The following is a 57,671-nucleotide window of genomic DNA, read 5'->3' as shown; positions in this document are numbered from 1 at the left end:
AGATAAATATTCCCTGAAATACTACTATAGAAGGCTATATATAAAGCAATACATTGGAGAACGACACCTACAGACAAAATAGCAACCTTCATAACCACCACCATTTTTTTTGCTTTCTTTTATTATAGGTGCAACAAAATAGTTAAGAGTTATTTTATTACTGATTTTAAGAATCCATCTTGCACATGAGACAAATTTTACCTTTATTCACTATCCGATATGGTATCTGTTCTATACTCAGTTTATAAGGTAACGCCTTACTTTATTAGCCACAGAAGGTCTTTCTATGCAGCATACTGAAATGATAATTCCAACCCAGATGGGCATTATTCGTCGAACCACATTGATTGCATGTGTATTCATGATCATCGGATTATTCATGATGTGATAAAAGATCACTAAGGGGATATTGAGATGGAAAATCTTACATTCAGTTCTTATTACCACCTATAAAAAAGGCATGAATCATACTCATGCCTTTGTTCATTTATGGTGTTAGAGACAAGATTTTCACTTTAACTCTAAGAATTGTCTAGACCCTAGTCTTCAAAGGCCAGTTCCAATCCATTGTTTATTGAGGCTTTCTCCGGCAAATACACAGAAAATGTCGATCCTTTCCCCGGCATAGACTGCACACAGATTTCACCACCAATCTCGTTAATAATGCCCTGGCTTACTGAAAGGCCCAGCCCCGTCCCACTCCGCCGTGTCGTGAAAAATGGATTAAAGATCCGTTGCAAGACGTCCTTGCTGATACCACAACCATGGTCGGTAATATGAACAATAGCCCCTATCGCTGTTCCTTCTTCGTTCAACCAATCTTCTGTTTTGACCGTTAGCAACCCGGTATCGTCCATGGCGTGCACGCCGTTCATCTGCAGGTTGACCAGTACTTGCAACAATTGATGGCGGTTGACCTCAACACAGCACTTCGCTTCCAGACAAACATCGAACTGAATAGCATGTTTCTTTGTTCCCGAACGAACCAAGGTCAGAGATTCTTCGACAATAGGGTTAAGATGTTGCCAGGTCACCTCATCCTGAACACCACCTTGCCTGCTGTACTGCAATAAACTGCGAGTGATATTGCGGATCCTGTCAATTTGCTGGTGAATAGCTTCAAGCTCTTCTTTAACCCGTGCAGTATCCTCACCCAATTCAAATTGCAATAGCTCTACATTCCCCAAGATAACAGCGGTTGGATTGTTGATCTCATGCGCAATACCAGCGGTCAATTCTCCCAACGCCGCCAGTTTTTCACTGGTAACCAGTTTACTTCTCGCTTGATTCAATAATCTTATGTGCTGTTCAAGCTCTTCAGTTTTTTCATGCAGACTTCGGGTTCGTGCTTCTACCTTATCTTCGAGTTCAACTGAAGCTTGCTTAATCACTTCATTTCGCTGATGGAGCTGATCCAGCATACTATCAAACTGACGCCCCAATATTTCCAGCTCATGATTAGGAGTCAATTCCAGCGAACCTATTCGACGATCAATACCTATCTGTATGGCTTTAACAACATGATGCATTTTTTCTATCGGCCTAAATAGATCCCTAGCTCCACGGTAGACAACAATGCCAGAAATCAACAACACACAGATGATCCCTACACCAAGTTCAATAATGTTGGTTAGATAAATTCTGATCAGCGGCCACTCCAAATAACCTGTATAGAGCATGCCAATAATCCTACCGTCATGATCCTTCAGAGGCTCATAGGCAGAAACATACCAGTCATCATAGACATAAGCCCGATCAACCCATGTTTGGCCTTTTCGCAATACGGCCTGATGTACCTCCTCAGAGACACGGGTGCCAATTGCCCTGCCATAGAGTTGCTCGCTATCTAACGGTACATTGGTACTAACTCGTATATCATCCATAAACAAGGTAACGGTACCAATGCTTCCCTCTGGCAAGGTATCTGCCGCATAAACCAGATCCCGGATCCTATCGACCAGAGAGGTACTGTTATTCAGTAACATACCTCCATCAACAATCCACTGCAGTTTATTCTGCTCGTTGAAAATTGGGATCAAGCTTCGACTGACCAAACCTTTAGATTCAGTATCACCTTCACTAAGTAATGGGATCTGAGCGCGTGCCGGCAAATCAAAGTGCAAGTCTTCAAGCTCTTTTTCATTCAGCTTCTGGAAAAATGTCTGCTCTTCGCCTCGCATCAGCAAACGACGGTTAACCTTAGAGAACTCCCCTAGCGCCGACGCCGGATGAAGAACAACAAAATCTAAATCGTAGCGGCCCGATTGTTGACGCACCCAGTCACTGAGCTTGACCTCATCATTTCTGAGCAAGTACTGAAAATCATAAGATTCGGTCAGCGCCATCAAACGCATACGCTGCTCTTTCTGCAGCAGCTCCATGCTGTGATGAGCGACCGCCAGATCTGCCCTGACATTCTTCAGGGCATTTTGCCAGGTGTACATCACGGTCCAATACATTGTCAGCGCGATCAGTGCCAGCAATGTAATAATGATTGGTACCGAAGTCAGGAGTAGCAACCGATAGCGTACCATGGTACGAAACCGTCGGAACCACATTATCAAGAACTGTTTCATTGTATGTGTCTCCTACTAAGCGCTCTCGTCTGTCCACTCTTTGTACTTGCGCTCCAGTGTCTTACGCGCCACTCCTAATTGTCTTGCTGCCGCAGATTTGTTTCCTTCATTTGAATCCACCACCTGCATAATATGTGCTTTTTCGACTTCTTTTAATGTCCAGTCTGTTGGATAACAGAATGTATCTTGACCTTCAAGATCTATGCATTTACACGGTTTTTCTCCACTCAGTTCCGGAGATCCACTGGTTTCCAAGGCTGGAGCTTCAGCAAGATGAGGGACAACCTCTTCTTGCATATTCACCCCCATTTGTGGCGCAGTATCTCCGGACAATTCGCGCCAGTACTCTGCCGGTGGCTTGCCTAACAGCAGGCAACGTTCCATCATATTGCGCAACTCACGGATATTGCCCGGCCAGTCGTAAGCCTGCATCGACTGAATATCTTCGTGCATCCAACTAACAGGTTTTACCCCTAAGTCTTTGGCAAGTTGCTGGGTAAAGTGATGCGCCAGTGCTGGGATATCTTCCAACCGGTCACGCAATGACGGAAGTTCAATGGTCAGTACATTCAAACGGTAATACAAATCACGGCGGAACCGGCCTTCTTCGACTTCTTGCTTCAAGTTACGGTTGGTTGCCGCCACAATACGGACATCCACCTGCACCTCTCGCTCGGCCCCGACCGGACGAATCGCCTTCTGCTCCAATGCCCGCAGCAACGAAGACTGCATAGAGAGTGGCATTTCACCAATTTCATCCAAGAACAAAGTACCGTTATTAGCCACGCGGAACAGACCTTCCCGACCTTTCTTAGCACCAGTAAAGGCGCCGGAGACGTGGCCAAACAATTCACTTTCCAGAAGATCCGGGGCTATTGCACCACAGTTCAATGGTACAAACGGCCCACTGCGCTTACTTAACTGGTGCAAAGCACGGGCAACCAGTTCTTTACCCGTACCAGACTCCCCTTCAACGAGAACGGCAGCCAATGAAGGCGCGACCTGCGCGATCATCTTTTTCATCATCAGTGTACGTTGGGCATCTCCGATAATATCGACCGGATAAGTTCGCTCAACATCACGCTGCAGGGCAAAATTCTGTCGTTCGACCAAACGACGCTCAATACATCGGCTTACCGACTGCATCATCTGGTCAAGGTTAAACGGCTTCAGGATAAAATCAGACGCTCCGGCACGCAGGGCTTTGATTGCCGTGTCTAAATCCGCATAGCCGGTCATGAAGATCACATCACTCCGCCGAGTTGATGGATCAAACGCCTCATGCCATTCAATGCCAGAACGACCCGGTAGATTGATATCCACTATCAACAGATCGAAATGACAGCGCTTGCGAAGCTCTTCTGCTTCTTCAATACTGTCGGCCGTATCCACTTGGGCAAACTTTTTACTCAATGCTTTTTTAAGGATGGCTCGCATACCCGGTTCATCATCAACAACGAGCACCGATACCGCAGACCAAGAAGAAGCCGCTAATTCAGACATAAATAGATAATTTGACTAAGGTTAGTTAATGCGACATTTTGTCCCACCCTTATTGTTGATGTCAAAATTGTTTAAGATAAATTTGAATTTATTTGCTTTTACGATCACGAAAATTGTTTTTAATCATTTAGTTGCAGCCCTTTTTTACGTTAACCTCACAATCTCTGACAACTTGGCACCTGATTTGCTTAAGTCCTGCAGAATAGTTTGCCTTCGGCAGCTTTATTTGCGTATCAACTCTAATGACATTACGTCAGGAAGACCTATGAAATTATTAAAAGCGACACTTGTTATTCTTTCCCTCGCCTCTGCCAGCGCTATTCACGCTGCGGAAGATATGACAATCCGCCTTGCGACAACGACCAGTACCTACCATTCAGGCTTGCTGGACTACCTTCTGCCAGAATTCAAAAAAGACACCGGTTACAGTGTCGAGGTACTGGCTGCTGGTACCGGTAAATCACTACGTATGGGACAAAATGGTGATGTTGACCTGGTGATGACGCACGCTCCCAAAGCTGAAGCCAACTTCGTAGAAAAAGGCTATGGGGTACTACCACGTAAGCTGATGCACAATGACTTTGTGGTTGTAGGCCCTGAATCTGATCCTGCCAAAATCTCTGGCAAAAAGGATGTTGCAAAAGCATTGACTGACATAGCCTCATATAATGCGACCTTTGTTTCTCGCGGCGATGACTCCGGCACCCATAAGAAAGAGCTAAACCTTTGGGCTCAAACAAGCATCGAACCAAACTTTGGTGGTTATAAAGCCGTTGGCCAAGGTATGGGCCCAACACTAAACATGGCTTCTGAGCTTCAGGCTTATACCATGACTGACCGTGGTACTTGGCTTGCCTACCAGAACAAGCTAGACCTGAAAATTATGGTTCAGGGTGACAAACGCCTATTCAACCCATACCAGGTTATTTTGGTTAACCCTAGCCGCTACCCTGATATCAACTACCAAGGCGCGAAGTCATTCAGCGACTGGCTAGTGAATCCGAAGGCACAAGCAATGATCAATAACTACCAGCGACACGGCGAACAGCTTTTTGTCGCGGATGCTATCACTCAATAAATGGATATTTGGCAAACCACACAACAAGCCGTTCAGCTTTTGCTGAGCGGCGACTCCAATTTATGGGGGATTGTTGCTGTTTCGTTCACCGTCTCATTGCTGGCTATCAGTATTGTACTGTTGCCAGCTTTGTTGATCGGTTTTTTCCTCGCCTATGGCAAATTCCCCGGGCGATGGCTGCTCCTCTCTCTGTTTAATACATTCCAGTCAATACCCACAGTGGTTATTGGCTTACTGCTCTATATGTTACTCTCCCGGGCAGGCCCCCTCGGCGACTGGAAAATGCTGTTTACCCAGCGGGCGATGGTCATCGGCCAAATCCTCATCTGCCTGCCGATCCTTGTCTCTATGATGCATGCAGCTTTCCAAAACAGTGACCGCCGAGCATGGGAAACCTCGCTAACCTTGGGTGCTAGCCTGCCGCGAGCGTTTATCAGCCTGATGTGGGAGAGTCGGTTCCCGCTGTTTGCCGCTGTTATCGCCGCATTTAGCCGAATTATCACCGAAGTGGGTTGTTCTATGATGGTTGGCGGCAATATTTTGAATTCAACTCGCAACATACCGACGGCAATTGCCCTGGAAAGCTCTAAAGGTGCCTTTGCTCAGGGAGTTGCTTTAGGTATGGTGCTATTGATCCTGGCGCTGGGTCTAAACTTCTTTTTATCTGTTGCTCGTGGCAAAGCCCACTTGCGAACCAATTAAGCTGGGGAACAGGTGATGTCACAAATATCAATTCAGGCTCATGACCTTTCGATCCGCTTTAAAGATCGACTACTATTTCATATTCCTCAGCTTAGTCTTGGCCCCAAAGATGCCATTTATCTCAGTGGAGATAATGGGGTAGGAAAAACTACGCTATTAAAAGTCCTGTCGGGTTTGCAAAAGCCAACCACGGGGCAAGTCAATCTGCAGCAACAATCTTGGCTATCAAGACTCTTTCGCGGCCAAACCCAAGGCGGTGTTATTTATATGCACCAAACTCCTTACATGTTCGACGGAACGGTGCTAGATAATGTGTGTTATGGCTTGAAATTCACCATTAAAAACCGACAAACGCGTCGAACAGAAGCCATCAATGCCTTACGTATGGTAGGGTTAGAGACTTTAGCTGACGAGCACATTTCTGTTCTATCTGGCGGCGAACGCCAGCGGGTTGCAATGGCGCGGGCATGGGTATTAAAACCCGGTGTTTTGTTAATGGATGAATCCAGTGCCAGCCTCGACCAAGAGTCTATTGAGCGCCAGGTGATTTTAGCTAAGGATTTGCTGGAACGCGGCACTAGCCTCGTGATCACAAGTCACCAGAAAAATGCCTTAACAGCCTTATGCCGCCGTCAGTGGACCATCACCGATACACAATTAGTTGAACGGGCAGATCTGCAGCTCGTCAATGAGGACAAAAACAAGAATGAGTATGCCTATGCCTGAAAATACAAGCTGGGTGATCCTGGCTGGTGGACAAGCCAGCCGAATGGGGGGTAACGACAAAGGTCTGGTTGAACTCGCCGGCCGGGCGATGATTGAACACGTCATGGATGTGCTAAAACCGCAAACATTTGCGATAACCATCAATGCCAACCGTAACCAAGAACGCTATAAAGCCTATGGCACCGTATTTGGTGACCACATCAAAAACTACCCGGGCCCATTAGGTGGTATGCATGCTGCCCTCCACCATCTCAATGATGAGTGGATTGGCTTTGTACCTTGTGACTGCCCGAAGTTGCCTGTCGATCTTGTTGCTCGGATGACAGCAGCCTGCCAGGAAGATACGGATATTGCCGTTGCGCATGACGGTGAGCATATTCAGCCGGTTGTCACTCTGTTAAACCGCCGTATTCTCCCGAAACTGGAACGTTTCCTTGAGAACGGCGACCGCAAAATCATTTTGCTATATAAACAATGCAACATGATCACCGTTGATTTTAGTGATCAGCCAGGTGCCTTCGTCAACCTGAATACCCCAGAAGAACTACAACAATTTGGACAGGAACTATGAGTCAGATAAATGCATCCCTGCCCCTATTAGGCTTTGCTGCCTGGAGCGGCACCGGTAAAACGACATTGTTAGAAGCAATGCTGCCTAAGCTCGTCGAGCGAGGTATTCGTGTTGCCGTCATCAAGCACGCCCATCACAATTTCGATATTGATAAAGAAGGTAAAGACAGCTACCGCTTGCGCAAAGCAGGTGCTGGTCAGATGCTGATCTCTTCACGCTACCGACGAGCATTGGTAACCGAAACACCGGATGAGGAAGCAACCCTGCCTCAGCTTATCGCCCAGCTAGATCAAACCCAACTGGATCTCATCTTAGTTGAAGGGTTCAAGAAACTGAACTTCCCGAAAATCGAACTTCACCGTGAAGAAATTGGCAAGCCGTGGCTCCATCCAGACGATCACAACATTATTGCCGTAGCGGCAAACGTTAAGGCCGATACCGATTTACCTAAGCTAGACATCAACAACTTAGATCAGCTGACAGATTTTGTTGCCAAATTCGCCAAGCAACAACACGCGAGCAAACCTGAAAGTCTGAGCTGTAGCGATCTTAACCCTTCGGGTATGCTCTCTGTTGATGAAGGCCGTTCACGCATTCTGGAACAAATCGTCCCAACGAGCCAAAGGCTTGAGGTTCCACTAAAGCAAGCTTTGGGACAAATTGTCGCAAAAGACATCTTGTCGCCAGTTAATGTCCCTCAACATACCAACTCAGCTATGGATGGCTACGCGATCCGAGGTGATGACCTTGACCGCGATAACTACCGCGTTGTCGCACAGGTAATGGCAGGCCATAGCTATGATCACCCTCTAGAAAAAGGCCAAGCCGTTCACATCATGACCGGCGCGCCAGTTCCAGCCCATGCCGATACTGTGATCATGCGTGAACAAGCAAATCAGACTGGTGACACTGTGATGTTTGACACCAGCAAAGGGGCTATTCTTCCAGGCCAGAATGTACGTCAAGCCGGTGAAGATCTAGCTATTGGTCAGACTGCTGTTGCATCAGGCTCGCAAATCACAGCACCGGAACTCGGGATGGTTGCTTCGCTGGGGTTAGATACGATTGAAATTAATCGGCCAGTAAAAGTTGCGATTTTTTCAACTGGTGATGAAGTCCAGCATCCGGGCGAAGATCAGAAGGCAAACTGTATCTACGATTCAAACCGCTATACCCTCTACTCAATGCTGACTCAAATCGGTTGTGAAGTCATTGACCTCGGTATTATTGAAGATAGCGAAGCTGCATTGGATGCAACACTACAACAAGCCAGCAACCAAGCTGATATGATCCTCTCGTCTGGGGGAGTTTCTGTGGGTGATGCCGACTACATCAAAACCATATTAGACAAGCTGGGTGAAATTAACTTCTGGCGTATAAATATGCGCCCCGGGCGCCCACTCGCCTTTGGTCAAATTCAGCAGACACCATTTTTTGGCCTGCCGGGTAATCCCGTTGCGGTTATGGTGACTTTCTTGCAGTTTGTTGAGCCCGCAATTCGAAAACTACAGGGGATTGATAACTGGCAGCCTCAGGTATTCAACGCTGTTGCAACAGAGAAATTGCGCTCTCGCCCCGGCAGAACGGAATACAGCCGAGGGACCTACAGCCTAGATGCAAACGGTCGGTTATCCGTTAAGACAACGGGCAAGCAAGGTTCAGGGATCCTTCGCTCAATGAGCGAAGCCAACTGTTTGATTGAAATTGTTCCGGAACAGCCAAATGTTGAAATTGGTGAGACAGTAAGAGTGATCCCTCTTCAGGGCCGTATCTAGCCCTGACCTCTAAGTAATAATATTTTGCTGCAATTAATTAGCACTCAGAAAACGGTGTCCGCCACCGTTTACTGAGTGCTTTTTTTTGTTGCAGCTTCCGTGCTACTTTATGTTTCCTGAGCTTCTACACGTTAGAAGATGATAATCCGTACAATATTTGTACTTATTTTTATATGCTCAGATAAAGCAACCCTAGCCAAATAATTCTATTTTTATAAGACAAAACAAATAATTATTTTGATTCGTCATGTTTTTCGCGGTGCATAGTACATAATTATGCCGTCTGTTGCATCATAAAATTCATGGTTTTTAGAATTCATTTGCGAAATCAATAACAAAGCCACTAAAACGGAGGCAACATGGGACCTCGTTTATCGGTACGAGCCGTGTTTTATCATCAGGATCATATTCTGCTTTGCAAACACTGCGATGACCGCGGATTTTGGTATATAACACCGGGTGGAGGCGTTGAGCATGGTGAAACTTTGGAGGATGCTTTTCACCGTGAGTTGATGGAAGAGCTCGGGTTACAGGCGATAATGGGCGACGTGTTATGTATCCGAGATTTGATTTCCGATCGCCACCCTACTCCTTACCTACCCGATCACTTCCACCAGCTAGAAATCTTTGTCGAGGGTAAGTCTCCTACCTTTGTCAGTGAAGCCTGCAAGCTCGACCCTGATCAAATCGGTTATGAATGGGTACACACTGACTTATTAGACAGTATCCTTTTTTTTCCGACCGAGCTCGTATCTGTGTTCAAGGACCGCAACTTTTCGATGATCTATCAAGGACACAAATTGTAGAACATTGATTCTATGAATTTCTAAAGCGATATTATTATCCACTTATTCTGACTATAATTTTAATAGTGAACGACAAACACACGCAGTGTATTAATTATCAGGCATATGCGCCTATATACATTTTCAACAACAGTCAAGCTTTAACGGACATTCACTGGCTAGACCATCTAATATGATCTTCTCATGTAGAATAGCTGACAGTTTGATTAACTAAGGTATTCATAAGTTAGGCATGTTTTTAGAATCGTATTACTCTGAACAGAACGGCGAATTTTCATTCACACGTGAACAAGCTAGCCACTTTGCTAAAAAAATTGCTGGTGACTTCAACCCTATCCATGATGAAGATAACAAACGCTTCTGTGTTCCTGGTGACCTGCTTTTCTCTGTTATTCTTTCCAAAGTAGGCTTGAGCCAGAAAATGCGTTTCGAATTCGCTGGTATGATCAACGACAGCGTCGCGCTTAGTGTCGACCAAAAATCAGACGCTGATCTTTCTATGGTTGATAACAAAGGAAAAGAGTACCTGCATATTATTCGCGATGGCGACACCACCATGAACCAAGAGCTGATCGAGCAAGTTACTAAAAGCTATGTTCAGTTTTCGGGGATGAATTTCCCTCACATCATGGTTCCGCTGATGGAATCCAAGCAGATCATGATCAACCCAGCACGCCCATTGGTTATCTATGAAAGCATGGAACTTGACTTTTCACGCCTTGATATCAAAGCACCGACCGTTGAGCTAACAGGTTCTGAGATTGATGTCGATGGTAAGCGCGGTAGTGTAACCCTGAAATTCTGCTTTAAAGAAAATGGCGAGGTTGTGGGCACGGGTCGTAAGCGTATGGTAATGAGCGGCCTAAAACCTTATTGCCAAGATGATATCGACGATCTAGTTAATCGTTTTAATCAACGCAAAGTCGATTTTAGCGCCTTACTAGCCGCTTAATCGCAAATACAAAATCTTACCGCTTTCTTAAATGCCGACACTTTTGTCGGCATTTTTACATCTCACATTCGCCCCCAATAACCAAACCATAATCCTATACAGCCCTGCTGCCGCCCTAAAAGGCACTCAACGGTGATTAATCGCACCTATACTTTATGTGGCTTTTTACCGACTTGGCCAATATTTGTGCCATACCGAAGCAGTTATGGAGATAAGAAGATGTTTAAACAAATAATTTCCAGAATTTGTATTGCTGTAATCGCCTACTGCTCAAGCATAGCGGGCAGTATAGCTGGTGATGATGTTGACGCACTTATTGCCAGAGCAAAGTCAGCGGCTCCGGCTGAAATTAGTGACAATGCAACGGTCATTGTCAATGGTAAAGAAGTGATTAAAGGATCCAACAACTGGATCTGTCTCCCCAATACCTTCCCTGATGACGGTATGCCGATGTGTAATGACCCGGTATGGATGGAAATGCTAGATGCATTGGTTAACAAAAAAGACTTTAAGGCAGATCGTATCGGGATTTCATATATGCTTCAAGGTGACCTTGGCGCAGGTGTAAGTAACTCTGATCCTTACCACCCAGACGCAAAAAAAGCTGATGACTATGTCGAGATGGGCGCCCATCTAATGATCATTGTACCGGAAGAGCTGCTCAAGGGACTCAGTGATGACCCAAGTTCCGGAGGTCCCTATATCATGTGGAAAGACACCCCATATCGCCACATTATGGTTCCCATTTCTGATAAACCATTGAAGTAGCTCTTGTCTGATACTTTATATCATTAACAGAAAATCATTCACCGATATAATGTTAGTTAACCTGTCATGTGGCAGGTTAATTAACAAATACATCATTTACCGTTGTGATAATATAAAAAATGTATCATCAGCCAATTGTTTACATTTTATCTAAAGCATTAGATTCCTAATATTATAGGCTTGCACCAACCCAGTAGCCTTCACAGCTAATTTAGCCATCTCGGCGTTATCTTCGAGTCCTGGGGTCTTTAACTTAAAGACACGAATTGCCGCGACAAAAAGAATGAAATAAACTCCGCCAAATACCAGTCCCATAGGGTCTACATCCGGGTTTAGTGTTGCCATCGCACTATTCATTATAAAAAAGCCCACAGCTGCAGATATTGCTGCCGCTGCCGAGTTATCCTTCGATAAACCAGCCGCTACACCCATAGCAAAGAGCAAAGGCAGGTTGTTAAAAATGGATTCGCCCCCTTTTCCTATGAAAGCGATATCTAACAAGTCTGGTTGGCCGAATCGCATCAAGATACCTGCGACGGGCAGTACCGCGATAGGCAGCATTAACGCCTTACCTAGCTTCTGAAAGTAACCAAGAATATTCATTTTTCTCTCCATGATTGAGTTCCACCACCTACACTTACAACTAAATGTTTAAGCCTTCCCCCAAGGTGGTATTAACCGATATAAATTTGGTCTTAATAACTTGCCAAATCATGAAGATATAGTAACGAATCCATCTTTAAGCTGACCTTTTGGCTAGATTAAATATTGTTAATCTTTACTCATTTATTATCGACATAAGGCACATACGCCCTACTTTGAACCATATACTCAGTTACTGGGTAAACAGCCAAACCATTCATCAGCCTGATTCCAGCTATCATCACAAATTATTGCCAGTCATGCAGCAAGGCTGCATTAGCTACCTCTATACTATTAATATGAATACAACTAAATCGAATATACCGAATGATAACTATTCGGAAGGTACTTTAAGTTAGCGGCACCTGTTCAACAAACACTGTACTAAGGTCTAATTGAGGACTCGATGATGTCAGAATACTTTTTCCCTATTTTATCAATGATTGCCTACTTTCTACTCCTTAGGAAAATGCTCCAGCCCAGAAAACCCAAGAAACCAAGTGAGCAAAAAAACAAGTAGCCAGCAAGTCGCTGTCATCAAGATAGTGTCAACTCAATTTGCACAAGGATGATTTATGCAAATCCCTCAGCCCTATTTACTTTTTCTTGGTGATGTTACAGATCCCCTTTCGGCAAAAACAGCGAAAGGGGTCTTACATTGGCGGCCTGAACTCTGTACAGGTCAGCTACGGCTTAACGCAGAAACTGTCTCACTAGGCATTGCCGACCTCTCCCTGCAAGAAGCCAAACTGCGCGGTGCCAAAACGCTAGTTATTGGAACGGCAAATGCCGGCGGATATATCCCGCAAACTTGGTTACAGACGTTACAAGAAGCACTTGAGCGAGGATTTAATATAGCCTCTGGCATGCACCAACGCCTAACAGGGTTCCCCTCACTCGTTACAGCCGCAAGCATACATCAATGTAAGTTGTTTGATGTACGCCATTATGATCACCCCCTTCGAATTGGAAACGGTAAGCCTCGCCCTGGGAAACGACTACTTACCGTTGGGACAGACTGCTCAGTGGGAAAAATGTATGCCTCTCTGGCACTAGAAAAAGAGATGAGCCGTCAAGGCCTGAACACTCATTTCCGCGCAACCGGACAGACTGGAATTCTAATTTCCGGGACAGGTATTTCTGTCGATGCCGTGGTCGCCGATTTCATTTCAGGTGCAGCAGAACAAATAAGCGCAGCATTCACAGATCATGACTGGGATGTTATCGAAGGTCAGGGATCGCTGCTAAACCCCTCTTTTGCAGGTGTCAGCCTTGGGCTATTGCATGGCTCCCAACCTGATGCGCTTGTTCTATGTCATGAAATAGGTCGCACTCATACCCGTCACTTGCCCCATATGCCAGTTCCAGCGATTCAAGCGACGCTCGATGCCAACTACACAGCAGCCAAACTCACTAATTCCAGTGCTGAATTCGTAGGTATCTGCCTCAATACATCAGCAATAGATGAAGAACAAGCCTTCACTTTGTGTCGGCAGTGGGAGCAGGAATATAACCTGCCAGTCACTGATCCGGTTCGCTTCGGTATCTCTTGCATCGTCGATAAGCTTCATGCCATCTAGGTAAGGGGAAAAGCATGATTCTGTTAGCTAAACACGAGCAATTTCCGTTAGCGCGCCCATTTACCATCTCTCGGGGCACCCGAACCCATCAGGATGTTGTTACCGTAGCCATCGAACATCACGGTATTTCAGCCCAAAGCGAATGTACTCCTTACCCACGGTACGGTGAAAGTATCGAATCTGTTATCAAACAAATTGACTCGCTAAACCAGTTGCCGCCTGATGCCCGCCTAACAAGAGACACACTACCTCAATATCTCCCGGCAGGAGCGGCGCGAAATGCCGTAGACTGTGCATTGTGGCGGTTAGAGCACCAAGACAACTTTCCATTTCAGATATTTGATATCAAACCCGAAATTATCACAGCGATGACAGTCTCTTTAGATTCCCCTGAAGCGATGGCCGAACAATCAAAAATATTATGTCAACAAGGTGCCAGGCTGCTCAAAGTCAAGTTAAACCATGAGCAGGTAATCGAGCGAGTTCGTGCCATACGTAAAAGTGTGCCTGAGGTAGAAATCATTCTGGATGCCAATGAAGCTTGGGGAGGCCTAAATCTAGAACCGTTATTTTCCCAACTATCAGAATTCAACATCAGCATGATCGAGCAACCTGTGCCTAAAGGCGAAGATCACAAGCTAAAGGGGATCCCCCACCCAATTAAGCTGTGTGCCGACGAAAGTTGCCATACCTGTGCAGACCTCAATGACCTTCTTGGTTGCTACGAAATGATAAATATCAAACTCGATAAAACCGGAGGCCTCACCGAAGCATTGACGCTTGAACAAGCCGCGCGAAAATCAGGCTTCAAAGTGATGGTAGGTTGTATGGTGGGGAGTTCTCTGGCTATGGAAGCCGCTTTACCGATTGCAACCCATGCCGAGATTGTGGATCTGGATGGGCCAGTGCTATTGGAAAAAGACAGAGAGAATGGAATTCACTATCGAGATGGAATGATGCACTTCAGCGCCATGCAGTATTAAAAGCCGATAATAATTTGCACTGAGTCCATGCTACCACTCCTCAGTACTTTTACCTCACCTTCCGGTTAACCTTTAATAAATCGCGACTCATCGATAGATTCCCCGCCTGAGTGGCCACAGCTCTTTAATGCACGCCGGAAGGCTCTTTATCATTACATCATGCATGATTTGTTTCGGATCTGCGACATGCCAGTAATAGAACTGGCATCGAAACATATTGCGAATAATTACAATTCCTATATTGAACAATAAGAAGCAGAAATAAATATAAAATTGATATATTGAAAAAACTTTTCAAAGTAAAAAATCAATTAAGACATTTTTTTGATGTCAACTTTGCCTCCCTCGCTATATTATCACATAGATTAATTTTATTTAGACACTGATTATACAGCTTTATAGGCAAGCACTATTGATTTCATGTCATTTGCCTTTCACATAAGTAAGAAAAATAACACAAATAATACAAAATCAATAAAACAAAGTTGTATATCATTTCTTAATAGCCAAACATCAGAGCAATAGTTCGACAATGCCGCATACCTTAGATGATTACAATTTTTGAGAATCATCTCTTCGCCATCACTTCTATTTTATTTATGACTACTACTTACAGTTGGCTAGGGCTTCAAGCATTCAATGGCATCGAGACCTTCTTGCTTAAGCAAAATGAATCATTACATGCAGAGGCGCACAATAATGACTCACTCAAGAATCACAAAAACGGTATTTCAAATCAGTGCTAGGAAAAAAAGCAAAACGGCAATGTTAGTTACTTCAATCGGGTTGCTACTTGGAGTATCACTCCTTCCTGGCAAAGTCAGTGCCGATGAATCTGATCTCACCTATATTGAGGAGTTCGGGAAACGACTATTTTTTGAAAATATTTCAGATCCTAAACGTCAATCTTGCGCCAGTTGTCACCATCCTGGAGCAGGCGGTACTAATGGTGTCTCCGGCGTTAACCTAAAACAAGTAGCCGTTACTGGTGCTAACCCTCACACCGTTGGTGCTCTCAAACCCCCGACAAACAAATACGTCCAGTTCATTACAGAAGACGGAGAAGTACAGGGCCTGCCAAATTTTAATAATACCTGCGGAAGGTTCCCAACTGGTATATGTGGCGGAGCTTTCTGGAACGGACGAGCAAAAGGTGATTCAACTTTAGATATGAACCTGTTTATGGATGACCATTATGCAGAGCTTTACAGCAAATATCGGGGACCAGTGACCGACCAAGCTCATGCCAGTCCGTTCATAAATCCAGTTGAACAAGGTCATAAGAATAAAGTCGCTGTGTGTCAGCAAATTGCAAAAACTAAATGGGGAGCCGAACTGTATGACTATACATGGGGGCTAAAGCTAAGTTGCAACGAGAAAACGATTGATGAGGTTTTTGCACGATTTGCTGTCTCATTAGGTGCATGGCAAATGTCTTATGAAAATAATCCTTATGATTCAAAGCGTGATTTAGCATTGAAAAGTGATAAAGATGGTAAATTTCCACTGGACAGCTTCACCGATGAAGAAAACCTGGGACATGACCTGTTTTATGGCGTAGCCGAAAATAGGGATGATCTCGGCTTTGGTCAGGGTCGATGTGGTTTCTGTCATCGTAGCGGTAACCGTAGCGGTACCAGTGAGCACGAACGCTACACTGATGACAGTTATCATAATATCGGTACGCCTAGGAACTATGAAATTCCCGGAAGCCCAGAAGCCGATGATGGCTTGCATGCGACAACATTAGGAACCGATATGGAAAACCCGTTACATATGGGTAGCCATAAAACACCAACATTGCGTAACACCGACCTTCGCCTTGGTAAGGGGTTTACCAAAGCCTATGGCCATAACGGCTATTTCAAAAGCCTAAAAAGCATTGTCCACTTCTACAATACCGCAATTGCAAAAGATCGATGTGAAGATCTTGGCATTATGGAGGCCACTGAAAAAGAAGCGCTAGCAAACAACTGCTGGCCAACCCCTGAGCACGAAGACACATCAGCTCTAGGGTTTATCGGAGACCTGAAATTAACGGATAAGGATGAAGATGCCATCGTTGCTTATTTAATGACATTGTCTGACACTTCTATTGTCAAACAGCCTAAACCGTACAAGTCACAGAAATATGATGAAAGTCGGTTAAGCAGAGACTAAGTAGTACCAATAAAAAACCCGATAGCCAATATAAATGGCTATCGGGTTATATTCACTAACAAGTTATTTCAACTCGATCTAGATAACCGAGGTCGCCACTTCTTGCTGCTGCCACACTTGGGCTTTTTTCTTCTCGTGGACCTTCATATGCATCACGGCAATCGGACCAGTGATGAGCGTTGCAGCCACCAATAAAGAGACAGGAACAGCAGTAATCACAATAAATGACTGCAGGGCATTCAAACCGCCATCACCGGCTACAAGCAATACTGCAGCCACACAGCCCATCACAATCGCCCAGAATAGGCGTTGTGATTTTGTTGGCTCATTATCACCCGAAACCACCATCGAAATGGAATATGCCATCGAGTCACCTGTTGTCACTACAAATGTTGTCGTCAGAACCAAGAATGCAGGAACAAGCAGTTCACTGAATGGTAATTGTGACAACGAGGCCAGTAGTACAGCAGGCAAACCTGCAGAATTTAGCGGGCCTGAAATACTGCCTGGGGACTGCAATTCGAAGAAGATACCCGTACCACCCAACACCGTGAACCAGAAGTTAGTCACGATAGGAGCACCAATCGCAACCGTTAGGATCAACTCACGGATACTGCGCCCTTCAGAGATGCGTGCAATGAAAATTGCCATCATTGGCGCAAAACCAATAAACCATCCCCAAAAGAACCATGTCCACCATGAATTCCACTCCGGCGCATCTGTATTTAAGCTCATTTCAGGTAACTGGTTCAGGTACATCCCGAAAGCAGAGCCAAAATGTTCAAAGATAAACTGAGTCGGACCAAAGACCAGCATCACAACTAACAGAGCAAAGGCACCAACCACATTCAATCGGCTTAGCCACTGCAGACCTTTGTCCATACCAGTAAAGGCCGAGACAGAATATACAGCCACAACGACAGCCAAAATAGTCAGCTGACTCGATGCAGAGTTCTCAATACCTAGTACAACTTCAAGGCTATAACCTAGTTGCGATGCGAGAAAACCAATAGGGCCGATTGTTCCCGCCGCAACGGCGATGATTGAGCAGGCATCAATTACAGAACCGAACCAATGATTTTCTAAGCGATCGCCCAATAGTGGATACAGTAATGCTCTTGGGCGCAGTTTCACCCCACCCTGATGATGCGCGTACATCAGTACTATTGTTGCCAGTGTGCCAAGTGCCGCCCAGGCAAGGAATCCCCAGTGCAAAAAGCTCTGACTCAACGCTGGTGTAACGGCCTCAACAGAAGAACCGACCACATCAGGAAAACTTGGTGGCGGAGTAATAAAATGATAGATAGGTTCGGCTGCAGACCAGAATACGCCCCCACCGGCAAGTAAGGTACACATGATCATCGCTAACCAGCGAAAAGTACCAATAGTGGGTTTTGCTTGTTGCCCCATACGAATTTTTCCGTAACGGGTTACAGCGATAAGCACTGCCATAGCAAAATTGATAACCATCAACCATTGCCAGAAGTACCCAAATTGTGACGTCGCAGAAGTAAACATTGACTGAATCACACTGGTAACGAGTGACAGGTCGATGAGAGAGGAAAGCAGGAAGAAACTGATAAATCCAATCGTTAGAGTTGGAACCAGTTTATCGCCAACTTTATGTGTATTGCAGTGCATAATATTCTCACGGTTACTGTGAGGGGCAGCACATTATCAGCTTAGCCCTCATATAACCAGAAAAAAATGTCTTTTATTTACCTCAGAAAACTGTGATTTATCGCAAAAAACGTAAAATCAACGAGGAGATATACAGTTATAGCGAAGCATAAAACCGTAGTTCTTAATGACTTATAAGTGCAATCTATTCATTAGAGTTCAAAATATTTTTTGTTCATAAAATCGACACTTTGATAGTGCAAACTTAAGCCCTTTTAAAAAATGAATACCAGGAATGAATTATGCCTCCTACCCCCAATAGACATTGAAGCGCGAGATAATATTTACAATCTCTTACTAACTGGTTACTGCCTAGGCTATATCAAACAAATACTGACATTTCTTTCACTTTCTATGTCCTATCCTCTGGTAACATATCGATTCATTTTTTCCATCGCTGATACAAATGCTAACTACTTCATTTTTCGCTAAAAAAATTCCCGGCTACATTGCATTACTACTGTTTGCCACAATCATGTCAGGCATACTGATGTTCTTCTCTACCGCTGATTTATCCAGCAATGTTACTGACAGCACGGGATTAGTTTTCACTTTATTGACTGAGTCTGCCGGTAGTCCGGGCTTTCTGATCACTGTCGTAGGACTTTCTCTCATCCCTTTCATTGTAAAATTGCCCAAAAAATCAATTTTCCGTTTAGGTATTCAATTCGCTATTTTGCTCGTATTAAGCTTTGTCGCTAAGACAACCTTAAAGCATGTAACCGAAGTACCAAGGCCATACACATATCAGCTGCAAAGCCTTGGCATTGTTCACTCCGCCTCAGATTTTTATCAATTGAGTGACACAGAAAAAGAGGCGGCCGTAGATTCTGCCAGGACAACAGTTAGTGAGTGGCGTTTATCACACTGGCAGGGAGAAACAAACTACTCACTTCCATCTGGACATACCATTTTTGCCGCTGTCTGCGTTGTTTTCTGGGGAGGGTTCTTTCTAGGAAGACGGCAGTTTGTGCCTGCGGCCATCTTGATTATTTGGGCGACAGGCGTCGGAGTAAGCCGGATCTGGTTAGGGATGCACTGGCCAACGGACCTGCTTGCATCAATGGCTTGTGCTGGGCTGCTTTACTGTTTTGTTCCTGAATGGGATATAACAACAGCACATGACAGGAAACATTGATAAGTGCGTTCCGGCTTAAAAGCAAGCAACATACTTAACTAAGTAAAAAGCCCTCGCAAAGAGGGCTTTTTACTATTCACGCTTACCAGTTAATGAATACCGACATTATGTTCATATTCAACAATAATTTGATTGCCACTGTAACGGACGTTCTTGATGTTTCCATCAACAATATAAGTGTTGGTCAAAACAACAGAATTTGGCATTGACCCTCCCACCTGCTTTCTGAGTGATGGTAGGGTCAATACTGGATCTACACCGATGTAACTACAAAACTGGTTAACAAAACTATGCTCTATCGGTATTTGTCCGCGTAAAATGTCGGAAAAAACTAACTGGCTAATACCTAACTTTTTAGCCATTTCTATTTGAGTGATCCGCATCTTAGCTTTATAGCTCATCCATGTATCATGTAAAACCTGACGGTCCTGCTCTGTATATTGCATACCCCAAACCCTAGCGCCATTTTATTATTTGTGAATCAATTAAACCCTAAAACAGCCGGATATATGTCAGAAGAACGTTAGGGTATGTCCCTTAATTAGGTTGCACTGAAACCAATTCTCAACGCTAAGAAAACAAAATCATTTTTCATCAAGATGTTACAACCAACTGTACATATCTTAACCGTAATACATTTTTTTCATCTCAATACTTGTTGCATCGAAACAAACCCAGATATAATCAGCACGTTGTTTAGATTTCTCATTTGGTTGATAGGTAGTGCATGCAACTGCAGCAGAACATTTCAAAATTTGTCATGCTCATTATGCTTTTCACTGTGTTTTCATCACCGGTGAACGCCGCTTCACTTAATGGAACTAACACGCCTTCTACCATGGGATGCCATACCACCGTTGTCATGTCGTGTTGTGATTCTGTCACGCAGCCTGCGCTTTGTGGCCCTGAACAACTCGAAACTCAGACTCACACTACCAATTGCTGTAGTGAAAATGACTGTCACGCCAACAGCGCGCAGTTTGCCATTCTTTCCGAATTCAAGTTTCTTTCCGTTCCTACTGCCGTTCAGATCTTTACTGAACCTGAAGGGGAGCGCCATTTTTATAACGATGTTTTATTGCGTCCACCTGTTTCAGCCTAAGTGAACAAATGACATTCATCTGTCATCGTTCGGCCATTGCTGCCTGAACAACGCTTAACTAAATCAGCTGAAAACAAAGCAGATACAGGACTTCATCATGAAACTAAAATCACTTATCGCACTATCTCTTCTGACAACTAGCTCTTTCGCCATTGCTCAAGTAACCAAAGGGATCAACTACCAATCTCCTTACTGCGGCTGCTGTAAAGAATGGGTGAAACATATGGAAGACAACGGGTTTGAGATGGAAGTCGTTTATGAGCAGGATTTAACACCTAAGAAAATTGAGTTGGGCATTCGACCAGAATATGCATCATGCCATACGGCAGAGATTGAAGGTTATACCTTCGAAGGACATGTTCCTGCATCTGAAATCCAGCGCTTCATCGAATCAAAACCGACTCGTATGATTGGGCTTGCAGTTCCAGGAATGCCTATGGGATCGCCGGGCATGGAATATGATGATAAGAAAGATCCCTATGACGTGTTAGCTTTTGATAAAAATGGCAAAACCATGGTTTGGTCACGACATAACCAGTAATAAGTGCCTTTAACCAACAAGAATGGCCAGAAACTTATGCTGATGGGTATAAGTCTTAGCCGAAAAAGTTAAAGTGTTAACGGGCAGGAAATTGATTTCCTGCCCTTTGTCTGTATCAATATACTTAATTAATCATCACTCAGAAGCCAGCTTGGCAAACAATCCTCGGTTAGGGTCTTCATTTTCTGCCCACAGAGTATCTTGCTCGCGCTTCTCAAGATAAACTTGCATTCCGTTAAAATAAGTAAAAGCCACCAACTCGGAGTCTTTCATAAAATACTCAAAAAATGCTTCTTCTTGTTCAGCCAACTGAGCCAGCGTCACAATCCCCTGCTTTAAACACCATCGAATCGCAATAGGTGAAATCATTGTTCTGTACAGGATCAACTCCTGAATATCCGACAGTTCAGCATCTACCCCCTTCACTTGTGTAATTTCAGGCTGGGATAATGCACGCTCTTCTGCCAATAACGCTTTCAAACTACCAATGCTTGCTTCTCTTTCTGCACTGGAATAACCATATGTCGTCTTAGCAAATCGAATGGCATAACTTAGGCGATCTCGCCCCACCACTTCCACGACATCTTCTAGGTAAGCCTGAGGTATATTGTAAGCTTTGGCGAGTTGCTCAACAGCCTGTGACAAACCAGTATAGGTGATACCGTTAAATTCAATATGGAAGCTGCTGCTAATACCCACCATCGGCAAGCCATCAATAGTCAGGGGCCAACCTGTATAATTAACCCGCTCTTTTGCAATCTCAAACATCTTCCAGGCACTTTCACGAAAACCTTCAAGAGCCTTGCCTTCAAACTCGCAATCCTCAAGTTCTTCTTTTGTCCAATTAGCACCAATCTGGAGATGCTTTTCATACTTACGGTGTAACTTTTCTTTCACTTTGTCACGCAGTAAATCTAAGCCACTCGCTTTGATCGATTTGCAAAAAGAAAAACACTCCTGACAACAAGGGACCATAATCGGCAACTTTTGTTGTTCATAATTAGGTATCGCCATAAATGAGTATGACTCATAGTAAGGTTCACCACAAAACCAACAGGTATGGCGAAACTCAAAGGGAACATCGATAAATTGGCACCCCGTTGGCTGGTCTCTTTTCTTATCTTTCATTTTTCACAAACTTAAACATAAACGGCGTTCACAGTATGAACTATGTAGTAAAAACAATCACCGCTAATTACAACACATCATGCCTCATTCTTGGGAATGATTTTCATGGCTATCTTGCATGTATTGCTGCCAGCCTCTCAACATTTTCAAACCACTTGTTTTTCTGAGAATCTGTTGCACTAATCACTGGCCCAATGTAGGTAGCAGTAACCTTATCAAAACCACAAAACTTAAGAATGGTATGCTTAAGTTGCTTATAAACAGGATTCCCTTGAATCCAGCGATAATAAAACGGTGGTGTATCCATTGCCAAAATCAGTTCAGCACTACGCCCTTTTAATAATTTTTCTGGTATGGATTTATTTCTTGAGTATTTAAACGCAAATCCAGGCAAAAAGGTTCTATCAATAAGGCCTTTAAGTTTTGCCGGCATGCCCCCCACCATACTGGAAAAACAATCACAACATGTTCAGCCCATAGCAGTGATTCTTGAAATTCAAGCAAGTCAGGCTCGAGATCTTGAACAACGTCGTAGCCATGAGTTAAGTCAGACTGAAACTTCAATTCACTTATGGAAATGTAACTATTCTCCTTAATGAGTGAACAAATGTTTACCTCACAGAACAGCAACTATTATTTCAAAACATGTACATATTTTTTCGTATAGTAGCCCCCCACCGACATCAAATACGATAGTATCTACTTACTTTGGCAATTATCATCAATCACTATCTAATTAGATTTATTTATATACACTCCTATTACTTTTAGCTATCGACAAGCCTTCCATTAAATAGACTTCTCGTTTTGCGAAAGAAATCATTATCCAGGACCAAACGCAAAGCAGTAAACAATCGGGTTACTATTATGGACATATAGAAACTCTCTGAAGGGAAGAATTATAGCCAGCAACCCTATTCGACTGCTGGAGTCTAAGCTAATTTGTTGTAATTGAAGTATTTATTACTTCACAACCCAAGTCTTTATGATGCTTTCCTTCGTCGATATAATTGTACTAACACACAATACGCGTTAAAATACGTGCCCCTTTTCTGAATGAGTGTGATTGAATGTCTGAACAGAAGCGAAAGGCGCTGAAGAAAATTGCAAAATGCCTAGAGCTGGGTAACTCTGCGAACGTCAACGAAGCCGCACAAGCGATCAAGATGGCACATCGTCTGATGCTGAAATATGGCCTTGAGCAAGACGATATTGAATTCATTCAGATGGGCAAAACAAAATCTTCTACGCTTCTACCAACAGATATTAGCCCGCAGATCCTCAAAATCATTCGCGGTATCAACCGACGTTTTGGTGTTGAGTGTGTGCTGACCAATTACAAAGGGCTTAAACAAGCTGAATTTATTGGTGTTGCTGAACGTGCCATTTTTGCTGCCTTTGCTTTTGATGTGGTTTACCGTGAGATGAACCAACAAACAGGCCAATTCCGCAATAGTTTTGCTGGCACCGGCACAAGCTCTGCAGAAGTCACCCGACGCGTCAGCTCATTCTTAGCCGGCTGGATCGAAGGAGCGCTAGAGAAGTTACCCGAACTCAATACCGATGATGATCATGACAAACGCATGACTAACTATATCGATAAAGAGTTTGAAAATATTGATCGTGAAACGTTCAAAAAGCAGCTTCAGGAAGCAATGAAAGCACTTACCGATGACTATGAGAAAGGCATGAAGAAGGGTCGTTCTATCTCAGTCAACCGTCCAGTTGCTGGTAGCAGGGCCCATGACCCAAAACTTCTCGGTTAGTGATACCTTTATTACCTGAATAAATCTTTTACAGCTGCAATTAAACGCAGCTGTAATTGTATTTGCTACTAACTAAAGCCCTTCACAACAACAAGTTATGCATCCAATCGGTTATCTCCTCCTTACAGGCGTATAAAAAAGAAGCAAAAGAACTAATTTCGCCATCATCTCGTAATGAAGTGGGATGTAAATCGCATTTTTGTGATAGAATGAAACAAAATTCCCTAAAACCGATAGCCTTCACACATGAAATTCCCTGGTCAGCGTAAATCAAAGCATTACTTCCCAGTTAATGCCCGCGATCCATTAGTTGCTCAAATCCAGCAAGAAAATCCGCTATCTCGAACCCACTTAGTTGGTGTTGGTCAAACCATTGTCGATATTGAAGCGCGTATTGATGATGAGTTCCTTCAACGTCACTCATTGAGTAAAGGGCATTCTTTAGTTCTTGACGAAGATAAGGCTGAACTGCTTTATCAAGAACTGAAAGATCGTAACCTTATTAGCCATGAATACCCTGGTGATACCATTGGTAACACCCTACATAACTATTCTGTTCTGGCTGACGATAAATCGATTCTTCTGGGTGTAATGAGCAAAGACCTAAAGATTGGGTCTTACGCTTACCGCTACTTATGTAACACATCAAGCCGTATGGATCTTGATTACTTACAGCCTGTTGATGGCCCTATCGGTCGTTGCTATACCCTAATCACCGAAGATGGCGAGCGAACATTTGCCATCAACGAAGGTGAGATGAACCAGCTTACTCCAGATAATGTACCTGAGTGTGCCTTTGAAAATGCCTCGGCATTGGTTCTTTCCTCATATCTTGTTCGCGGAAAACCAGGTGCGCCAATGAAAGAGGCGGCACTTAAAGCAATTGAGCATGCTAAAAAACATAATGTACCGGTAGTTCTGACCCTTGGTACCAAGTACGTTATCGAAGATAAGCAGGAGTGGTGGGTCGAGTTTCTAAAAGAGCACGTTACCTGCGTCGCAATGAATGAAGAAGAAGCAGAAGCCCTGACAGGCGAAAAAGATCCACTACTAGCTGCTAACAAAGCACTGGACTGGGTCGATATGGTTCTTTGTACAGCTGGCCCCGTCGGCTTGTATATGGCGGGTTATACCGATGACTCATTAAAACGCGAATCTACCCTGCCACTTCTGCCGGGTCGTATCGCTGACTTTAACCAGTATGAATTTAGCCGTCCGATGACCAAATCTGCCTGTGAGAACCCGATCCGTGTCTACTCTCACATTGCACCTTATCTTGGCGGCCCGGTTGAAATCAAAAACACCAATGGTGCGGGTGATGCGGCTTTATCTGCTCTTCTGCACGACATGTCAGCTAATCGCTACCACAAAGAGAATGTGCCAAACTCAGGCAAGCACATCGGCCAGTTCCTGACATATTCTTCTTTTTCTCAAATCTGTCAGTATTCAAACCGTGTGAGTTATGAAGTATTGACTCAGCATGCTCCTCGCCTATCTCGCGGCTTACCAGAACGCGAAGATTGCCTGGAAGAAGCATACTGGGAGCGTTAAGCTAAAACCTGAACAAAGAAACGGAGTCTATCGACTCCGTTTTTTTATGCGTGCTCATTTTTGCTTACCCTTAAATATAAATCCAAGCTGAATAATTATTTCGACGGCTACACATCAACCTGAGCAAGCTCACCTCTGAAATAATTTTGAATAGGGAACCAGATATCCGATAAGTCGACAACACCGAAAAAACTAAGAATAATGACAAAAACACAACCTAAAAGACAGCAATTAAAAATAACACGCATTAACTCAAGATTACTCTTCATTTAGGTACTCCTTATTTGACACAACTCCTAATAAAACCGTAGCAAAAATATCAAAACCTTAAATTAAAAGATTTAAAACACAATTTTTAACGTAAATTAAATTTATTGAAAGTATTTAATCTTATAATAAATAAAAAACGGAGCCATTAGCTCCGTTTTTTTAGGTTATGTCACGAGTTATCAACATTCATTGATAGCGTTTCTAACTCGCTTGTCTGATACCGGATAAGGCGTACCCAATTGTTGAGCAAAGTAACTAACACGCAACTCTTCGATCATCCAACGAATATCCTTTACCTTTTGCGGTACAGGCTGTCCCTTCGGAATTTTGTTCAATAGTTCTTTGTAATCTGTAACTACAGATTCTATCTTCAGGATATGTACCCGATCCTTATTTGGATCAATCGGTAACTTCTCCATTCGACGCTCAATCGCTTTCATGTAACGCAGAATATCTGGTAAACGCTTCCAGCCACACTCTGTAGCAAACCCCTTGAAGATGAGTCCTTCAATTTGCGCTTTAATATCAGACAGCGCAAAAGCCATGGTCAGATCTACGCGGCCCTTTAATTTCTTACTAATATTAAACGCCGTCGTCAGAATCGCTTCGACTTGCTGAGCAATTTCAACCACCGTATCGCCGAGTTCACCGCGAATATGCTCTTTCAGCGAGTCAAAAGCTTCCGGTTCCCACACCAGGCCGCCCTTCTCTTCGATCAACTTATCTATACCACAAGCTATGCAGTCATCAATAAGATCCATCACGCGACCGTATGGATTGAAGTAAAGCCCTAACTTTGACTTGTTCGGCAAGTTGGCGTGCAAGTATTTAATTGGTGACGGTACATTCAGCAACACCAAGCGGCGCTGACCTTGCTGCATTGCCGTTTGCTGTTCTTCCTCGGTTTCAAACAGTTTGATACCGACTGAATCCTTGTTATCAACAATCGCCGGATAAGCTTTTACTTCAAACCCACCGCGCTTCTGCTGATAACGCTCCGGTAATTTGCCAAAGCTCCAGGTTTTCAGGCCTTCTTGCTCGATATCATCGTCTGCAACTTGCGAAAGTGTTTCCTGTACTTTTTCTTTGAGCCCATCTTTCAAACTATAAAGGTCTTTGCTTTCTTTTAGCTTGCGATTGCGATGGTCAACCACACGATAAGTGATTTTCAGATGCTCTGGAACTTGCTCAGGCTTCCATTCTTCACGCAGTACCGTCACTCCGGAAATACGCTTCAACTCTTTTTCAAGTGAGTCTAACAACGGCATAGCCATAGCTTCAGCTCGCGCTAAGAAAGCATCAGCATAGTTTGGAGCCGGAACAAAATTTCTGCGGATCGGTTTTGGCAACGACTTAATCAACGCCACAACAAGCTCATGCCGAAGCCCTGGGATCTGCCAGTCAAAACCGTCTGGCTCAACCTGGTTTAGGATCGGTAGCGGAACATGCACAGTGACACCATCGTTATCATCACCGGGTTCAAACTGATAACTTAGCTTGAGCTTCAAGTTCCCTTGATGCCAGAAGTTCGGGTAATCCAGATCGGTGACATGGCTAGCATCCCCCCTGAATAGCATTTCACGCTCAAAGTTCAGCAGCTCTTTGTTATCACGAGCAGCCTTCTTCCACCAGCTATCAAAATGGCGACCTGATACGACGGTATGTTCAATGCGTTGATCGTAAAACTCAAACAGAGCATCGTCATCAATCAGAATGTCGCGGCGACGTGATTTATGCTCAAGCTCCTCAACTTCTCGCAACAGCTTACGGTTTTGTTGATAGAACTTATGCTTAGTTTCCCAGTCACCCTCAACCAAAGCTGAGCGAATAAAGATTTCACGAGAAACCTGTGCATCGATCTTGCCGTAGTTCACTTTGCGCTTGGCTACAACTGGGATGCCATACAAAGTCACTTTTTCAAAAGCGAACACAGCGGCCTGCTTCTTCTCCCAATGTGGTTCGCTATAACTACGCTTAATCAAGTGCTCAGCTAACGGTTCAACCCACTCAGGCTGAATTTTGGCTGCAATCCGACCCCAGAGTTTTGAAGTCTCTACCAGCTCGGCAACCATTACCCACTTAGGCTGCTTCTTGAAGATGCCAGAGCCTGGGAAAATGTTGAAACGGGCATTTCGTGCACCCTGATATTCATTTTTTTCCTGATCTTTCAGGCCGATATGCGACAGCATACCTGACAGCAACGCGGTATGAACACCAGCATAACTGGCTTCCTGCTCATTAAGATGCAAATCCAGTTCTTTGACAACCTGACTAACCTGATAATAAATATCCTGCCATTCACGAATACGTAGGTAATTCAGATAATCTTTCTTACACTGTCGACGGAACTGGTTGCCCGAAAGCTCTCTTTGCTTCTCTTGAACATAGCTCCACAAATTAACGAAAGTGATAAAATCAGAATCTTTGTCGTAGAAACGACGATGCTTTTCATCTGATGCCTGCTGCTTTTCCATTGGTCGTTCACGCGGGTCCTGGATCGACAGCGCACAAGCAATCACCATCACTTCACGTAATGCGCCATGTTTAGGCGCTTCCAGCACCATACGAGCCAATCGAGGATCAAGCGGCAAGCGAGCCAGCTGGCGACCAATCGCAGACAGGCGTTTACGTGGATCTTTTGCTTTCGGGTTAATCGCACCAAGCTCTTCCAGCAGGCGGATACCGTCTTGAATATTGCGGTTGTCAGGGGCTTCAACAAATGGGAAAGCCTGAATGTCACCCAGACCGATAGCCGTCATCTGCAAGATAACTGACGCAAGGTTAGTACGCAGAATTTCAGGATCGGTAAACTCCGGACGAGACAGGAAGTCTTCTTCAGAGTAAAGACGAATACAGATACCTTCCTGAACACGTCCACAACGACCTTTACGCTGGTTCGCACTGGCTTGCGAAACAGGCTCAATCGGAAGCCGCTGTACTTTGGTACGGTAACTGTAACGACTGATACGCGCGGTACCCGGATCAATAACGTATTTGATCCCCGGTACGGTCAGTGATGTTTCGGCCACGTTCGTAGACAGTACAATGCGACGCCCACTATGAGATTGGAAAATCCGGTTCTGCTCGCCTGCAGACAGGCGAGCGTAGAGCGGTAACACCTCGGTATCACGCAAATTACGTTTTTCCAGGGCATCAGCGGTATCACGGATCTCACGTTCACCGTTCATGAAGATAAGGATATCCCCTAAACCTTCATCACAAAGCTCATCAACGGCATCAAAAATTGCTTGCAGTTGATCACGATCGCTATCATCCCCGTCTTCAGTAACCGGGCGGTAACGTACCTCTACTGGATATGTACGTCCCGATACTTCAATAATCGGCGCATTTCTAAAATGCTTAGAGAAACGCTCCGGATCGATAGTCGCCGAGGTGATAATCACTTTCAGGTCTGGGCGTTTTGGCAATAGTTCGCGCAAATAACCCAAAATGAAATCGATATTGAGGCTACGTTCGTGAGCCTCATCGATAATAATCGTGTCGTACTGATTTAGATAACGGTCGTTCTGAATTTCGGCCAGCAAGATACCGTCAGTCATCAGCTTAACCTGACTGCGATCCGAGACTTTATCGTTAAATCGAACCTTATAGCCAACATAAGAACCCAGTTCACACTGAAGTTCTTCTGCAATACGGCTAGCAACTGAGCGAGCAGCAAGGCGACGAGGCTGGGTATGGCCAATCATGCCTTTGGTACCCAACCCCAGTTCCATACAGATTTTTGGCAGCTGGGTGGTTTTACCCGAGCCAGTTTCACCCGCAACAATCACAACCTGGTTATTCTTGATAGCCTCGGCAATGTCATCTTTTTTCTGACTGACCGGCAGTTGCTCAGGATAAGTAATAGTTGGTCGTTGTGTTGAGCGCATCTCAACAGTTTGCATTGATTTAGCTATATCCAATGCAATTTCATCAAAAACAGCATGCTTTGCTGTGTCATTCTTGATTCTTGCCGCACCTTGCACTCGTTTGTGCAAACGAAAACGATCGCGGATCATGCAATCTTTAATCGCGGCTTTTAACGTTTTTTCATTGTTCAAAACGTCTGACTGAGAGGTATTCGACTGAGTCAAAGGAAATCCTGATATTTCAGCTTGGTATTAAATAAAAACTGGCGGGATTCTACCACAATTCGGACACGGTGAGGCGGGATAAATCACCGATTGCAGGCAAAACACTTTTACGAGAACAGCACCTAAAAAGGGTAATCAACGATTCAATCGAGAACTAATCTAACGTTAAACAGACTTTACGTATTGCCAGCTCAGCATACCCTCCCGTAGAATCAGCCCCTCTAATCAACAACTATGCTCATGAGTCATTTTCCATGAAAACAACTGTATCAGCTCTATTGCTCGCAGCAGCTGTAGCGGCCCCGGCTTTCGCTGAGCAACCAGCGCAACTTTCAGTCCCTGGTGCTAACTTTCCTGAAGGAAACGTTAAGGGTATTCGCGCTACGCTGCTTCACGGTAAAACTTCTCAAGTTACCGGCCTGAATGTTCCAATTCTTGGCTTATCGGAAACAGAGAACTTTTCTGGCCTAAGTTTCGGTATGTTATTCGGTGCTAGCCGTGTAACGGGAAATTCAACAGGTGTTAAACTTGGCCTGGCTAACTGGAACGATGGCAGTGCCAAAGGTGCTGATCTTGGTTTTGTTAACTACAATGCTGGCCAATTTACTGGCTTGCAGATGGGTGCGTTCAACTATACCGGCCGCCTTAACGGTCTACAATTTGGCTTCATCAATGCGACCGACCGTATTGAAAAAGGCGTTCAAATTGGCCTGATCAACTACGATAAATCAGGTACTTTTATTAGCAAAGATATTCCAGTCTTCCCGTTAATCAACGCTCGTTTCTAGTCACATACATCGCAAAGGGAACCTATATTGGTTCCCTTTTATTTTTCAAGCCATCAGGCAGAAACAATACATTCCTCATCATTTCGTTGAGGCTCGTCATTCACGAGATTTGTCAGCCAATGACGTCCTTTAATCCGGTGGGTTGTAAGCAGTACTTTTACCAACTCTTCGCTTAAAATTGCCAACATCACCCAATGTAATGGCCAACCAAGTACAATTCCGGTAAGTACAGCAATTGGTATACCGACCGCCCACTGAGCAAACAAGTCAATAAAAATACTGTAGCGAATGTCGCCTCCACTTCGTAGCACGCCGCTTATACCAACCATATTGTAAACCTTGAGGAATAGGCCAAGAGCCATAATCAATGTTACGTTAATGGCCATGTCTAGGTTCGGCGTATCCGTTTTTGCCAATAAGCTCCCTACCCCATCATGGAACAGCAGAACTGTAATACCGAGTAGTAATGCCATGGATGCACTCAACCCAATAAATAACCAAGACTGATGCCAAGCACGCTGGAAATTCTCGGCCCCCAGCTCGTGCCCAAGAATGGTCGATGCGGCCACAGCAAACCCGATAAAGCCCGAAATCAACATCCCTTCAATAGGAGAGAGCAAACTTATAATCGCCAACTCAGAAACACCTAGCTGACCGATAATGTAGTTATACACCAGTAAGCCCATGGCCCAGCCGCCATCATGAATAATCATGGGTAAGGCAACAGACATATACTTTTTTCGCGCCTTCGGATCAGCCGCAGCATCAACATCTGAAACCTTTGGGAAAATAGCAATATATTTCCAGTAGGCAACGGCAACCAAGAGCACCGTCTGTATACCACGTGAAATTGTAGTGCCCAGCGCCGCACCCGCAACTCCCATTTCAGGAAAACCGTATAACCCAAAAATAAGCAGTGCATTCAAAGCCGCATTGACTAGTACGGCAACCAGTCCAACGATGGTCGGCATTTTGGCTTCGCCAACCGCTCGTAATGCCGACTCCAATGGCACGACGATAGCGGTAAAGATGATACTCCAGCCACACACTAACAGATAGCTGGTTGCATGCTCTACGAACGCCGGTTCATCGGTGACAAAACTCACCAGTGCAGCCGGAGAAAAACGATAAAGCAGTGCAAACGGGATGGTAAAAATCACCGCACATAGCCATGATTGCAGTAGTGTACGTCTAACCCCATCCATTCTTCCTGCACCATAAAACTGCGCAGCCAACACACCAACAGCCCCACTCACACCGACAATCAGCAGCAGGTTGAAAAAGAAGATCCGGTTACCAACACCAACAGCAGCCACCTGGGCTTCGCCGAGCTTGGAAACCATCATGACATCCACTAAGCCCAGGATGGCAAATAGCATGGATTGCATTGATACGGGGATCGCCAAGCGCCAAGTTTTTTGCCAGAAGTCTTTGTCAGCAGAGTTTCGCCAGTTTTGCATATTTGCCTCCTTTATTATTTTTGAATGTGACAGAGATCATACGCTTAAAGACAAAAAACAACTTATGCTAGCCTCTTAAAAACTTTTGCAAAACTATCAATATTAAGTTCAAGGGTTGAATGAACTGTCATGGGATGGCCTGAATATTTTGAAATATCCGATCAATGCCGATCAACGATCGTTGACCAGGCTCAACTCGTCGCGCTGGAAAAGCACCAGATTGTCCAGTGCGGGATAAATTACGCCCGTGACAGTTTCACCATTTATCGTCGTAACCCCAATATGCATATGCTGCTTTTCACTTGTTGTGGCAAAGGATGGCTAGATACCCCATCAAGAAAATGGCAGCTCGTGCCAAACAGCGTGATATATGTTCCTCCAGGTTACGAGAACGGGTTCGGAATCGATATTGAAGATAATGACAGTGAAAGTTGGGATGTCGCTTGGGTTATGCTTGCTTCTGAGGGGGTATGGGAAAACACTCTGCCACACGAGATTACCTACAGTGATACCCGTTGTGCAGACTTGCTCAGGCAAACGATCGACTGCCTGCATCAATCAATGTCGCTTCCCTACCCCGTTGGTCACGAGTTAGGCGAAAATCTGGTTGAACAGATCAGGTTGTTAGTCTCCCATCGCCTGCCAACTTCTTGCCCCACCTCACTTCAGCGGCTAGATAAAGTCTTTGAGCGGGCACAAGAGCAGTTTCACCGAAACTGGCAAGTGTCGGAGCTAGCTGCATTACACCCCTGCTCGGAGGCACATTTTCATCGTTTATGTCAGCAATACTATGGCCATGGTCCTATGGCCCACCTGACTCGCTTACGGATGGAATATGCCGCACGCTTACTGAGTTCAACCGAATGGCCGATCCAGCATATTTGCGAACTCAGCGGCTACCCCAATCCAGCCAACTTTAGTACTCGTTTCAAGAAATGGAGCTCTCTTACACCAAGAGAGTTCCGCCAGCGATTTAAATATTGATGGAAACTAATATCGTAAATCGAGTATTACGGAACAAGTCGAGGTAAATTGAGGTCTCAGTATTAAAGCAATAGCTTCGACCTTGATTTATCGAACGCTAATCCACAATTAGTAAGAATGATGTTGTTTTACCAAGAGGCACTGCATGTTTACACAGTTACGTACTTTATTTAGACAAGTTATGCATGAGGGTACGGATGGCGGTGCGGTTGATACCCCCGCGATAAATCTGGCTATGGCTTCGCTGCTGTGCGAAGTTGCTAATGCAGATCGTACCATTGACCCACGAGAGGAAACGGCAAAAATCCATCTATTAGTTAATTTATTAGAAATCGACCGTGACCAGGCTAAATCCCTGCTGTCACGTGCAATGCAGCAAAGCAATCAGTCTGTGTCCCTGTATGAGTTCACCACCAAACTTCGTAGCCTAGAGCCAGAACAACGCTACCAGCTTATCAAGGCCATGTGGCAGGTCGCGTATGCTGACAATATACTTGACCCACATGAAGAAGCCGTCATTCGCCAAGTTGCCGAGTTAATATATGTCGATCATTCCGAGTTCATTCGAGCAAAATTATCCGTGCAAAAACAGCTAAACCAAAACTAATCAATACCCCCCTCTCCGTCAGGTCAATTAATAACGGCCTCTACAGTCATTAATCATGCTCCTCTTCAAAGAGGAGCGTTATAACCGTGCACATCAATAATTACTCTTGTTTCCGAGGCTTAATACAAACCGCCTTTAATTACTTGGAGGATAGTCCTGCCCAAATTTTTTTCGCTTTCGTTCTCAAATTGCAATAAACAACTATTAATTCAATAACTTTGCAAACTAACCACCTTAACCCATCACATTTAATAATGTATAAGCCACTGAAATTAAAGTAATTATCATAGTATATACATCGCGATGACTATTGGCCTTGTTCTTGTACTGCCCAGTAATATAACTAAGCAGGAAGAGTGGCAGCCATATGAATAGACTTAAGCGCTTAATATTATCTTCGATCGTTTTGTTCTCACCTCTGACCGTCATTGCAGCCTCACCGTTTAATGGCTGCCCAACAGAAGCCTTCCTATTTCAAGGAGAGCCCGCCAATGTCTATGCCGTTGATCTCGCTACAGGTAATTATCATATTGTTAGTACCGACACAGGAGCTGGCGGAGTAATCAATGCCGTTGGGTTTAATGAAACCGACCGCTATATATACGGTTGGAATAAAGCGCCTAAAACCATAACCCGCATCAACCAAGCGTACCAAGTCGAAGATCTAACGGTACAATCAGGCTTACCGGCAAACAAAAGTTTTTTTGTTGGTGACATTTTTGATAATACTTATTACCTGTATTTAAAAGGCTCTGGTATGTTCAAAATCGATTTGAGCCAGGGTGACGATAATCTTGTTGCGACTACCATTATGACGGCATCAGAGGCTACTTTAACGCTCACTGATTTTGCCTTCTATCCAGATACAGGCGAGCTGTTTGCCGTTGAAAATACCAACAATGACCTCTATCTCTTCAGCTTTGACAGCTCAGGCAATGCCAATGCAACTAAAATCGGTTCAACGGGCTTATCCGGTAAGACAACATTCGGTGCTCAGTATTTTGATAAATCCGGATTCATGTATATCAGCAACAATCATGACGGTAAAATTTACCGCCTTGATCTGCGAGATTTAGGAGCAATTGAATCAACAGCAGAATTTTTTGCCAGTGGGCCATCATCAAACAAAAATGACGGAGCCCGTTGCGCCAGCGCCCTTGTCACCTCATCAAATACTGATTTTGGCGATGCTCCCGACAGTTACAAAACATCGCTGGAAGAAAATGGGCCAAGGCACTTTATCGGCCCAAACTTATACTTTGGTGCACAAATTGACAGCGAAAGTATTGCCGCCATCTCTCCGAGTTCAGACGATAATAACGGTAGCCCAGATGATGAAGACGGGATTTCATTCGCTACCGACTTCAAACAGGGTTCTGATGTTCTGATCAATATCACCATCGGCGGAGAAGCGGTTGGATATGTTAGTGGTTGGTTTGACTGGGACGGCGATAACACATTTAATGGTGACAACGAACAAGCGATCACTGACGAGTACCTGTTTCCTGGCTCACACACATTAAAAGTTCGAGTTCCAGAAGATGCCAAGCCGGGTACAACCTGGGCCCGCTTTAGAATCGGGAAAGATGCCGGACTAAACTATTTCGGCGGGATCACATACGGAGAAGTTGAAGACTACCCTGTCACCATAGAGGAGCAAAGCCTCACTCATAATTATTATCCGGGTGAAGGCACTTGGGTTACGCTGGCCTATGAAGACAACTGGCCTGCCAAAGGAGATTACGATTTTAATGATGTCGTCATATTTTACCGTGTCGATACCATATCTAACCAAGCTGGCAATATTATCCGCTATGACATCCACGGTAAGCTTCAAGCCTATGGCGCAAGCTTTGCTAATGGCTTTGCCGTTCAACTAGACAATATTTCTCGCTCTATAGTTGATGCTGATCTTGCTAAACTTGTTGTCAACGACAAGACACTTCATAACACATCCATTATTGAAGAAGGACAAGAATTCGCCGTCGCTTTAATCTCAAATAACCTAAAAAATGAATTTACACCACCGGAATGTTCCGGGAACAGTGGTAAATTCTATCGGGTGTGGCGAGGTTGTACCAAGGATGCCGCAGATCAATTCAGTTTTGTTGCCAGTATTCCATTAACAAGCCCTATTTCAACAGGGCCAGACATGCCACTGAACCCTTTCATCTTTTCACCTGAAGGCCGTTACCATGGTGACAATTTCAGCATGGAATTTCCAGGACGTGCTCTTGAAATTCACCTCAAAGGTGACAGCGTGACCTCCCTCGCTTCAGAGCAATTCTTCTCAACCCAAGAAGATAAATCTATCTACAGTAGCAGCAACTGCCCGGGACCCGACTGTGATAGTTTCCGGGGCGAAAATGGTACCCCGTGGGGGCTTGTTATCGACAGCAACTGGGATCATCCGTCCGAACGCATTGATGTGTTGCAGGCATATCCTGAATTGGCTGAATTTGCCAACTCAGGGGGAAGCCAAAATACCGACTGGCATAAACGTACAAAAGCCGTCATCAGTAAACTTTTCCAGTAAGTCGCTTCTTTCATTGACTCGAAGGAATAGAATATGAAATACCTATTATTTATGTTTATCACGTCATTGGCTCTTTCTGGCTGTGGCGGAGGCAGCTCAGGGGATAATTCAAGTAATGATAGTGGTGACAGCACTACAACCTTTGATCAAATTATTATTCCTGATGGCTTCAATTTAAGAACGTCCTATGCCGTTAACTTAAATATTGACCTCAGTACAACTGACCCAATGTACTTAAGCGTTTATGGTAATCCCACCGTTACCCTCAATGGAGACATTATTGCTGATACCAGCAGTCGCATTATTGCCGGTGAACTCAACAATGGACAATTTAATGGGAAGTTTACGGCTACATCAGGATTATCTAGCATCCTTGTTGAGGCTTGGCATTTCGACGGCACGCATCTTCCTTTCCGAAAAATCATTAAATTACCACAAGAGAATATTGTGATTCAGAATTAGCAAGATGATCGACCAAGATTCTCTAAATTACGCTCATAAAAAGCGACCAATACTCTGTAAAAACAATTGCTCGCTTTTTTATACTCAAAGTGTGGATTTAAAAATACAGTCGCTTGGATATATCACTTAATATCAATCGTCCGGCTTGCTTTTCGGTACTGTATTTTCCAGCCCTGCCAACGCGGTAGTTCCCAGCGTTTTGGATCCGCTTTGCGTTTACCACTATGGTGCACGGCGGTCACCAACTTGCGCTTAATATGGTATTCAATGCGCATGGTAAGGTCGGTCAGTACTACCTGATAAGGAAACGCCAAATCAAAATCTTCGCGCTCCCAGCTCGGTATACCGTCAAATACAAAATCTTCGGCGGTAAACAGCTCAAGATCCTCTGCCGATTCAACGCCTAAAGCATCCAATTGTTCACTGAGCCAATCAGACATTTCTACTGTATGTTCAACTAGAGAACACACCTCAGGTTGATATCGCCCCAATGCTAGATACAAATTCCACTGGTGGATATCCGCAGACAGTTTATCAGCCAGTCCGGGCAAGACAGTCCCTTGCATGATCATCGAAACCAACGTATCTCGTGCAGATTCACCATGAGGCTTCATCCATTGCGAATGGATCACTCGCCCGGCATAGACTCTCTGGGTTTCAACCATGCAACCTTGGTCCGTAACCTGAGTTTGTCCCATGGCTTCTTCACCAAAACCTAACACCACGAGTTGCTCTAACTTAATCGATGACACACAGGTTGCCAATACGAGATTCTGTTTCACGCCCTTGCCCGGCAACGCAAACTGATCAAACACAATCGCGGCTTCTGCATCATCGGTATAACGGCTATCCCGACCGATACTAACCTCACAAAAACCATTCCCCAGAGCCTGGCGACGCTTTTCCCTTCGGACGAACACCAATTCCGGCGCGGCTTTCATTACCGCCTCCAACCACGGCTCACGACGCACAGATGTTGCAACTTCAAGCTGGGGCAAAGTTAATGCTTCACGTATCTGTTCTGAAAGTTGTCGCGCCTCTTTTAATACCAAAGGATCAACGTTCAGGCATTCTGGCGTAGGCTCACGAAGTAACTTAATAAGTGTCATGGCATCACAGGAAACTGGTTGCCACTTGGTCAGTTGCTCGCGCTTTTCTTCATTGCTTGGCAACTGCCAAAGTCGTTGCGGAACACTCAGGGCAGCAGATAAATCCACCATGGCTTCCTGACTCGCCTTATCTGGCATCACCGTGATTAAATGGGCAAACAAGGTGTCTATCGGTAGCGGATACAACAGACGACCATGCTCGGTTACTGTCCCACGCTCATCTATCGCCCGCATTTGCCTGAGTTTGTCTTTGGCTTGGTCTACCGTTTGTGATGGTAGATCATCGATAAAGTCCAACTCTTCGAACGTATAGCCACAGCAGGCCGCCGCGAGCATCGGTTCAACCAGCTCTTCACGATGCAATTCCGGAGGGGTCAGCAGTTCAAGCGGTGCTGCTTTACCATATAAACGAATACAGTTGCCTTCGCTCACACGACCGGCTCGCCCCTTACGTTGCTCGGCACTGGCTCTCGATATTGCATGAAGCCCCAGCACAGTCCGACCGTTACGCTGATGTGTTCGGCGTTCAAGGCCGGTATCAACAATCAAAGTAACGCCGGGAATGGTTAAAGATGTTTCCGCCACATTCGTAGCCAGGATAATTCGTTGCTTATTGCTTTCGGTTAACGCTCGATGCCTTTCATCATCCGATACCGAGGCATGCAGCGGAATAACATCCATTAAATCCAAAGTAATCTGTTCATTGAATACCTGTTTTAACTGGGATTCACATTGCGAGATTTCTTTTCGGCCCGGCAAGAATACCAAAATATCCTGATGCTGCTGATAAGCCGTTAGAATTGCGTTACGAATTTTAGTTTCAAGGCCACGAATGTCCGGCATGTTGCGACTATCGCTAGCAGAGTGTGAGACATCAACAGAAAACGTTCTCCCCTCGGATTGCAGTCTATAAGCGCCGAGATAGTCTGATAACCGCTGGCCATCCATTGTTGCTGAGGTCGCCACCAGCCGGTGCTTATTGAGCTTCATAAGCAACGCCAGCAACAAATCTGTATCCCAACGCCGCTCATGAAATTCATCGATAATCACAGTATCAAATGTGGCAAGCTGATCTTCGCTCAACCAACGCAAGGCGACCCCGGGCGTGACAAAGATAATGCGGCTATGTTCATTAAACTGGTTATCAAACCGTATCGCGTATCCAATTCCTTCGCCGAGTTGCTCGCCCGCCTGTTCGGCGACGTACTCTGCCAACGATGTACATGCCACACGCCTTGGTTCGATAACCAGCACCCTTCCCTTTTCCGCCGCCCACACCGGCAAACGAGTCGATTTACCCGAACCGGTCTCGGCTTCAACAACCAAGTGCTGATGTGCTAACTGAGAAAGAAATGTTTCTTTGAGGGAGTCAATGGGTAAGGTCTGTGGCATTTACGACTTCTGCTGTTAAATCCAATTCTTTTCGTATTTTGTCAGCAAATTACGCGAATGTCATCGGTCCTGTTTGCCCAATGGCTTTACCTTCAAGTTACAGATCCTCTAAACGGTTTGCACTCGTCACCATTCGCATTGCTTCGTGCTTTTCTAGTTCGGAAAGTTGGCTTAACAACTCCCGTCCAGATTCAGACTCGGCCCTGCTTTGCAAATAGCGATACAGCTCAATCACCTGCTGGTTCAACGTAGTAATTTCAGTTATTATCTCCGTTGTACTCAACTCTGAGTATGGACACTCGCATTGCTGGTGACGAATAACGGGATGTTTATCAAAATATTCATAACACCAGGTATTTAAAGCACTTTCTTCTGCAGTCTTCTCAAATTCTTCAAGTACAGTAACTAACTTTTGCTCATGCTCACCAAGATACTTGAGTAACATTTTTGCCCGTTCACTCTCATTTTGATCAACACTGTCTTGTAAACAGTCAGCCAGGCATTGGTGGTATTCACGTGTCCAGCGCAGAACATCTCTTAATGTTTCGATTTGCATACGTATCCCCTTCTATACCGTATAGATCTGTTGATAACCCGCGATATCGACATCAAAATTAGTCGTACAGCGTAAATGGTCTCGCATCCCTTCCAGCGCATCCGGGTCACCATGAATCAGTTGAATTGGCATACCTTTGTGCAACGAGGATTGCTGCAGCCATTGCTCAATATCAATATAATCCCCGTGACCGGACAGCCCATGCATCACTTCTAACCGAGCATTATTGGTAACCCATTTTCCATGAATCTTAACGACCTCCGCACCCTCTAACATTTTGGCACCCCGCGTTCCCCCTGCCTGATAACCCGTCAGTAATACTGTTGTTCGATGATCTGGCAGTAACCGCTTCATGTGATGCAAGATCCTGCCACCAGTGACCATACCACTGCCGGCAATAATGATATGAGGAGATCGCATTTCCGTTAATGCTTTCGATTCCTCAACACTACGGATATAAATTGCTGTATTACACATAGAATAGCATTGTGCATGGGTTAATCGATGTTCATTAGCGTAACGACGATAAATATCAGAGACATCTATCGCCATCGGACTATCAAGATAAATAGGTAGTTGGGGGATGCGCTTGGCCTTAAGCAGAACAGCAAGCATGTATTGCAGGGTCTGCGAACGCCCCACGGCAAAACACGGGATCAGTAATGTTCCACCAGCATTTGCAGTATTGTTCACGACATCGCTCAACTGCTGAAATGGATCGGTTTTATCATGACGGCGATTGCCGTAGGTAGATTCAAGTAACAGTAAATCAAGTTCCGGCAGAGGCTTTGGTGGCCTCATAAGCACATCGTCTGGCCGACCGACATCACCGGAAAATCCTATCTTTTTACCCTCGGCTTCAATAATAATACTGGCCGCACCAAGAATATGTCCGGCGTTTTGCAGGGTTACCTTAATATCTCCGACGGAAAAACATTCGTCATATTCTACCGTTTCAAATAGCCCCATGGATTTATCCGCCATGGCGCGGGTATAGAGCGGCTCTGGTCGCTCATGCTTACTCAGTTTATGTTTACTGTAAAAATTGGCATCTTCCTCCTGAAGGTGGCCGCTATCGGCCAGTAAAATGGCACAGAGTTCTTTCGTCGCACGATGGGTGATCACCGGCCCACGGTAGCCTTGCTTGTACAGAACAGGGATATAGCCAGAATGATCCAGGTGGGCATGGGTAAGAAGAATCGCATCCAACTTATGAACATCAACAAGCAACAAAGGCTGCCAATTGCGCCTCCTGAGCCATTTATATCCCTGATATAACCCGCAATCCACCAGCACTCGAGTGGTGTTTGTTTCTACCAGGAATTTGGAGCCCGTTACCGTTTCACTACCACCCAGAAACGCAATTTTCATGACGTATTCTCTGTATCAAATGACGAGAATTCATAAATATATAGTAGTGGTGGGTGGTGAAAATGCACTTGATGCACTCAAAGACTTTTTGTTTTATTTCAGTCTACCTATCGCACAAAGACTAATAAGAACAGATTACGGCACAACATTGTGCACGGAAATTTTTAAATAGATGATCTGATTACACATATTTAAGTTGCTGCCAAAATTTAACTAGCACCGCTACCCGATATAATTAATTAGCCCTCACCAAAACGTCAATAATATGACCCCTTCGCCGTATTTTTGGCGCACAGATTTCTTTAAATTGCAAGTTTATTTTCCCTACATTGGCCGTTCTACATCACAAATGCAAACTAAACAGCCCAAACTGACAGTTTACATAGTAGATACATTGCTACAATTCATTCTCAGTGTTGATAAGTGACACAATATTAATAACCTCCAGTGTTCAATTGGGCCTGGATTTCAATTTAGATACCAAAGTTTTCGTCAAAGAGAGAGTGACAATGAAAAAAAGCCGGATTGCTATAGCTCTGGGATTTGCAAGCACATCCTTGCTTGTAGGATGTGATGGAGGTTCATCTTCTGACACACCTTCTGATACATCTACAATTACATCTTCAGTTACACCTGATACCCCTAGTATTCAAACAACCTATTCAGTTAAAGCAATCGATGGCTATTTAAGAAATGCGACCGTCTGGTTGGACCTAGATGGTGACTACCAGCTAGATAACAACGAACCACAAGCAACTTCCGGTGAAGGTGGTGTTGCAAACCTGAACGTGGAAGGTATCGACGACCCAAGTAAATATAACGTCGTGGTCCAGGCAACAACGGATACCGTCGACGAAGATACTATCACAGAAGCAGATCCGGACGGTGAAGCTGTCACGGCCCCTTATATGATGTCGGCGCCAGCCGGTACACAAACAGTCACTCCTCTGACAACAAAAGTTCACCTCGTATTAGAAAAGAAAAAAGCAGAACTCTCTTCCTCTTCTACAACTGAACTAACAGAAGAAGAAGTAGAAGCTCTGAAAGCAGCTGCAATCAATGAAGTTGCGGGTGAAAACCTTGACCCAGAATTAATTATGGGCGATTACATTGAAATCAAAGAAACCAGCACTGACTCGGAAAGTGTTTCGGACGCAGCCCGCCTCGCCTATGAAGCCAAAGTACTGGTTGAATCCCAGCAGTTACCAGAAACCCCTGAAGAACTAGATCAGGCGATTGAAGAAATTCAAGCCGATCCTACAACTTCGAGCCTGCTTAATCAGCTGGATGCTGTCAGTGAGCAAACACAAAAAGCTATCGAAACTATCGCCAAGGAAGCAACCTCAGATGAGGCTGCACAAAATATTGACTTTGATACTTTGGAGCTACCTGATTTTGTTAGTGAAGAGAATGTCAACAATCTCACTGACGATCCGGATAATGATGGAATTGCCACCGCATTTGATGCCTTCCCGAATAATAGTAACGAATGGCTAGATACCGATGGTGACGGTATCGGTAACAACAAAGATACCGACGACGATGGTGACGGTATCTTGGATGCAGAAGATGACCTGCCGCTTAACGAGAAAGAAACGGTCGATACTGATAACGACGGCCTGGGTAACAATGCCGATACCGATGACGATAATGATGGCGTTGCCGACACGCATGACGCTTTCCCGCTTGATGAAAATGAGTTCCGGGATTCAGACCGCGATGGTACTGGCGATAACGCCGATACTGATGATGATAATGACAATATCTTAGATGTCGATGACCCGTTCCCGTTTAACCCAGATGAATCTGCGGACTCAGATAATGACGGCATTGGTGATGCAACAGATACCGATGATGATAACGATGGTATTGAAGATGCCAATGACGCATTCCCGTTTGATTATCATGAGTCTGTCGATTCTGATAAAGATGGTATTGGTAACAACGAAGATACCGATGACGATAACGATAAAGTACTAGATACTGACGACGCCTTCCCGCTTGATCCTACAGAATCAGTAGATACTGATAACGATGGTATTGGTAATAATACCGATACTGACGATGATAACGATGGTGTTATTGACCTGCGTGACTACTTCCCGTTAGATGACACTAAATATTCAAACGGTGACTACGATGGTGACGGCGTATCAGATATTGAAGACGTATTCCCATCGAACCCTAACGAGCAGTATGACTCTGATCAGGATGGTATTGGTGATAATAAAGATACCGATGATGATAACGATGGCGTACTTGATACCGCCGACGCACTACCATTTAACCCGAATGAATTCGTAGATAGTGATCAGGATGGCATCGGTGACAATGCCGATAACGATGACGACAACGATGGTGTTGCCGATGCGGATGATGCTTTCCCGCTAGATGCTGCTGAATCAAGCGATTCGGACCGCGATGGTACCGGTGATATTGCCGATACCGACGACGATAATGACGGCATCTTAGATGCCGATGACCCGTTCCCGTTTAACCCGGATGAATCTGCTGACTTTGATAATGACGGCATTGGTGATGCAACAGATACCGACGATGATAACGACGGTGTCGAAGACGCCAATGACGCATTCCCATTCAACGCTGAGGAATCCGTTGATACCGATAAAGACGGTATTGGTAACAATGAAGATACCGATGATGATAACGACAGCATTCCTGATACAGAAGATGCATTCTCGTTAGATCCGAACGAATATATTGATACCGATGGGGATGGTATTGGTAACCGTTCAGATACAGACGACGATGGTGATGGCGTTAACGATCTACTCGACTTCTTCCCACTAGATAGCGATAAGTCTTCCTATGACCATGATACCGATGGTGATGGAATACCAGATTTTGAAGACGAATTCCCTCAGGATGCTACAGAATCTGCAGATGCCGATCAGGACGGTATAGGTAACAATGCTGATACCGACGATGACAATGACGGCGTACTGGATAACGCTGATGCGTTCCCATTCAACCCGAATGAAACAGCAGATACCGATGGCGATAACATCGGTGACAACGCCGACACGGATGCGAATGGTAATGGAATCGAGGATGCGCTTGAAGCAGCAGCAATTCAGTTTGTTCGTGATGCGAACTCTCTGTATGAGATGCATTCAAACGACTACCACGATACCAGCGGTGTTGAGCACGAAAAACTGTATGTCAGCTCAATACAGATCAGTGACAATGTAGGGGTAACTCAGCCTCCTCAAGAAGTTAACGCTGATGGTAGTCTTTCAGATGTTTCAGAAGAAAACGAAGATCTGATCCTGACCTCTGAAGGTTGGGTGCAAGTAACAAGCTATACCTTGGATGCGAGTACTGACACGCCAGTGGCATATCCGACAAATGCACCGACAAGCACGCTTGGCCTTACACTGGAACTAGTTGACCTTGAAGGACAAGCTATTTCTGAAATGACAGTACCATTCTGGTCTGAATTCAAGTCAGCTACAGCTCAATTCCCACCGGGTTCTCAGGCAGTGAAATTCACCCCGGAAGCCAATCAGGATATCTATTCGCTGTGGACGAATTCCGAAGTGCATGTCAACACAGACCAGGAACCGTACCATGCACCTGCAACAACACTGGAACAGCTGATTTCTGAATCCGCTGTCGACGTTTCCACGGGTACAACATATCCGAATCTTGTGTACTTCGGTTGGGATATGGGAGTTGAGCTGGTTGAAGATGGTAGCGCAAACTACTACAAAACTGGCCATGAACTCGTAAAAGTAGGTTCTGGCACCTGGACTCGCTCTACGATCTCAGGCGTAGATATCCTGCAATTTACTGTACCGGGTACCGTGATTACAGCCTACGGTGAGAAGTGGGATCAGGACTCCCCTGCTCTGCTCGCCAGTGTTTACGATGACGGAAACGGCAGTTATGTTCGTATGGGTTCAATCGAGCAACAGGGAACAAGCTTTGACGAAGTTATCTACCTGTTTAACGAAACAGCGAAAACTGCGATTCTTGAACAAGTGGATATCACACCAGCTGATACTGACGGTGACGGTGTAATTGATGCCGAGGATAAATTCCCAACAGATCCTTCTGAGTCTGTAGATACTGACGGAGACGGTATCGGTAACAATGCAGATTCAGACGACGATGGCGATGGTGTTGAAGATGAAGTGGATGCGTTCCCACTCGATGCGACTGAATCTTTAGACTCTGACGGTGACGGCATTGGTAACAACGCCGATCCGGACGACAACAACAACGGTATCGACGATGTTGATGAAACAACACCAACCACCTCTGACGCTATTGCGTTTATTCGTGACGCAAGTTCGCTCTATATCCTAGAGGCTGATGATGAGTATGACGATTCAACAAATACACGTCAGGAATTCCTGTACGTTGAACCAATTCTGATCAGTGACAACAAAGGGGTTACTCAACCTCCGCAGCGGGTTAACACAGATGGAACTTTAACAACAGTTACTGAAGCAGACAACCATGATGCGATTTTGACCAGCTCAGGTTGGACAACAAGCAACAGTTACACGATTGACGTAACCACAGATAATGCTGTGGCATACCCAACCAATATTCCTGCGAGCCAACTGAATCTGTCTCTGGAACTGGTTGACCTTGCCGGCCAGGTTATTTCATCAAGCACGGTTCCATTCTGGAGCGCTTACAAGTCGATGGGCACTCAGTTCCCACCGGGCTCACAGGCCGTGAAGTTTACGCCATCAGCGGCTCAGGATATCTATTCCCTATGGATAGATTCTGAGGTACATGTGAGCATAGATGTTGAACCATATCATGCTCCGGCAACAACACTGGAACAGCTGATTTCTGAATCCGCTGTCGACGTTTCCACCGAGGCAGCATATCCAAACCTTGTGTACTTCGGCTGGGATATGGGAGTTGAGCTGGTTGAGGATGGTAGCGCAAACTACTACAAAACTGGCCATGAGCTCGTAAAAATAGGTTCTGGCACCTGGACTCGCTCTACGATCTCCGGTGAAGATATCCTGCAATTCACCGTACCGGATACCGTGATTACAGCCTACGGTGAGAAGTGGGATGAAGACTCTCCTGCTCTGTTCGCCAGTGTTTACGATGACGGAAACGGCAGTTATGTACGTATGGGGGCAATCGAGCAGCAGGGAACAAGCTTTGATGAAGAAATCTACCTGTTTAACGAAACAGCAAAAAACGCCATTCTTGAACAAGTTATTGTAAAAGAAAAGGATACAGACAACGACGGCGTTATTGACAGTGAAGATGCATTCCCACTAGACGGTTCCGAAACCATTGATACAGATAACGATGGTATCGGTAACAATGCAGATTCAGACGACGATGGCGATGGTGTTGAAGATGATGTAGATGCATTCCCACTCGATGCAACTGAATCTTTAGACTCTGACGGTGACGGCATTGGCAACAACGCCGATCCGGACGACAACAACAACGGTATCGACGATGTTGATGAAACAACCCCAACCCCATCTGACGCTATCGCATTTATTCGTGACGCTGGTTCACTCTATATACTGGATGCCGACGATGAGTACAACGATTCGACAAATACGCATCAGGAGTATTTGTACGTTGAGCCAATTCTGATCAGCGAAAACAAAGGGGTAACTCAAACTCCGCAACTGGTTAACACAGATGGGACCTTAACAGCGGTCACTGATGAATACGCCCATGATGCGATTTTGACCAGCTCAGGCTGGACAACAAGCAACAGTTACACGATTGACGTAACCACAGATAATGCAGTGGCATACCCAACCAATATTCCTGCGAGCCAGCTGAACCTGTCTCTGGAACTGGTTGACCTTGCCGGCCAGGTTATTTCGCCAAGCACAGTTCCGTTCTGGGACGAGTACAAGTCTACGGATGCTCAGTTCCCACCAGGTTCACAGGCCGTGAAGTTTACGCCATCAGCGGCTCAGGATATCTATTCCCTATGGATAGATTCCGAGGTACACGTAAACACCGATGTTGAGCCATACCATGCGCCGGCTACCACACTGGATCAGCTTATTTCGGCAACCGCTGTCGACGTTTCCACAGGTACAACATATCCGAATCTTGTGTACTTCGGTTGGGATATGGGGGTTGAGCTGGTTGAAGATGGTAGCGCAAACTACTACAAAACTGGCCATGAACTTGTAAAAGTAGGTTCTGGCACCTGGACTCGCTCTACGATCTCCGGCGAAGATATCCTGCAGTTCACGGTACCGGGTGCTGTGATTACAGCCTACGGTGAGAAATGGAATGAAGATTCCCCTGCTCTGTTCGCCAGTGTTTACGAAGACGGAAACGGCAGCTATGTTCGTATGGGCTCAATCGAACAACAGGGTACAAGCTTTGATGAAGAAATCTATCTGTTTAACGAAACAGCAAAAACCGCAATCTTTGAACAGGTTGATGTTAGCGTAACAGACCCTAAAGATGATGGAGATTCAACGGATAACGGAGATACCTCCGATGGTACAGATTCAGGTTCGGGTGATTCTTCTGGCGGCTCAGACTCCGGTCATGATGGTTCCAATGATGGCTCAAGCGATGGTAACAACTCAGACGATCACGGTGAGAAAAATGCGATCGCAGACGGTGTAGGAACAACGGCGGATGCTACCAACGATGACATCGTTCAGTTTGTTGGTGCCACCAGCGGTCTTCACGAGTTCGATGAGGAAGGTGAAAACGGAATGGATCTTCTGACCGTTGACACCTTTGCGGTCAATGGTGACCTCGCTATTTCTGAAGGCTTCAAAGTTGTGCTGCCTGACGGCGCTCTGGGTGGTGTGATCGATGACGAAGATCAGATGATCTTGGTGGGCTCAAGCTGGGTAACACCAACTGGCTACACACTAGACCTTTCAGGTAGTACTGCTATCGCTTATCCAACCGGATACAGTGAAATGGTTTACTCCCTGGGTACGCCGATGATCACCACCCTAGACGGTGAGACTATCAATGCGACTAACCTGCCGTTCTGGTCGTCTTATAAAACGGGTACAGCACAGTTCCCGATGGACTCCAAAGCCCTACAGTTTACGCCTGTAGCCACACAGGATATCTACTCACTCTGGACTGATTCTGATGTCCATATGAAAGTAGTGGAAACAACCTCTTCTGGCCCTTACCATGTTGAGGCGAATACGCTGGTTGACCTGACATCAGCGTCAGCAGCAACCGACCCTAACCTGGCGAAGATTGTTTACCTTGGCTGGAATGTTGGCGTCGAGCTGGTTGAAGGCGGGACAGCGAGCTTCTATAAAACAAACGAATCGACCTATGAAACGTCCAAAGTCGGCGAAACAACCTGGAGCAGCAGTGAGCTAGGTGGTAAGACTATCTACCAGCTCACTGTCACCGACGAAGCGCTTACAGCATTCGCAGATTATTGGCACGATGCCCCGGCTACCATTCTGTTTGCAGAAAATGACGGTAGGGTTATCCGCGGTACGATAGAACTTGCTAACCAATCTAACGATTATCAAGTAACGTTCTTCAACGATACGGCGTACCAAGCAATCTTGAATGAAGTTGATGTCAGCTGTGAGTTTTCTTACACCGAAGGTGACAGCGCTGATGAGTTCTTCGAGAAGGTAGCCCTGTATCAGGCGTGTTCTGACACAACACTACCAGCTATCTCTGAGGCATCCATTGCAGGAGTGGCCCTCAACCGCTTTAACAGCGAAGGCCTGTACCGCCGCATGTTCTTCTTCGATGACGGCACAATGCTGAGTAAGAAGAAGAAATTCGACGAATTTGGTAACAAGTACACTGATAAAGTTCGCAGAGACTGGAGCATTAAGTCTCAGGATGGCATCGACTATATTGAGACTACGTTTGCCGGTACGACTGAGCTGAATGCCATTCATGTACTGCTAAACGAAAAAGGTGATGAAAAGACGTTCGCAGTCTACTACCCTGAAGCTCATTCGGCTGATGGTCACTATGAAAGCAGTGAAACTGACCGAGTCACTTACATCGATACAACCTATGTAGGTAACTTAGTGGAGTGCGTAGATGACACCAACGACGTATGGTGGGAAAACAGCAGTGACGTTAACTACAAGACGAAAGCTGACTATGACGCTCTCACAGAATCGTGCCGCACAGATTCAGATGTAACAGCGACCTATAACGATGCTGTATTGGCTGATACTAGCTGGGTGCTTGGTTATATTGATGACCAGACAAACACAGCTGGAACCCATACAGTGAAGGCCTACATTGCCAACGACGAAGTCACTATGAATGCCGATAATACGGGTTATGGTTATAGTCTTAAATATGCCGATGAAACCTTTACGTTTGGATGGAATATCAACAGCGCTGGTCAGCTGGTAATTACGCCAGATGGTGAGGCCGCTCAGGAGATTAATACTATCACTGGGATCGAAGGTAACTATTACACCCAGAAAGCTTATTGGCAGCAGGACAATGGCGGTGAAGGTGAAATTTACACCTCAACTATCATGAAAAAGTAGGCCATCATTTAGTTAGTGATTAAATCCGATACTAAATAATATAAAAAAGCCCTGGTAATTTAATCCAGGGCTTTTTATTTCTATCCAGGTTAACGACAGAGAAGCATAGTAGTTTTTACCAACCTTTTCTTATTACTGAGCTGAATGTTTTTTGGATTCTGCTTGAATAATAAGCCACCTCAAACAGATACCTGCACTGTTTGTCACAATTCTTCATAAATCATTGACATTTAGCGCTAACTCCATAGCCTTGTAGCATCTAATCAATGAGGCAATCGTCATCATGACCAGCAAAGAAATTTTTAATCCTGAACTGTGGGATGAAGTCCCTGGCTTTGATTTTGAAGATATCACTTATCACCGCGCGAAAGACCAAGGTACGGTACGTATCGCTATTGACCGCCCTGACTGCCTGAATGCATTCCGTCCTAAAACCGTAGATGAGCTTTTCACCGCGCTTGATCATGCCCGCCAATGGTCAGATGTTGGCTGTGTTTTGCTAACTGGTAATGGTCCATCACAGAAAGGCCAATGGTCATTCTCTTCAGGTGGTGACCAACGTATTCGTGGTAAAGATGGCTACAAATACGAAGGTGAAGAAGCCGGAAAAGCTGATGTTGCTCGTATGGGCCGCCTGCATATCCTTGAAGTCCAGCGAATGATCCGCTTTATGCCAAAAGTTGTTATTGCCGTGGTACCTGGCTGGGCTGTTGGTGGTGGCCATAGCCTGCATGTGGTATGTGACTTGACCCTAGCATCAAAAGAGCACGCTGTTTTCAAACAGACAGATCCTGATGTCGCATCTTTCGACTCAGGTTACGGCTCGGCTTACCTTGCTAAAATGATCGGACAGAAGCGTGCCCGTGAAATCTTCTTCTGCGGTTTCAACTACAGTGCGCAAGAAGCCTATGAAATGGGTATGGTTAACAAAGTTGTTGATCACTTTGAGCTGGAAAATGAAGCGCTTGTCTGGGCAAAAGAAATCAACAGCAAGTCGCCTACAGCGATGCGTATGCTGAAATATGGCTTTAACCTGCCAGATGACGGCCTGGTTGGACAGCAGCTATTTGCTGGAGAAGCAACTCGCCTAGCCTATGGCACTGATGAAGCACAAGAAGGTCGCGATGCCTTCCTAGAAAAACGCGATCAAGACTTCAGCAAATTTCCTTGGCATTATTAAGCCCTCGAAGCTGATTGCAAAAGCCCTGTTAATAAGCAGGGCTTTTTTACGCCCAAACCCAACAAAGCCATCACACGACCAGAACCATCAAGCATTACTTTAGATACAAACATTACACCGCAAGTTAACACAAGCAACAAAGTGAACACACCAAATCTTTCAACCAGCCATTCCTGCCAACCTGATAGCCACCCACCCCCAATCGAAACAAATAAACAAACAAAAACCCACACAACAAGCCAACACCAAAAACCACCAGATAACATCAACACCAGAACAGCAACATAGTGGCACTTACCGTGTTAATGACTGTAAAAAAATACCAAAAAACTTGATCCCTTTCTCGAAAATAATCACCTCTTCCTTTGAAATAAGTCGCTTATAGGCATAGGATTAGCGCCTAAAATGAAAATTCGTATATATACAATCTTCATTGACAACTACCTAACCCAAAACCAGAGTCTATTGCATGAAAAACGATAAAAGACCTTTATATATTCCCTACGCAGGCCCTGCGTTACTTGAAACACCTCTGCTAAACAAAGGTAGTGCATTCTCTGTCGAAGAACGTATGTTCTTCAACCTGGAAGGTCTGCTTCCAGAAGCAATTGAAACCATCGAAGAACAAACTGAACGTGCTTACAAGCAATATCAAAAATTTGATAACGATATGAATAAGCACATCTACCTTCGAAACATTCAAGATACTAACGAAACCCTATTCTATCGCTTGGTTGAAAATCACATCAGCGAGATGATGCCAATCATCTATACTCCGACTGTTGGAGCGGCATGTGAAGACTTTTCCAACATCTACCGTCGTGGCCGCGGCTTGTTTATCTCATACCCAAATCGAGATCGTATTGAAGATATGCTGAACAACGCCTCTCGACATAACGTAAAAGTAATCGTTGTGACCGATGGTGAGCGTATTCTTGGTCTGGGTGACCAAGGTATCGGCGGTATGGGTATTCCAATCGGTAAACTGTCTCTGTACACAGCCTGTGGTGGTATCAGCCCTGCTTATACTCTACCGGTTGTTCTAGATGTAGGTACGAATAATCCACAACGCTTGTCTGATCCTATGTACATGGGCTGGCGTCATCCTCGTATCTCTGGCCAAGAGTACGACAACTTTGTTGATGAGTTCATCCAAGCGGTTAAGCAACGCTGGCCTGACGCATTGATCCAGTTCGAGGATTTTGCTCAGAAAAATGCGATGCCGCTACTTGAGCGTTACAAAGACAAAGTATGTTGCTTTAACGATGATATTCAGGGCACAGCAGCGGTAACCGTTGGTTCACTATTAGCGGCATGTAAAGCGGCTGGTAGCAAACTGTCTGAGCAACGTGTTACCTTCCTTGGCGCAGGCTCTGCTGGTTGTGGTATTGCCGAAGCTATCATTGCGCAAATGGTCTCTGAAGGTATCACTGATCAACAAGCCCGTAGCCAGGTGTTCATGGTAGACCGCTGGGGCCTACTTGTTGACGACATGCCTAACCTGATCAATTTCCAGCAGAAGCTGGTTCAGCCGCGTGAAGAGATCAATAAGTGGGAGACGGAAGATAATAATATCTCGCTTCTCAATGTAATGCGTAATGCGAAACCGACGATCCTAATTGGTGTCTCTGGGGTTCCTGGACTATTTAGCGAAGAGGTCATTCGTGAGATGCATCAGCACTGCGAGCGTCCGATCATTTTCCCGCTATCCAACCCAACAAGCCGTGTTGAGGCAACACCAGCAGATATCATCCGCTGGACTGACGGCAACGCATTAGTAGCGACAGGCTCACCGTTCGAACCTGTGGTACACAACGGCAAAACTTACCCAATTGCACAATGTAACAACAGCTATATCTTCCCAGGCATCGGCTTAGGCGTTCTTGCTGTTGGCGCCCGCCGTGTTACAGATGAAATGCTGATGGAAAGTAGTCGTGCTTTAGCTGAGTGCTCGCCACTGGCAATTAATGGTCAAGGCGCACTACTACCACCACTAGAAGATATTCAGAAGGTATCTCGTCAAATTGCTTTTGCTGTGGCTAAGAAGGCCGTTGAGCAGCATAAAGCACCAAAAAATACTGATGAGCGCATCAAAGAAAAGATTGACGCAAATTTCTGGCAGTCTGAATACCGCCGCTACAAGCGTACTTCTTTCTAAACGACTTCCTAGTTATTAAGCCCGCATTACGCGGGCTTTTTTCTTTCAAGCTTCTAATTTATGGCGTTTTAACGCTTTTTATCCGCTTTATCATCATATGTAACTCAATTGTGTCTATTCTTTATTCCGATACCTTAGAGGTAATAACATATCAGTATTACGCCTTGTAATTGACAGGCTTTTTACACAACATTATCAATAGATTAAGGTACTATTGTAGATATTAGAGGTAACACTTGGATTTATATGAAACTGCTCTCTTTCGTGCGCATTTTTGCAGTTCTTCTTATCGTTTTAATTGGAACGAGTTTGCTTGTTGACCGTTGGATTTCAGACAGTACTTCAAAGCAAATTTTTACCAATGCTTCTCAGATCCCGTCACGTTCTATCGGTTTGGTATTAGGCACCAGTAAATATATCGCCAAAACGCTTAACCCCTACTATGACTACCGAATGGAAGCAGCTCTTAAGCTATATCAACGAGAAAAAGTAAACGTATTATTACTTAGTGGTGATAATGCCCATCGTTCATACAATGAGCCTTGGACCATGAAGAGAGATTTATTAAAAGCAGGTATTCCAGACAAAGATATCGTTCTCGATTATGCTGGCTTTAGAACCCTGGATTCTATTGTTAGGGCCAAGAATGTTTTTGAAGCAGATCACTTTGTTATTATCACTCAAAAATTTCATTGCGAACGTGCCTTGTTTATTGCTAACAGCAACAACATCGATGCCATATGCCTTGCCGTTCCTGAGCCGAGAGGGTTGGCTGGCCTTAAGATTCGAGTGCGTGAGATCCTGGCGAGGCTTAAAGCTGTTATAGATCTCTATATCCTAGATGTACAACCACGCTTTCCCGGCCCCAAAGAGCCAATCGAAACGGTACAACCTGTTCTTGAAGGACCAATGCCTAAATAACCAGCATCTATTATATAACATAAGCCATTGTTTCCTCTTGAAATAAATGAAACAACGGCTTAATTAAATAGAATAGCGCTCGGTAAGTGTTTATATCGAACTCTCTAATTACGTTTTTTGTTTTTCTGCCTTAACAATAAACGTTTTCATAAACTTAGCTCGTACACCTTTCATGTGCGCCTGTGCCTCGCTGTGGACACGCTTACGCAGACCCTGCGTTTTAGAACTCATAAATCCTAGCCTCGATAATTTAATTTTTTATATTTGAAATTCCATTTTGTCTTATGATACCTAAGGCATAAAATGACTGTGAATTCTTTTATCTCGCCCTCGCCAACTTATGTGAGCCACTTCACGAATCTATTGAGTTGATTTCTGACGGATGAATTATTGAGCCACAAATGCACCAAGCCATTAACAATTAAATGCATATGTAATTCGATACACCCATTCAAATGTGACTGAATTGTAGCAACTCGATATAGCCATATCGACTTTAAGAGGCAAAATGTAACTGACATTTCAGCATGATCATCTCCGCTTCTTTCTGATGGGTATATTTCCACACATTCGCAAATCATAACCTCACAAAAAAGATAATTGCAAAGCCAAAAGAGCAACAAGTGCGCACCTTATGGTTAACAATTGCAAAATAACCTGTAACATCCATTTCAACTGACATGTAGTGCATAGCATTGCACTTATTTATATAAACCAGCGAAAGGAAAGCATATGACAGCCTTAACCCTGACACTGAAAAAGTGGCTGTTTGACCGGAATAGCATCATTCTACTGGCAGACATCGCCCTATTTACCATTTTGTTGAACACCCTACCTTTTGAGAAAGATGTTGTTATTGGAATGAGCATTTTGGCATTCGTCGCCGTATTATGGCTCACCGAGGCTGTGCACGTTAGTATCACGGCAATACTTGTTCCTATTTTGGCTGTTGCCTTCGGCATTTTTAAAACACCTCAGGCACTGGGTAATTTTGCCAATCCCATTATTTTCTTGTTTCTAGGTGGTTTCGCCTTGGCGGCAGCACTTCATAAACAAGAGCTTGATAAGGCGATTGCTGACAAAGTACTCCTGATTGCCAAAGGCCGTATGTCCGTTGCTGTGTTCATGCTCTTCGGTGTGACGGCTGCACTGTCAATGTGGATCAGTAATACTGCAACAACAGCTATGATGCTGCCTTTGGTGCTCGGTGTATTAAATAAGGTCAATGCGAAAAGTGAGCGCGGTACTTATGTCTTCGTTCTACTAGGGATAGCATACTGTGCAAGTATCGGTGGTATCGCGACTGTCGTTGGTAGCCCACCCAATGCAATTGCCGCAGCCGAGGTTGGCCTGAGCTTTACAGAGTGGATGGCCTTCGGTCTACCTGTCTCGATGATTCTACTTCCAATCACCGTGGCGATGCTATATTTCATGCTGAAACCTAACCTAAAGCACACGTTCGAACTGGATCACAAACCAGTTCAATGGAATAACGGCAAACTCGTAACCCTTGCAATCTTCGCCGTAACTGTATCGCTTTGGATTTTCAGCAAGCCTGTTAACGCCTTCCTGGGTGGTTTTAGCAAATTCGATACACTCGTCGCACTGAGTGCCATCGTAATGCTGGGGGCATCACGAGTGGTTGAATGGAAGGATATTGAGAAATCAACGGACTGGGGCGTGTTACTACTGTTCGGTGGTGGTATCTGCCTAAGTAATGTCCTGAAAGCAACGGGAACAAGTGTCTTCCTTGCCCATAGCCTGAGTGGATTCCTTGAGCAAGCCGGTCTGTTCTTCACAATCCTTGTCGTTGCCGCTTTCGTCGTATTCCTAACAGAATTCGCGAGTAATACAGCAAGTGCTGCCCTTCTGGTTCCAGTATTTGCTACCGTAGCCGAAGCATTAGGAGTCTCGCCTGTCATCTTGTCAGCACTAATTGCCGTTGCCGCATCTTGTGCCTTCATGCTTCCGGTTGCCACACCACCAAACGCCATCGTATTCGGTTCAGGCCATATTAAACAGTCTGAGATGATGAAAGTTGGTATCTACCTGAACATTGCTTGTATCGGCGCACTTTCAATTTTCGCTTGGTTGTTCTGGTAAGCATTCGCCCTACACTAATAAAAAAGCACTACATCCCTGTTAGGTGGCCAAAATGGCCACCTTTTTTTACTTGTTAATCCACCGTACTTTTTATTTCAGCGCGAATTAAACTCGGGCTTCAGAATCAGCAGGAAAGCGAACACCAATAATGTCACGTGCCTGCGTAATAATGGCGCTGACAATACAACTTCTTGTCAAGCCTGGATGCATAACGGTTTGCTGCTCGACCAGACGAGCAAACTCTACAGCCTCATAATACATGGCGTTATCTTCTTGCTCTCGTGTTAGTTCAACAGGCGGCTCATCACTACGGTGCAACGTTACTGAACGGCACTCCGAAATACTGTTTACCAGCATAGTGGCCTGCTCGCCTTGTAACTCACTCGGAATCAACCCATCGCTTACTTTAGAATGGCTGATTACAACATCAAACTGACTATAGTGAAGCACCAAAGTACCATGTGCATCGACACCAGAATCCAATAATACCCCTTGTGCAGTGAAACTGTTGGGTTCACCGAAAAGGCCAATCGCAGCACTCAAAGGATAGATGCCAATATCCATTAGTGAGCCATTAGAAAAGACCGGGTTAAAGGTGTTAGGATTTTCACCATTTAAGTATTTACCATAACGAGACGACAGCTGGCAGTATGACAAGTAGACCTTGCGCAATTTACCAAGTTTTGGCAGCGTTTCTCGAATAAGCTGGAAGTTTGGTGTATAGACGGTTTTCATCGCCTCAAACAAAACAACACCCTTTTCCTGAGCCAAGGAAACCAACGTCTCAACTTCCGTTATATTCGAGGCCAGTGGTTTTTCGCCAATCACATGCTTACCATGCTCAATAAACAACTTGGCTTGAGGTCCGTGGAAAGAATTAGGGCTAGCCACATACACAGCATCGAGTTCTTCAGATGCGGCCATTTCATCCAAGCTATCAAAACACAATGTCACGCCGTACTTCTCGGCAAACTCCTGTGCCTTTTCCACCTGACGAGAATAAACAGCGGTTAGCTGGTATTTACCCGTTTTTATCGCAGCATCGATAAAACTATCTGTAATCCAATTTGTACCAATCACACCAAAACGAATCATCATCGTCACTACTACCTTTTACCATTCCGCGATTGTGTTTGGCGTATCATACCAAATTGGGTAGAACTCTGAGAATTACCTAAGCATTAAACTTGAGCTTACATTCGTATCAACTTATTAGATGCCAGCATTATTTGCCCAAACAATAAGTTTTTGATTGGTATCGGAATTTTCATATCACGAGCTATCGCAGTACATCTGACTTTGCTAGAGTCAAGTAAATCACCAATCCACAGTATTGGTTAATACAGCTTCATGGCCCGATAAAACAATAACCAAGAGAATGCTCATGTACTATGCAGAAATCACCGGATGGGGTAAATGTTTACCGCCCGCCGTATTAACCAATGATGAATTAAGCC

At 44.8% G+C, this 57,671-nt stretch carries 42 protein-coding genes and 2 pseudogenes (2 of these 44 cut by a window edge); 27 read left to right on the top strand and 17 right to left on the bottom strand.

All coding sequences use genetic code 11. From position 1 onward, the window contains the following. The 3 genes from MD588_RS03975 to MD588_RS03965 all read right to left on the bottom strand — a co-directional run. Positions 1–92, bottom strand: the 5' end (the start) of a protein-coding gene (locus MD588_RS03975; RefSeq protein ID WP_265695568.1) for a hypothetical protein. Its footprint begins 307 nt before the window's first position; 92 of the gene's 399 nt are visible here — the first part of the coding sequence; its start codon is at positions 90–92; the stop codon falls past the left edge of the window. A 447-nt stretch (positions 93–539) separates the two neighbouring features. Next, positions 540–2,576, bottom strand: a complete 2,037-nt coding sequence (locus MD588_RS03970) for a sensor histidine kinase (protein ID WP_265695567.1) — start codon at positions 2,574–2,576, stop codon at positions 540–542. Between the two features lie 15 nt (positions 2,577–2,591). After that, positions 2,592–4,079 carry a sigma-54-dependent transcriptional regulator gene (locus tag MD588_RS03965; protein ID WP_265695566.1) on the bottom strand — a complete coding sequence of 496 codons (1,488 nt, stop codon included), beginning with the start codon at positions 4,077–4,079 and terminating at the stop codon, positions 2,592–2,594. A 265-nt stretch (positions 4,080–4,344) separates the two neighbouring features. Here MD588_RS03965 and MD588_RS03960 point away from each other — a divergent pair, with 265 nt between their 5' ends. The 8 genes from MD588_RS03960 to MD588_RS03925 all read left to right on the top strand — a co-directional run bounded on the left by MD588_RS03960 (position 4,345) and on the right by MD588_RS03925 (position 11,457). Then, a complete protein-coding gene (locus MD588_RS03960; RefSeq protein WP_265695565.1) occupies positions 4,345–5,157 on the top strand; it encodes a substrate-binding domain-containing protein in 813 nt (270 codons plus the stop codon). Continuing rightward, positions 5,158–5,859 carry an ABC transporter permease gene (locus MD588_RS03955; RefSeq protein ID WP_265695563.1) on the top strand — a complete coding sequence of 234 codons (702 nt, stop codon included), beginning with the start codon at positions 5,158–5,160 and terminating at the stop codon, positions 5,857–5,859. It begins immediately after the preceding gene. A 15-nt stretch (positions 5,860–5,874) separates the two neighbouring features. After that, positions 5,875–6,585, top strand: coding sequence for an ABC transporter ATP-binding protein (locus MD588_RS03950; protein ID WP_265695562.1), 711 nt, complete (start codon positions 5,875–5,877; stop codon positions 6,583–6,585). After that, complete coding sequence (gene mobA / locus MD588_RS03945) at positions 6,572–7,156, top strand: molybdenum cofactor guanylyltransferase MobA (RefSeq protein ID WP_265695632.1); 585 nt, start codon at positions 6,572–6,574, stop codon at positions 7,154–7,156. Before MD588_RS03950 ends, mobA begins: the two co-directional genes overlap by 14 nt. Then, complete coding sequence (locus tag MD588_RS03940; protein WP_265695561.1) at positions 7,153–8,931, top strand: bifunctional molybdopterin-guanine dinucleotide biosynthesis adaptor protein MobB/molybdopterin molybdotransferase MoeA; 1,779 nt, start codon at positions 7,153–7,155, stop codon at positions 8,929–8,931. Before mobA ends, MD588_RS03940 begins: the two co-directional genes overlap by 4 nt. 359 nt (positions 8,932–9,290) lie before the next feature. Next, on the top strand, positions 9,291–9,737 hold the full coding sequence (locus MD588_RS03935; protein WP_265695560.1) for an NUDIX domain-containing protein: 447 nt from the start codon (positions 9,291–9,293) through the stop codon (positions 9,735–9,737). A gap of 232 nt (positions 9,738–9,969) precedes the next feature. Further along, positions 9,970–10,689 (top strand): DUF3581 domain-containing protein, encoded by a 720-nt coding sequence (locus MD588_RS03930; protein ID WP_265695559.1) that lies wholly within the window; start codon positions 9,970–9,972, stop codon positions 10,687–10,689. A gap of 219 nt (positions 10,690–10,908) precedes the next feature. Next, the gene (locus tag MD588_RS03925) at positions 10,909–11,457 is read left to right on the top strand and encodes a hypothetical protein (RefSeq protein WP_265695558.1); all 549 of its coding nucleotides are present in this window, start codon (positions 10,909–10,911) and stop codon (positions 11,455–11,457) included. A gap of 291 nt (positions 11,458–11,748) precedes the next feature. Here MD588_RS03925 and MD588_RS03920 read toward each other — a convergent pair. Beyond that, positions 11,749–12,060, bottom strand: a pseudogene (locus MD588_RS03920) (PTS transporter subunit EIIC); the annotation flags it as partial. A gap of 614 nt (positions 12,061–12,674) precedes the next feature. On the opposite strand from MD588_RS03920, the gene dgcN reads away from it, so the two are divergent. The 3 genes from dgcN (at position 12,675) to MD588_RS03905 (ending at position 16,822) form a co-directional block, all read left to right on the top strand. Further along, positions 12,675–13,679 (top strand): N-acetyltransferase DgcN, encoded by a 1,005-nt coding sequence (dgcN, locus tag MD588_RS03915; protein WP_265695557.1) that lies wholly within the window; start codon positions 12,675–12,677, stop codon positions 13,677–13,679. A 14-nt stretch (positions 13,680–13,693) separates the two neighbouring features. Continuing rightward, the gene (gene dgcA / locus MD588_RS03910; protein ID WP_265695556.1) at positions 13,694–14,662 is read left to right on the top strand and encodes an N-acetyl-D-Glu racemase DgcA; all 969 of its coding nucleotides are present in this window, start codon (positions 13,694–13,696) and stop codon (positions 14,660–14,662) included. Between the two features lie 681 nt (positions 14,663–15,343). Continuing rightward, positions 15,344–16,822, top strand: a complete 1,479-nt coding sequence (locus tag MD588_RS03905; RefSeq protein WP_265695555.1) for a cytochrome-c peroxidase — start codon at positions 15,344–15,346, stop codon at positions 16,820–16,822. A gap of 78 nt (positions 16,823–16,900) precedes the next feature. Here the strand turns inward: MD588_RS03905 and MD588_RS03900 are convergent, their stop codons facing one another. Next, a complete protein-coding gene (locus tag MD588_RS03900) occupies positions 16,901–18,463 on the bottom strand; it encodes a BCCT family transporter (RefSeq protein WP_265695554.1) in 1,563 nt (520 codons plus the stop codon). A 445-nt stretch (positions 18,464–18,908) separates the two neighbouring features. Between MD588_RS03900 and MD588_RS03895 the strand changes: the two genes are divergently transcribed. Then, positions 18,909–19,640: a phosphatase PAP2 family protein gene (locus MD588_RS03895; protein WP_265695553.1), complete on the top strand. Its 732-nt coding sequence runs from the start codon at positions 18,909–18,911 to the stop codon at positions 19,638–19,640. 89 nt (positions 19,641–19,729) lie between these two features. Here MD588_RS03895 and MD588_RS03890 read toward each other — a convergent pair whose 3' ends face one another. Continuing rightward, entirely contained in the window at positions 19,730–20,086 is a 357-nt protein-coding gene (locus MD588_RS03890) for a helix-turn-helix domain-containing protein (RefSeq protein WP_265695552.1), read from the bottom strand. A gap of 281 nt (positions 20,087–20,367) precedes the next feature. On the opposite strand from MD588_RS03890, the gene MD588_RS03885 reads away from it, so the two are divergent. Next, positions 20,368–20,742: a hypothetical protein gene (locus MD588_RS03885; protein WP_265695551.1), complete on the top strand. Its 375-nt coding sequence runs from the start codon at positions 20,368–20,370 to the stop codon at positions 20,740–20,742. 97 nt (positions 20,743–20,839) lie between these two features. Next, entirely contained in the window at positions 20,840–21,283 is a 444-nt protein-coding gene (locus MD588_RS03880; protein ID WP_265695549.1) for a DUF411 domain-containing protein, read from the top strand. A 135-nt stretch (positions 21,284–21,418) separates the two neighbouring features. Here the strand turns inward: MD588_RS03880 and MD588_RS03875 are convergent, their stop codons facing one another. Both MD588_RS03875 and MD588_RS03870 read right to left on the bottom strand, forming a co-directional pair. Then, positions 21,419–22,411, bottom strand: coding sequence for a hypothetical protein (locus MD588_RS03875; protein ID WP_265695548.1), 993 nt, complete (start codon positions 22,409–22,411; stop codon positions 21,419–21,421). Positions 22,412–22,520: 109 nt separating this feature from the next. Beyond that, positions 22,521–22,915: pseudogene (locus MD588_RS03870) on the bottom strand (NAD(P)H-dependent oxidoreductase). Positions 22,916–23,481: 566 nt separating this feature from the next. Here MD588_RS03870 and MD588_RS03865 point away from each other — a divergent pair. Both MD588_RS03865 and MD588_RS03860 read left to right on the top strand, forming a co-directional pair. Further along, positions 23,482–24,177 (top strand): DUF2786 domain-containing protein, encoded by a 696-nt coding sequence (locus MD588_RS03865; protein ID WP_265695546.1) that lies wholly within the window; start codon positions 23,482–23,484, stop codon positions 24,175–24,177. A 246-nt stretch (positions 24,178–24,423) separates the two neighbouring features. Continuing rightward, positions 24,424–25,728, top strand: coding sequence for an inosine/guanosine kinase (locus MD588_RS03860; RefSeq protein ID WP_265695543.1), 1,305 nt, complete (start codon positions 24,424–24,426; stop codon positions 25,726–25,728). A 107-nt stretch (positions 25,729–25,835) separates the two neighbouring features. On the opposite strand, the gene MD588_RS03855 is transcribed toward MD588_RS03860, so the two are convergent. Next, on the bottom strand, positions 25,836–25,997 hold the full coding sequence (locus MD588_RS03855) for a hypothetical protein (RefSeq protein WP_265695542.1): 162 nt from the start codon (positions 25,995–25,997) through the stop codon (positions 25,836–25,838). A gap of 180 nt (positions 25,998–26,177) precedes the next feature. Continuing rightward, positions 26,178–30,059, bottom strand: coding sequence for an ATP-dependent RNA helicase HrpA (gene hrpA / locus MD588_RS03850; RefSeq protein WP_265695631.1), 3,882 nt, complete (start codon positions 30,057–30,059; stop codon positions 26,178–26,180). A gap of 287 nt (positions 30,060–30,346) precedes the next feature. Here hrpA and MD588_RS03845 point away from each other — a divergent pair, with 287 nt between their 5' ends. Next, complete coding sequence (locus tag MD588_RS03845; RefSeq protein WP_265695541.1) at positions 30,347–30,880, top strand: hypothetical protein; 534 nt, start codon at positions 30,347–30,349, stop codon at positions 30,878–30,880. A 53-nt stretch (positions 30,881–30,933) separates the two neighbouring features. Here the strand turns inward: MD588_RS03845 and MD588_RS03840 are convergent, their stop codons facing one another. Next, positions 30,934–32,340 carry an MATE family efflux transporter gene (locus MD588_RS03840; RefSeq protein WP_265695540.1) on the bottom strand — a complete coding sequence of 469 codons (1,407 nt, stop codon included), beginning with the start codon at positions 32,338–32,340 and terminating at the stop codon, positions 30,934–30,936. A 129-nt stretch (positions 32,341–32,469) separates the two neighbouring features. On the opposite strand from MD588_RS03840, the gene MD588_RS03835 reads away from it, so the two are divergent. The 4 genes from MD588_RS03835 to MD588_RS03820 all read left to right on the top strand — a co-directional run bounded on the left by MD588_RS03835 (position 32,470) and on the right by MD588_RS03820 (position 36,929). After that, positions 32,470–33,324 (top strand): helix-turn-helix transcriptional regulator, encoded by an 855-nt coding sequence (locus MD588_RS03835; RefSeq protein ID WP_265695539.1) that lies wholly within the window; start codon positions 32,470–32,472, stop codon positions 33,322–33,324. Between the two features lie 145 nt (positions 33,325–33,469). Beyond that, positions 33,470–33,931 carry a tellurite resistance TerB family protein gene (locus tag MD588_RS03830; RefSeq protein ID WP_265695538.1) on the top strand — a complete coding sequence of 154 codons (462 nt, stop codon included), beginning with the start codon at positions 33,470–33,472 and terminating at the stop codon, positions 33,929–33,931. A gap of 367 nt (positions 33,932–34,298) precedes the next feature. Beyond that, positions 34,299–36,467: an LruC domain-containing protein gene (locus tag MD588_RS03825; RefSeq protein WP_265695536.1), complete on the top strand. Its 2,169-nt coding sequence runs from the start codon at positions 34,299–34,301 to the stop codon at positions 36,465–36,467. 33 nt (positions 36,468–36,500) lie between these two features. Beyond that, a complete protein-coding gene (locus MD588_RS03820) occupies positions 36,501–36,929 on the top strand; it encodes a hypothetical protein (protein ID WP_265695535.1) in 429 nt (142 codons plus the stop codon). Positions 36,930–37,051: 122 nt separating this feature from the next. Here MD588_RS03820 and MD588_RS03815 read toward each other — a convergent pair whose 3' ends face one another. The 3 genes from MD588_RS03815 to MD588_RS03805 form a co-directional block, all read right to left on the bottom strand. After that, complete coding sequence (locus MD588_RS03815) at positions 37,052–39,430, bottom strand: helicase-related protein (RefSeq protein ID WP_265695534.1); 2,379 nt, start codon at positions 39,428–39,430, stop codon at positions 37,052–37,054. Positions 39,431–39,527: 97 nt separating this feature from the next. Beyond that, positions 39,528–39,986, bottom strand: coding sequence for an ATPase (locus MD588_RS03810; protein WP_265695533.1), 459 nt, complete (start codon positions 39,984–39,986; stop codon positions 39,528–39,530). Between the two features lie 12 nt (positions 39,987–39,998). Continuing rightward, a complete protein-coding gene (locus MD588_RS03805) occupies positions 39,999–41,357 on the bottom strand; it encodes an MBL fold metallo-hydrolase (RefSeq protein WP_265695532.1) in 1,359 nt (452 codons plus the stop codon). Positions 41,358–41,866: 509 nt separating this feature from the next. Here MD588_RS03805 and MD588_RS03800 point away from each other — a divergent pair. Together MD588_RS03800 and MD588_RS03795 are read left to right on the top strand one after the other, a co-directional pair. Next, positions 41,867–49,852 carry a thrombospondin type 3 repeat-containing protein gene (locus MD588_RS03800; protein WP_265695531.1) on the top strand — a complete coding sequence of 2,662 codons (7,986 nt, stop codon included), beginning with the start codon at positions 41,867–41,869 and terminating at the stop codon, positions 49,850–49,852. A gap of 283 nt (positions 49,853–50,135) precedes the next feature. Then, positions 50,136–51,032 (top strand): 1,4-dihydroxy-2-naphthoyl-CoA synthase, encoded by an 897-nt coding sequence (locus MD588_RS03795; RefSeq protein ID WP_265695530.1) that lies wholly within the window; start codon positions 50,136–50,138, stop codon positions 51,030–51,032. On the opposite strand, the gene MD588_RS03790 is transcribed toward MD588_RS03795, so the two are convergent. Then, a complete protein-coding gene (locus MD588_RS03790; RefSeq protein ID WP_265695529.1) occupies positions 51,029–51,298 on the bottom strand; it encodes a hypothetical protein in 270 nt (89 codons plus the stop codon). The two genes, MD588_RS03795 and MD588_RS03790, sit on opposite strands and share 4 nt — an antisense overlap. Before the next feature lie 203 nt (positions 51,299–51,501). Here MD588_RS03790 and MD588_RS03785 point away from each other — a divergent pair, with 203 nt between their 5' ends. After that, positions 51,502–53,190: an NAD-dependent malic enzyme gene (locus MD588_RS03785; RefSeq protein WP_265695528.1), complete on the top strand. Its 1,689-nt coding sequence runs from the start codon at positions 51,502–51,504 to the stop codon at positions 53,188–53,190. Positions 53,191–53,436: 246 nt separating this feature from the next. Beyond that, positions 53,437–54,111: a SanA/YdcF family protein gene (locus MD588_RS03780; RefSeq protein ID WP_265695527.1), complete on the top strand. Its 675-nt coding sequence runs from the start codon at positions 53,437–53,439 to the stop codon at positions 54,109–54,111. 108 nt (positions 54,112–54,219) lie between these two features. On the opposite strand, the gene MD588_RS03775 is transcribed toward MD588_RS03780, so the two are convergent. Beyond that, on the bottom strand, positions 54,220–54,342 hold the full coding sequence (locus MD588_RS03775; RefSeq protein ID WP_265695526.1) for a hypothetical protein: 123 nt from the start codon (positions 54,340–54,342) through the stop codon (positions 54,220–54,222). Positions 54,343–54,843: 501 nt separating this feature from the next. On the opposite strand from MD588_RS03775, the gene MD588_RS03770 reads away from it, so the two are divergent. Further along, positions 54,844–56,214: an SLC13 family permease gene (locus MD588_RS03770; protein ID WP_265695525.1), complete on the top strand. Its 1,371-nt coding sequence runs from the start codon at positions 54,844–54,846 to the stop codon at positions 56,212–56,214. Between the two features lie 105 nt (positions 56,215–56,319). Here the strand turns inward: MD588_RS03770 and MD588_RS03765 are convergent, their stop codons facing one another. Continuing rightward, positions 56,320–57,309: a Gfo/Idh/MocA family protein gene (locus MD588_RS03765; RefSeq protein ID WP_265695630.1), complete on the bottom strand. Its 990-nt coding sequence runs from the start codon at positions 57,307–57,309 to the stop codon at positions 56,320–56,322. 289 nt (positions 57,310–57,598) lie between these two features. Between MD588_RS03765 and MD588_RS03760 the strand changes: the two genes are divergently transcribed. Then, positions 57,599–57,671 carry the 5' end (the start) of a ketoacyl-ACP synthase III gene (locus MD588_RS03760; protein ID WP_265695524.1) on the top strand. The gene runs 1,004 nt beyond the window's last position, so only the first 73 of its 1,077 coding nucleotides appear in the window; its start codon is at positions 57,599–57,601; its stop codon lies off the right edge, out of view.

It is taken from the genome of Photobacterium obscurum (assembly GCF_026191635.1).
In the GTDB taxonomy this organism is placed as follows: domain Bacteria; phylum Pseudomonadota; class Gammaproteobacteria; order Enterobacterales; family Vibrionaceae; genus Photobacterium; species Photobacterium obscurum.
This window is presented reverse-complemented; position numbering and strand designations above follow the sequence as displayed.

Bases quoted from the DNA above. Each gene is read 5' to 3' on its own strand.
- MD588_RS03865 (WP_265695546.1), top strand. From the start codon at position 23,482: ATGTCTGAACAGAAGCGAAAGGCGCTGAAGAAAATTGCAAAATGCCTA.
- MD588_RS03880 (WP_265695549.1), top strand. From the start codon at position 20,840: ATGAAACTAAAATCACTTATCGCACTATCTCTTCTGACAACTAGCTCT.
- MD588_RS03830 (WP_265695538.1), top strand. From the start codon at position 33,470: ATGTTTACACAGTTACGTACTTTATTTAGACAAGTTATGCATGAGGGT.
- MD588_RS03805 (WP_265695532.1), bottom strand. From the start codon at position 41,357: ATGAAAATTGCGTTTCTGGGTGGTAGTGAAACGGTAACGGGCTCCAAA.
- MD588_RS03780 (WP_265695527.1), top strand. From the start codon at position 53,437: ATGAAACTGCTCTCTTTCGTGCGCATTTTTGCAGTTCTTCTTATCGTT.
- MD588_RS03900 (WP_265695554.1), bottom strand. From the start codon at position 18,463: ATGCACTGCAATACACATAAAGTTGGCGATAAACTGGTTCCAACTCTA.
- MD588_RS03935 (WP_265695560.1), top strand. From the start codon at position 9,291: ATGGGACCTCGTTTATCGGTACGAGCCGTGTTTTATCATCAGGATCAT.
- MD588_RS03875 (WP_265695548.1), bottom strand. From the start codon at position 22,411: ATGAAAGATAAGAAAAGAGACCAGCCAACGGGGTGCCAATTTATCGAT.
- MD588_RS03965 (WP_265695566.1), bottom strand. From the start codon at position 4,079: ATGTCTGAATTAGCGGCTTCTTCTTGGTCTGCGGTATCGGTGCTCGTT.
- MD588_RS03800 (WP_265695531.1), top strand. From the start codon at position 41,867: ATGAAAAAAAGCCGGATTGCTATAGCTCTGGGATTTGCAAGCACATCC.
- MD588_RS03790 (WP_265695529.1), bottom strand. From the start codon at position 51,298: ATGTTATCTGGTGGTTTTTGGTGTTGGCTTGTTGTGTGGGTTTTTGTT.
- MD588_RS03940 (WP_265695561.1), top strand. From the start codon at position 7,153: ATGAGTCAGATAAATGCATCCCTGCCCCTATTAGGCTTTGCTGCCTGG.
- MD588_RS03810 (WP_265695533.1), bottom strand. From the start codon at position 39,986: ATGCAAATCGAAACATTAAGAGATGTTCTGCGCTGGACACGTGAATAC.
- MD588_RS03855 (WP_265695542.1), bottom strand. From the start codon at position 25,997: ATGAAGAGTAATCTTGAGTTAATGCGTGTTATTTTTAATTGCTGTCTT.
- mobA (WP_265695632.1), top strand. From the start codon at position 6,572: ATGCCTATGCCTGAAAATACAAGCTGGGTGATCCTGGCTGGTGGACAA.
- MD588_RS03960 (WP_265695565.1), top strand. From the start codon at position 4,345: ATGAAATTATTAAAAGCGACACTTGTTATTCTTTCCCTCGCCTCTGCC.
- dgcN (WP_265695557.1), top strand. From the start codon at position 12,675: ATGCAAATCCCTCAGCCCTATTTACTTTTTCTTGGTGATGTTACAGAT.
- MD588_RS03930 (WP_265695559.1), top strand. From the start codon at position 9,970: ATGTTTTTAGAATCGTATTACTCTGAACAGAACGGCGAATTTTCATTC.
- MD588_RS03845 (WP_265695541.1), top strand. From the start codon at position 30,347: ATGAAAACAACTGTATCAGCTCTATTGCTCGCAGCAGCTGTAGCGGCC.
- MD588_RS03950 (WP_265695562.1), top strand. From the start codon at position 5,875: ATGTCACAAATATCAATTCAGGCTCATGACCTTTCGATCCGCTTTAAA.
- MD588_RS03775 (WP_265695526.1), bottom strand. From the start codon at position 54,342: ATGAGTTCTAAAACGCAGGGTCTGCGTAAGCGTGTCCACAGCGAGGCA.
- MD588_RS03885 (WP_265695551.1), top strand. From the start codon at position 20,368: ATGCAACTGCAGCAGAACATTTCAAAATTTGTCATGCTCATTATGCTT.
- MD588_RS03895 (WP_265695553.1), top strand. From the start codon at position 18,909: ATGCTAACTACTTCATTTTTCGCTAAAAAAATTCCCGGCTACATTGCA.
- MD588_RS03970 (WP_265695567.1), bottom strand. From the start codon at position 2,576: ATGAAACAGTTCTTGATAATGTGGTTCCGACGGTTTCGTACCATGGTA.
- MD588_RS03835 (WP_265695539.1), top strand. From the start codon at position 32,470: ATGGGATGGCCTGAATATTTTGAAATATCCGATCAATGCCGATCAACG.
- MD588_RS03925 (WP_265695558.1), top strand. From the start codon at position 10,909: ATGTTTAAACAAATAATTTCCAGAATTTGTATTGCTGTAATCGCCTAC.
- MD588_RS03860 (WP_265695543.1), top strand. From the start codon at position 24,424: ATGAAATTCCCTGGTCAGCGTAAATCAAAGCATTACTTCCCAGTTAAT.
- MD588_RS03905 (WP_265695555.1), top strand. From the start codon at position 15,344: ATGCAGAGGCGCACAATAATGACTCACTCAAGAATCACAAAAACGGTA.
- MD588_RS03890 (WP_265695552.1), bottom strand. From the start codon at position 20,086: ATGCAATATACAGAGCAGGACCGTCAGGTTTTACATGATACATGGATG.
- MD588_RS03955 (WP_265695563.1), top strand. From the start codon at position 5,158: ATGGATATTTGGCAAACCACACAACAAGCCGTTCAGCTTTTGCTGAGC.
- MD588_RS03795 (WP_265695530.1), top strand. From the start codon at position 50,136: ATGACCAGCAAAGAAATTTTTAATCCTGAACTGTGGGATGAAGTCCCT.
- MD588_RS03820 (WP_265695535.1), top strand. From the start codon at position 36,501: ATGAAATACCTATTATTTATGTTTATCACGTCATTGGCTCTTTCTGGC.
- MD588_RS03770 (WP_265695525.1), top strand. From the start codon at position 54,844: ATGACAGCCTTAACCCTGACACTGAAAAAGTGGCTGTTTGACCGGAAT.
- MD588_RS03785 (WP_265695528.1), top strand. From the start codon at position 51,502: ATGAAAAACGATAAAAGACCTTTATATATTCCCTACGCAGGCCCTGCG.
- MD588_RS03815 (WP_265695534.1), bottom strand. From the start codon at position 39,430: ATGCCACAGACCTTACCCATTGACTCCCTCAAAGAAACATTTCTTTCT.
- dgcA (WP_265695556.1), top strand. From the start codon at position 13,694: ATGATTCTGTTAGCTAAACACGAGCAATTTCCGTTAGCGCGCCCATTT.
- MD588_RS03825 (WP_265695536.1), top strand. From the start codon at position 34,299: ATGAATAGACTTAAGCGCTTAATATTATCTTCGATCGTTTTGTTCTCA.
- MD588_RS03765 (WP_265695630.1), bottom strand. From the start codon at position 57,309: ATGATTCGTTTTGGTGTGATTGGTACAAATTGGATTACAGATAGTTTT.
- MD588_RS03840 (WP_265695540.1), bottom strand. From the start codon at position 32,340: ATGCAAAACTGGCGAAACTCTGCTGACAAAGACTTCTGGCAAAAAACT.